53 protein-coding genes, 2 tRNA genes and 1 riboswitch (1 of these 56 running past the window's edge) are annotated in these 56,438 nt (G+C 63.3%); of the genes, 21 read left to right on the forward strand and 34 right to left on the reverse strand.

Annotated features, from left to right (window positions below):
* Positions 1-176 precede the first annotated feature (176 nt).
* Complete coding sequence (locus NKI29_RS16185; RefSeq protein ID WP_352757498.1) at positions 177-650, reverse strand: hypothetical protein; 474 nt, start codon at positions 648-650, stop codon at positions 177-179.
* A gap of 175 nt (positions 651-825) precedes the next feature.
* On the reverse strand, positions 826-1,359 hold the full coding sequence (locus NKI29_RS16190; RefSeq protein WP_352617480.1) for a hypothetical protein: 534 nt from the start codon (positions 1,357-1,359) through the stop codon (positions 826-828).
* Positions 1,360-1,974: 615 nt separating this feature from the next.
* Between NKI29_RS16190 and NKI29_RS16195 the strand changes: the two genes are divergently transcribed.
* Entirely contained in the window at positions 1,975-2,481 is a 507-nt protein-coding gene (locus NKI29_RS16195; protein ID WP_352568991.1) for an alpha/beta fold hydrolase, read from the forward strand.
* 288 nt (positions 2,482-2,769) lie between these two features.
* Here NKI29_RS16195 and NKI29_RS16200 read toward each other — a convergent pair whose 3' ends face one another.
* Positions 2,770-3,945 carry an S-adenosylmethionine:tRNA ribosyltransferase-isomerase gene (locus NKI29_RS16200; protein ID WP_352691975.1) on the reverse strand — a complete coding sequence of 392 codons (1,176 nt, stop codon included), beginning with the start codon at positions 3,943-3,945 and terminating at the stop codon, positions 2,770-2,772.
* Complete coding sequence (locus tag NKI29_RS16205) at positions 3,942-4,664, reverse strand: SDR family NAD(P)-dependent oxidoreductase (protein ID WP_023679409.1); 723 nt, start codon at positions 4,662-4,664, stop codon at positions 3,942-3,944. The genes NKI29_RS16200 and NKI29_RS16205 overlap by 4 nt, the downstream gene beginning before the upstream one ends.
* 85 nt (positions 4,665-4,749) lie before the next feature.
* Between NKI29_RS16205 and soxR the strand changes: the two genes are divergently transcribed.
* Positions 4,750-5,184: a redox-sensitive transcriptional activator SoxR gene (gene soxR, locus NKI29_RS16210; RefSeq protein WP_352450000.1), complete on the forward strand. Its 435-nt coding sequence runs from the start codon at positions 4,750-4,752 to the stop codon at positions 5,182-5,184.
* A 1,200-nt stretch (positions 5,185-6,384) separates the two neighbouring features.
* On the opposite strand, the gene NKI29_RS16215 is transcribed toward soxR, so the two are convergent.
* Together NKI29_RS16215 and NKI29_RS16220 are read right to left on the reverse strand one after the other, a co-directional pair.
* Entirely contained in the window at positions 6,385-7,767 is a 1,383-nt protein-coding gene (locus NKI29_RS16215) for a DUF6538 domain-containing protein (RefSeq protein ID WP_352458233.1), read from the reverse strand.
* Between the two features lie 137 nt (positions 7,768-7,904).
* Positions 7,905-7,989 (reverse strand) — tRNA-Leu (locus tag NKI29_RS16220).
* A gap of 175 nt (positions 7,990-8,164) precedes the next feature.
* On the opposite strand from NKI29_RS16220, the gene lipB reads away from it, so the two are divergent.
* A complete protein-coding gene (gene lipB, locus NKI29_RS16225) occupies positions 8,165-8,908 on the forward strand; it encodes a lipoyl(octanoyl) transferase LipB (RefSeq protein WP_023676608.1) in 744 nt (247 codons plus the stop codon).
* Positions 8,909-9,295: 387 nt separating this feature from the next.
* On the opposite strand, the gene NKI29_RS16230 is transcribed toward lipB, so the two are convergent.
* From NKI29_RS16230 to NKI29_RS16345, 24 genes are all read right to left on the reverse strand, one after another.
* Complete coding sequence (locus NKI29_RS16230) at positions 9,296-9,979, reverse strand: ABC transporter ATP-binding protein (protein ID WP_023676610.1); 684 nt, start codon at positions 9,977-9,979, stop codon at positions 9,296-9,298.
* Positions 9,976-11,262 (reverse strand): lipoprotein-releasing ABC transporter permease subunit, encoded by a 1,287-nt coding sequence (locus tag NKI29_RS16235; protein WP_352458234.1) that lies wholly within the window; start codon positions 11,260-11,262, stop codon positions 9,976-9,978. Before NKI29_RS16235 ends, NKI29_RS16230 begins: the two co-directional genes overlap by 4 nt.
* Entirely contained in the window at positions 11,259-12,587 is a 1,329-nt protein-coding gene (gene proS / locus NKI29_RS16240) for a proline--tRNA ligase (protein WP_352570374.1), read from the reverse strand. The genes NKI29_RS16235 and proS overlap by 4 nt, the downstream gene beginning before the upstream one ends.
* 663 nt (positions 12,588-13,250) lie before the next feature.
* Entirely contained in the window at positions 13,251-13,535 is a 285-nt protein-coding gene (locus NKI29_RS16245; protein ID WP_023676613.1) for a DUF1467 family protein, read from the reverse strand.
* Positions 13,532-13,936, reverse strand: a complete 405-nt coding sequence (mce, locus tag NKI29_RS16250; protein ID WP_023676614.1) for a methylmalonyl-CoA epimerase — start codon at positions 13,934-13,936, stop codon at positions 13,532-13,534. The genes NKI29_RS16245 and mce overlap by 4 nt, the downstream gene beginning before the upstream one ends.
* Positions 13,937-14,067: 131 nt before the next feature.
* Positions 14,068-15,738, reverse strand: a complete 1,671-nt coding sequence (locus NKI29_RS16255) for a ribonuclease J (protein WP_352796689.1) — start codon at positions 15,736-15,738, stop codon at positions 14,068-14,070.
* 119 nt (positions 15,739-15,857) lie between these two features.
* Entirely contained in the window at positions 15,858-16,679 is an 822-nt protein-coding gene (locus NKI29_RS16260) for a biotin--[acetyl-CoA-carboxylase] ligase (protein ID WP_352589715.1), read from the reverse strand.
* 4 nt (positions 16,680-16,683) lie between these two features.
* Positions 16,684-18,120, reverse strand: a complete 1,437-nt coding sequence (nuoN, locus tag NKI29_RS16265; protein ID WP_352589712.1) for an NADH-quinone oxidoreductase subunit NuoN — start codon at positions 18,118-18,120, stop codon at positions 16,684-16,686.
* 18 nt (positions 18,121-18,138) lie between these two features.
* Positions 18,139-19,644 (reverse strand): NADH-quinone oxidoreductase subunit M, encoded by a 1,506-nt coding sequence (locus tag NKI29_RS16270; protein ID WP_352466862.1) that lies wholly within the window; start codon positions 19,642-19,644, stop codon positions 18,139-18,141.
* Positions 19,644-21,617 (reverse strand): NADH-quinone oxidoreductase subunit L, encoded by a 1,974-nt coding sequence (gene nuoL / locus NKI29_RS16275; protein ID WP_352796692.1) that lies wholly within the window; start codon positions 21,615-21,617, stop codon positions 19,644-19,646. The genes NKI29_RS16270 and nuoL overlap by 1 nt, the downstream gene beginning before the upstream one ends.
* Positions 21,618-21,627: 10 nt before the next feature.
* The gene (gene nuoK, locus NKI29_RS16280) at positions 21,628-21,936 is read right to left on the reverse strand and encodes an NADH-quinone oxidoreductase subunit NuoK (protein WP_023676620.1); all 309 of its coding nucleotides are present in this window, start codon (positions 21,934-21,936) and stop codon (positions 21,628-21,630) included.
* A 1-nt stretch (position 21,937) separates the two neighbouring features.
* Positions 21,938-22,558: an NADH-quinone oxidoreductase subunit J gene (locus tag NKI29_RS16285; RefSeq protein WP_023676621.1), complete on the reverse strand. Its 621-nt coding sequence runs from the start codon at positions 22,556-22,558 to the stop codon at positions 21,938-21,940.
* Positions 22,559-22,676: 118 nt separating this feature from the next.
* Positions 22,677-23,168, reverse strand: a complete 492-nt coding sequence (nuoI, locus tag NKI29_RS16290; RefSeq protein WP_254818109.1) for an NADH-quinone oxidoreductase subunit NuoI — start codon at positions 23,166-23,168, stop codon at positions 22,677-22,679.
* The gene (locus tag NKI29_RS16295) at positions 23,165-23,422 is read right to left on the reverse strand and encodes a hypothetical protein (protein WP_352470236.1); all 258 of its coding nucleotides are present in this window, start codon (positions 23,420-23,422) and stop codon (positions 23,165-23,167) included. The genes nuoI and NKI29_RS16295 overlap by 4 nt, the downstream gene beginning before the upstream one ends.
* Positions 23,422-24,465 carry an NADH-quinone oxidoreductase subunit NuoH gene (nuoH, locus tag NKI29_RS16300; RefSeq protein ID WP_292663045.1) on the reverse strand — a complete coding sequence of 348 codons (1,044 nt, stop codon included), beginning with the start codon at positions 24,463-24,465 and terminating at the stop codon, positions 23,422-23,424. The genes NKI29_RS16295 and nuoH overlap by 1 nt, the downstream gene beginning before the upstream one ends.
* Positions 24,466-24,467: 2 nt before the next feature.
* A complete protein-coding gene (nuoG, locus tag NKI29_RS16305; RefSeq protein ID WP_023676624.1) occupies positions 24,468-26,549 on the reverse strand; it encodes an NADH-quinone oxidoreductase subunit NuoG in 2,082 nt (693 codons plus the stop codon).
* 74 nt (positions 26,550-26,623) lie between these two features.
* A complete protein-coding gene (locus NKI29_RS16310) occupies positions 26,624-27,319 on the reverse strand; it encodes a helix-hairpin-helix domain-containing protein (protein WP_352796694.1) in 696 nt (231 codons plus the stop codon).
* A gap of 80 nt (positions 27,320-27,399) precedes the next feature.
* A complete protein-coding gene (gene nuoF, locus NKI29_RS16315; RefSeq protein WP_023676626.1) occupies positions 27,400-28,704 on the reverse strand; it encodes an NADH-quinone oxidoreductase subunit NuoF in 1,305 nt (434 codons plus the stop codon).
* Positions 28,705-28,714: 10 nt separating this feature from the next.
* Complete coding sequence (gene nuoE / locus NKI29_RS16320) at positions 28,715-29,776, reverse strand: NADH-quinone oxidoreductase subunit NuoE (RefSeq protein WP_352796697.1); 1,062 nt, start codon at positions 29,774-29,776, stop codon at positions 28,715-28,717.
* A 435-nt stretch (positions 29,777-30,211) separates the two neighbouring features.
* A complete protein-coding gene (locus tag NKI29_RS16325) occupies positions 30,212-31,402 on the reverse strand; it encodes an NADH-quinone oxidoreductase subunit D (protein WP_352699369.1) in 1,191 nt (396 codons plus the stop codon).
* Positions 31,403-31,497: 95 nt separating this feature from the next.
* Positions 31,498-31,848, reverse strand: coding sequence for a four helix bundle protein (locus NKI29_RS16330; RefSeq protein ID WP_352699367.1), 351 nt, complete (start codon positions 31,846-31,848; stop codon positions 31,498-31,500).
* A 21-nt stretch (positions 31,849-31,869) separates the two neighbouring features.
* Positions 31,870-32,472, reverse strand: a complete 603-nt coding sequence (locus NKI29_RS16335) for an NADH-quinone oxidoreductase subunit C (RefSeq protein WP_023676630.1) — start codon at positions 32,470-32,472, stop codon at positions 31,870-31,872.
* Between the two features lie 5 nt (positions 32,473-32,477).
* Positions 32,478-33,059, reverse strand: a complete 582-nt coding sequence (locus NKI29_RS16340; RefSeq protein ID WP_023670824.1) for a NuoB/complex I 20 kDa subunit family protein — start codon at positions 33,057-33,059, stop codon at positions 32,478-32,480.
* Positions 33,050-33,415, reverse strand: a complete 366-nt coding sequence (locus NKI29_RS16345; protein ID WP_023798850.1) for an NADH-quinone oxidoreductase subunit A — start codon at positions 33,413-33,415, stop codon at positions 33,050-33,052. The genes NKI29_RS16340 and NKI29_RS16345 overlap by 10 nt, the downstream gene beginning before the upstream one ends.
* A gap of 335 nt (positions 33,416-33,750) precedes the next feature.
* Here NKI29_RS16345 and NKI29_RS16350 point away from each other — a divergent pair, with 335 nt between their 5' ends.
* From NKI29_RS16350 to NKI29_RS16385, 8 genes are all read left to right on the forward strand, one after another.
* Entirely contained in the window at positions 33,751-34,950 is a 1,200-nt protein-coding gene (locus NKI29_RS16350; protein ID WP_352796699.1) for a winged helix-turn-helix domain-containing protein, read from the forward strand.
* Between the two features lie 29 nt (positions 34,951-34,979).
* Positions 34,980-35,183, forward strand: a riboswitch (cobalamin riboswitch).
* A 38-nt stretch (positions 35,184-35,221) separates the two neighbouring features.
* Positions 35,222-35,656 (forward strand): DUF1636 family protein, encoded by a 435-nt coding sequence (locus tag NKI29_RS16355; protein ID WP_352589687.1) that lies wholly within the window; start codon positions 35,222-35,224, stop codon positions 35,654-35,656.
* Positions 35,653-36,690 carry a cobalamin biosynthesis protein CobW gene (gene cobW / locus NKI29_RS16360; protein WP_352796702.1) on the forward strand — a complete coding sequence of 346 codons (1,038 nt, stop codon included), beginning with the start codon at positions 35,653-35,655 and terminating at the stop codon, positions 36,688-36,690. The genes NKI29_RS16355 and cobW overlap by 4 nt, the downstream gene beginning before the upstream one ends.
* Positions 36,691-36,706: 16 nt before the next feature.
* Complete coding sequence (locus NKI29_RS16365) at positions 36,707-40,354, forward strand: cobaltochelatase subunit CobN (RefSeq protein ID WP_352796704.1); 3,648 nt, start codon at positions 36,707-36,709, stop codon at positions 40,352-40,354.
* Positions 40,351-41,820 carry a precorrin-3B synthase gene (gene cobG / locus NKI29_RS16370; protein WP_352570390.1) on the forward strand — a complete coding sequence of 490 codons (1,470 nt, stop codon included), beginning with the start codon at positions 40,351-40,353 and terminating at the stop codon, positions 41,818-41,820. Before NKI29_RS16365 ends, cobG begins: the two co-directional genes overlap by 4 nt.
* Positions 41,817-42,464, forward strand: a complete 648-nt coding sequence (locus tag NKI29_RS16375) for a precorrin-8X methylmutase (RefSeq protein WP_502896706.1) — start codon at positions 41,817-41,819, stop codon at positions 42,462-42,464. Before cobG ends, NKI29_RS16375 begins: the two co-directional genes overlap by 4 nt.
* Positions 42,461-43,219: a precorrin-2 C(20)-methyltransferase gene (locus tag NKI29_RS16380; protein ID WP_352570392.1), complete on the forward strand. Its 759-nt coding sequence runs from the start codon at positions 42,461-42,463 to the stop codon at positions 43,217-43,219. Before NKI29_RS16375 ends, NKI29_RS16380 begins: the two co-directional genes overlap by 4 nt.
* Complete coding sequence (locus NKI29_RS16385) at positions 43,216-43,980, forward strand: precorrin-3B C(17)-methyltransferase (protein ID WP_352570393.1); 765 nt, start codon at positions 43,216-43,218, stop codon at positions 43,978-43,980. The genes NKI29_RS16380 and NKI29_RS16385 overlap by 4 nt, the downstream gene beginning before the upstream one ends.
* Here the strand turns inward: NKI29_RS16385 and NKI29_RS16390 are convergent.
* Positions 43,944-44,726 (reverse strand): cobalt-precorrin-6A reductase, encoded by a 783-nt coding sequence (locus NKI29_RS16390; RefSeq protein ID WP_352570394.1) that lies wholly within the window; start codon positions 44,724-44,726, stop codon positions 43,944-43,946. The genes NKI29_RS16385 and NKI29_RS16390 overlap by 37 nt on opposite strands.
* A 1-nt stretch (position 44,727) precedes the next feature.
* Here NKI29_RS16390 and cbiE point away from each other — a divergent pair, with 1 nt between their 5' ends.
* Genes cbiE through cobT form a run of 7 tightly spaced genes read left to right on the forward strand, consistent with a single transcriptional unit; the run spans position 44,728 to position 51,068 of the window.
* Positions 44,728-45,969 (forward strand): precorrin-6y C5,15-methyltransferase (decarboxylating) subunit CbiE, encoded by a 1,242-nt coding sequence (gene cbiE, locus NKI29_RS16395; protein ID WP_352570395.1) that lies wholly within the window; start codon positions 44,728-44,730, stop codon positions 45,967-45,969.
* Positions 45,966-46,346, forward strand: a complete 381-nt coding sequence (locus NKI29_RS16400; RefSeq protein WP_352570396.1) for a cobalamin biosynthesis protein — start codon at positions 45,966-45,968, stop codon at positions 46,344-46,346. Before cbiE ends, NKI29_RS16400 begins: the two co-directional genes overlap by 4 nt.
* Positions 46,343-47,107, forward strand: coding sequence for a precorrin-4 C(11)-methyltransferase (gene cobM / locus NKI29_RS16405; RefSeq protein ID WP_352796708.1), 765 nt, complete (start codon positions 46,343-46,345; stop codon positions 47,105-47,107). Before NKI29_RS16400 ends, cobM begins: the two co-directional genes overlap by 4 nt.
* The gene (cobA, locus tag NKI29_RS16410) at positions 47,104-47,910 is read left to right on the forward strand and encodes a uroporphyrinogen-III C-methyltransferase (protein ID WP_352796711.1); all 807 of its coding nucleotides are present in this window, start codon (positions 47,104-47,106) and stop codon (positions 47,908-47,910) included. The genes cobM and cobA overlap by 4 nt, the downstream gene beginning before the upstream one ends.
* The gene (locus NKI29_RS16415) at positions 47,907-49,256 is read left to right on the forward strand and encodes a cobyrinic acid a,c-diamide synthase CobB (RefSeq protein ID WP_352570399.1); all 1,350 of its coding nucleotides are present in this window, start codon (positions 47,907-47,909) and stop codon (positions 49,254-49,256) included. The genes cobA and NKI29_RS16415 overlap by 4 nt, the downstream gene beginning before the upstream one ends.
* A gap of 3 nt (positions 49,257-49,259) precedes the next feature.
* Positions 49,260-50,033: an adenosylcobinamide-GDP ribazoletransferase gene (cobS, locus tag NKI29_RS16420; RefSeq protein WP_352570400.1), complete on the forward strand. Its 774-nt coding sequence runs from the start codon at positions 49,260-49,262 to the stop codon at positions 50,031-50,033.
* Between the two features lie 24 nt (positions 50,034-50,057).
* The gene (cobT, locus tag NKI29_RS16425; protein WP_352570401.1) at positions 50,058-51,068 is read left to right on the forward strand and encodes a nicotinate-nucleotide--dimethylbenzimidazole phosphoribosyltransferase; all 1,011 of its coding nucleotides are present in this window, start codon (positions 50,058-50,060) and stop codon (positions 51,066-51,068) included.
* A gap of 193 nt (positions 51,069-51,261) precedes the next feature.
* On the opposite strand, the gene NKI29_RS16430 is transcribed toward cobT, so the two are convergent.
* The 3 genes from NKI29_RS16430 to NKI29_RS16440 all read right to left on the reverse strand — a co-directional run bounded on the left by NKI29_RS16430 (position 51,262) and on the right by NKI29_RS16440 (position 53,501).
* On the reverse strand, positions 51,262-52,221 hold the full coding sequence (locus NKI29_RS16430) for an endonuclease domain-containing protein (protein WP_352796714.1): 960 nt from the start codon (positions 52,219-52,221) through the stop codon (positions 51,262-51,264).
* Between the two features lie 193 nt (positions 52,222-52,414).
* Positions 52,415-52,490, reverse strand: a tRNA-Lys gene (locus NKI29_RS16435).
* Between the two features lie 105 nt (positions 52,491-52,595).
* A complete protein-coding gene (locus NKI29_RS16440; RefSeq protein WP_352796717.1) occupies positions 52,596-53,501 on the reverse strand; it encodes a PhzF family phenazine biosynthesis protein in 906 nt (301 codons plus the stop codon).
* A gap of 111 nt (positions 53,502-53,612) precedes the next feature.
* Here NKI29_RS16440 and NKI29_RS16445 point away from each other — a divergent pair, with 111 nt between their 5' ends.
* The 3 genes in view from NKI29_RS16445 to NKI29_RS16455 are tightly spaced (at most 2 nt apart) and all read left to right on the forward strand, a layout consistent with a single transcriptional unit that may run on beyond the window.
* Positions 53,613-54,902, forward strand: coding sequence for an efflux RND transporter periplasmic adaptor subunit (locus NKI29_RS16445; RefSeq protein WP_352570406.1), 1,290 nt, complete (start codon positions 53,613-53,615; stop codon positions 54,900-54,902).
* 2 nt (positions 54,903-54,904) lie between these two features.
* Positions 54,905-55,612: an ABC transporter ATP-binding protein gene (locus NKI29_RS16450; protein WP_352796721.1), complete on the forward strand. Its 708-nt coding sequence runs from the start codon at positions 54,905-54,907 to the stop codon at positions 55,610-55,612.
* A 2-nt stretch (positions 55,613-55,614) separates the two neighbouring features.
* Positions 55,615-56,438: the 5' portion of an ABC transporter permease gene (locus NKI29_RS16455; protein ID WP_352570408.1), read on the forward strand. It continues 394 nt past the right edge of the window; 824 of the gene's 1,218 nt are visible here — the first part of the coding sequence; the start codon lies at positions 55,615-55,617; the stop codon falls past the right edge of the window.

Below are 56,438 nucleotides of genomic sequence, written 5' to 3' on the forward strand. Positions count from 1 at the left end.
TGGCTCATGCTGTGCTGCTAACTACGCTCGAAAGGACGACCTTAAGAGCGCAGCTTCGCTACCGGGCCATGCTCCCGCAAGGCGGCCCTCGCCGGAGGCGTACAGCAAAACTCTCTCGTCAGTCATCGCTCAATGCCCCCACAGCGCCACCGTAATGAGCTCACCGCGCATAGCCTTCATTCACGGTTTGCTATTCGCAGCGCCCGAATCGAGGTGATTTTTTGCGCGATCTGGAATGGGTGCTCGCTCGTATTCATAGCAAGCCATTCGATCTTCTCCAGCTCGCGTTCTACTAGATGCAGATGCTCGTATCTCAGCATGCCATTCAGCAGCCCGAGTACGTCGCTGTAGCCGTACTGCTGGTTCCTTTCGAGCACCCGGTTCACGTACGAGCGCCGGAATATGTTGTCGACGAGAGCAGGCTTGAATTCATAGCGCTCGTATACCGTTTGGAGCGCGTCTTCGAGCCGGTTGAGCCGCCACAACGCGTATACGATGAGGTAAGACACGCCGTAATACTCGCGATCCCTATCGAGGCGGTCCAGCAAAAGTGACGGGAACTTCGCCAAGCGATCTTCGGGAAGCTTTGAGGCGTACTCAACGATCGCATCGCCAATCTCAGAGACGATCTTCGGCCCGCTCTCGACCACGATGTCCTGCCGCTCGGAAGCGCGGTCGGACGCCCACCAATCCTGGTAGATCGACTTTATCTTCGCGTTCCCCTTTACTGCCGAAATGGTCCCCAGCCCGCCATGCTGGCGACCGTGCCGCGCATAGCGCCCAATCTCCTCTTTCAGGAGCGACGCCAGAGCCTTCTCGTCTTGGTCAGCGATCTCTGCAATCGGAGTTGAGTTTCGTCGTCTTGACGCGTTGGCGCTCGGGCTTGTATTCGATGCCCCGTTTTCGCGTCCGATGCCCGTTGTGATCGACGAATGTGAAATCGTAGCGTTTCGTGGCCTTCAGGTGATGCTTCCTAGTGGGGACCATGAAGTGCGTGGAAATCGGGACCGTCGCCTTTGGCGGGATGACAGGTTCGCCATCGTGCGCCCTCGGCCCATCCACAATGAGATCGCCCTTGACACGTGGTCGGTCGATTTCCACCCCCACCATACGCAGAGGACGGTCGCTGTTGTTAGTCAGCCACCAATCGTTTTGCAGTTGAAGGAGGAATGTACCATCCGACTGTCTCGCCAGATGCCACCTGTTCTCTTTCGGTCGTTCGGTGATAGTCGGGCGCGACGCCCAGCTCTTCACGACGTCGGGTACGAAGGGCCTTCCTACCCGTTCAATGAACTGCACGATCGCGGCAGTAGCCGACGAAGACTTGGGAATTGCTTCGTCTTCGTTATCTTGCGACATCTGAATGTCCTACCGCCAACGCCACCACGGCACAATATACAAGACGGCGAGCATTGCGTAAGCGATTTGAAGCAGGGTCATCGAGGTCGCTCCGTTGGACGATGACCTAGCCATTTATCGAAGATTTTTTGTCATGGGTGACAAATCCTTTGTCACGCACGACAAATCTTTTTCCGAAATCCGGAAAGATCGCGCTGCGGTTCAGTGCCCTCCCATACCGAAGAACGCGATGGGGTAGCCAACGAAGGCAATGAACGCGCCCGCGGCGAGGCAGAGATAAGCGATCTGGAGAAGTGTCATAAGCGGCATCCTTTGTTGCTGCTTACTCTATAGCGCTCCGCAAACCGTGTTGCGTTTTATGGTGACACGCTCCTGTCATTCGACGGCAGGCGCAAACACAGGCGCGCAGTACGTGCGGCAACTGAACGGCGAATACGAGAAACACTACGCGCCAATTTCATTGACGCTAGACAGGCCAATACGACGCGTACGAACAAACACTAGCCGATGGCGCTAGCCGCACTAGCGAACGAACACTGCATTGTCCGCAATGACGAACTCAATGCGTCGAACGACGCTAAGCACCGCGAACTGTCATATGGTTAGCGCAGACACTTGATTGACCAATTAGGCCAATTGGCGATTGACAGTGCATTTGATAAATGCGCCGAACCAACGGCAATTAGCAATGCTAACGTTGACATCGCCCTGATGCAGCACCTTGGATTTGATCGCTTCGCAATCGCCGGGCACGATCGGGGAAGCCACACCGCCTTTCGGACTGCTATGGATCATCCCTCCGCGGTGACACATCTCATCGTGCTCGATGGCGTTCCTATCCTCGAAGCGCTTGAACGATGTGATACACGCTTTGCAACCGCGTGGTGGCATTGGTTCTTCTTCGCCCAGCAAGAGAAGCCGGAGCGCGCTATCAATGCCGATCCCGATGCTTGGCATGGTGGCTCCGCCGAACAGATGGGCCCAGAGGCCTATGCCGATTACAGCGCGGCCGTTCACGATCCGCGGGTCATTCACGGAATGATAGAAGATTATAGGGCAGGTATCACGATAGACCGTCTGCACGACGCGGAAGACCGAGAGGCGGGCCGCCGTATTGAATGATGGTTCTGTGGTCGCTGCGTGATGACCTTGAGCAGCTTTACGGCGATGTTCTCGAAGTTTGGCGACCGTGGACGGCGGCGAGACAGCAGGGGAAGGCCCTGGACTGTGGTCACCACATGGCTGAGGAAGCACCGGATGCGCTCGCGGCCGAAATCCTGCGATTCTTGGGACCCTGCTAGGCTCTGCCTGCCGTGGCACGTATCGAAGCATTGACGCCCGGCAAGCCATGTTGTCCGCTTCGCCCGCAATGCGGACCCAATGTGAGGGCTTCGGAACTTCGACTTTGGGTCAAATGCCGAATTTGGTCCGCTGTAACATAGCTCCGACTTCCTTGCGCGCCGAGCACGAAATACCACCGATCCTGCCGACATCATGGCACACCTCGAGTAAAGCCTTCGTCTCGAGCCCCTCGCCCCGATTTTGTTCGCGCGATAGAAGCGGCGGTTGGCGATTAAGCAGCATGGAATCGCCGAATTCATGCGCGCGGTAGCGGTAGGCGGCAAAGGCTGTGGAGGCCTTGGCGAGCAGAGCATCGTCGGCAAAGGCGCGCAGGAGCTCGAAATGGCTTTCGCCGGGCTGGTGGACGCCTGTGAGAATCGCATCGACCACGCGAAGCCGCGTGCCCCGCGCGATGCGCCCTGTCGCAATGCCATTTCCGGCACGCACATTGCCGCCGGGATTGGCGGCTGCCTCAAGTGCGCGCACTACGCTCGTGCCGATCGCAATGATGCGGCTGCCGCGGAGCTTCGCCCGCGCGACCTGCGCCGCGGTGCGCCCAGGGATGCGGTATGGCTCGTCGAAGGGAAGGCGCGAGTCGAGCGCGGGATCGCCGGTGGAAGAGACGCCCGCAGCATGCGTGAGGGTTGCAAAGCCAACGTCGTGCCGACGCCAGGCTTGGAGCGTGCGCCAGTCGAGCGCGAAGCCTGCCGACGGCGCCTCGAACGCGACCGGCCCGGCGGCAATCTTCGTCCAAACATCCCACAGTGCCAACGGCTCGGGAACATGCGCGTATTGGATCGGCCGGCCGTAGTGCGCCAGTCCTGCAAGCACCGCTGCGCGGTTGCCTGGGAAGTGCAACTCGAGAAGGCGTGGATGGTCGAGAAGGCGCTCGACGACGGCGTCAAGCGAGCCGAGCCGGAGGCGATCGCCTGGTGACAGCGGAGGTGGAGGCAGCCGGTCTTCCGTGCGCGTGCGGTGATCGCCCGAGCCGAAGGCAATCGCCACGAAACGGGTTGGATCGGGAAGTGACAGCCAGCCCGCCAGGCGGATCTCGATCGCCTCACCGCTTGGGACATGCGTGCCGTGCAAGCTGGCAGGCAAGGTCGCGGCGTCATTGGCGACGACCAGATCGCCGGGGTTGAACAGCGTCGCGAGTCCAACTCGCGGCAGGTCGCGCATCGTGCCGTCCGCCTCGACGACGAACAGCCTGGCGGAGCGCCGATCGGGACGATCGGCGGCAATCATCCATGTGCTCCGGCGAGAAGCGTAGAGCGGACCGGCAACGCGTCGAGCATCTTTTCGATGATCTCGGCAGCTGCCTGCTCGGGGCGCTTCAAGGTCGCCGGATCAGCATCAGGGATCGCGAGCGCGTGCAGTGGGGTGTCCATATCGCCGGGGTCAGGCGCGAGGAGCCGGATGCCGTCTGCTTTCGCCTCCTCGTCCCAAATCGCCGTCACATGGGCAAGAGCGGCCTTGCTCGCGCCGTATGCTCCCCAGCCGGGATAGGCGTTCACGGCGGCGTCGCTGGAAATGTTGATGACCAGCGCGCCGCGGCCCTCGCGTGCGGACGCGGCAAGCGCACCGAACAGGGCTTTCGTCAGCCGGAACGCGCCGACGAGATTGACCGCGAGCGCCATTTCCAGCTCCTCGCACTCGGTATCGGCAAGGAGCGCCAGAGGGACAGGGCCGAGGCTCGACGCATTGTTGATCAGGACATCGAGCCCGCCGAGGCTGGCAGTGACCTGCAACGCGATCGGGTAGATGTCCTCCTTCTTGCCGACGTCGCCGACAATACCGTGCGCGCCCGTCTCGTCGGCGATGCGTTCGACATTCGCGGCGGTGCGGGCGACGAAGGCGACGCACGCATTCATCGCGGCAAGCTGCCGCACAAGCGCCAGTCCGAGGCCGGACGTGCCGCCTGTGACCGCCACGCGAAGTCCCTGAAGTTCGACATTCGTCTGCATTGCCAGTGCTCCTTTAATCCGTATGCCTCTTGGTACAAGTTCAAGTTAACTTGAAGTCAAGCGGGAATTGTGCTTTCGTTCATGCATGGATTCCATGCTGACCATCACCGACGTGGCGCGGCGCAGCGGCGTCGCATCATCGGCCCTGCGCTTCTACGAGGAGCGCGGGCTGATCGCGTCCGAGCGGGCCGGCTCGGGACACAGACGCTACCCGCGATCCGTGCTGCGCCGGATCGCCTTCATCGTCTTCGCGCAGCGAATTGGGCTGACGCTTGAGGAGATCGGCGGCGAGCTGGCCAAGTTGCCAGCCGATCGCGTGCCGTCGCGTCGGGATTGGTCGCGGTTATCGGGCCAGTGGACCAAGCGCATCGACCAGCGCATCGCCGAGTTGCAGCGCCTGAGGTCGGGGCTTACCGAGTGCATCGGTTGCGGCTGCCTGTCGATCGACCGGTGTAGCCTTGCGAACCCTGCCGATATGGCAGGACGCAAGGGGCCGGGGCCGAGGTATTGGCTGGGGTGAGTTGGCAGCCAAGTGCGAGACGCTGCGGACCGGTAACGTTCAGCGGCGGTATCGTTTGTCAGTGACTTTCTCCATCCACTCGACGGCGTCGCCATCAATTGCTTGCGCCGTCCTGCCAGACGGTTCGTTCCTTCTAAAGATGCGGCTGCATTTCAGCGGGCCAAGCAAAATAAGGAATACGTCGAACTGCTCCGGGTGCGGCAGTCATCGACCTCTTCAGCCCCGCCCGAAACGCTGAGCGTTGGAGCCGTTGCGCGTTGCCACAGGCTGATCGGATTGATCCGGCAGTTGGCGATACCTTTCTTGCGGCAACGAAGGACGAAAACGGTGTCTAGGCCATCGGTAATGGTAGCCTGCTCAAAATTTCGCCAATCGTTGGCTGATCGCCCGCACAGTACTGCATTCGGACAGCATGACCCAAGACTTTACATTAAGTATTCGAATTTGTTCGCTTTCGGCGCAGTTGGTCCCGCCCATCATTGAACCGACACGAATCTCATAACCGATTTCCTGCCAAGCGATCGCCGTGTGAAGCTTGTCAAACTCACCCCAAAGGTGCCGCAATATCGAGGAATGCTAATGATAAGGTAATCATAAGCGACCTCCCGAGATACTCGCGCTCCCACGCACTGATCCGGATCAGCTGATTGCCTCTCCTCAGGTAATTATAGCCCACCAAATCCGGCATTGCCTGCGTCCTCCGATCGGTTTGGTCGGATCGGATGAGGCATTCCGGCCCGCCGACAGCCTGTGGATCGATTCGGTCTCGTGTCCGGTTCAAGGGCATCGACCCGTCTGAGTCCGCTCAGCAATTCATGTGGCCGGATGTGGCTAGCTGCATCTGACAGTGCAGAGTTGCCGCAAGCGTGTTTTCCGATTTCTACGTCGAAGTATCGCCGCTGCACGATGCGAGAGGCAAACCGCTTTTCTCACCTGCGCCTGCTGCCATTATCTCGTCTGTGTCATCGCCGAACAGGAAACAGACGGGACAGACAATGACCTGTGTTCTGCCACAGGTAAGCACTGTTCCTGAGCCCGTGACCTTAGACAGAATTGACCGCGCTCTGGATACGCTCGCCCTAGCTATCCACAAGGCTGGCAACAAAGGACGAGCGTATCTCCCGATTTACGAGCGTCTTGAACGGGAGAAGAAGAAATTGATTGCAGAGATGGGCGCAATGCTGCGCGTCCAGGAACGGCTCAAACGATCTCGGGATCGAAAGGCAAAGCAATTTTTTTGAGTTCGTCTCGTCGCCATTGCAACGATCCGCCCGTACCATACTCTACACGCTCTATCGTATGGCCCATCAAGATTTTGCGAAGCTCGCTGTCGATACCTGCCTCCTTCATACGATCCTCGAAACTGTGCCGGAGGGAATAAATCTTGTGCTTCGGTGTCGGGAAAAGTTTGTGTGTTTTAAAGAATTTATTGAGGTTTGCAGAAAGCGCCTCTTCACGATTGCGGTAGCGCGGAAAGCCCTGCGGATTTTTCTTAAAAACTTCCAGCGCGACGCCTACCAGCGGTACATCTCGCACTGACCATTCGGTCTTGATCTCGCGCGGATCATCGGCGTCCTCTCGTGGGGTAATGCGAACATACGGAACCGGCGTGTCAAGGAAGATCACGGTCTCATCAAGATTGCATATCTCGCTTGGGCGTGTGCCTGTCTCGATCAGCGCCAGAACGCAGCGACGCGCTTGAGCATCCAGGGATGCTAAAGCGCCCGGCCTCATGATCTGATCGGTTATCCATTTGGGTTCGAATGACGGCCGTTTACGACGGCGCTTGCCACGCTCCGAAAAGCGGAGGTCATCGAATGGGGTGCCTTTTTGTTCCTCGCCCAAATGAGCGAAATAACGCCTGTAGAGATCCCGCATGTTGCCGAGGTCTCGATTGCCGGCAGACGCCGAATGTGTCGCGGCTCCGATGTCTGGCGGCGGCGCGATGCGCTTGAGCCAGAACCGGTAGAAGGTCAGTCCGTCTTCACGCGTGACGTCGCCGATCGGCTTGTCACCAACCAGGGCAACGAAATTGTTTACGGCTCTCTGCTTTACCTTCTTCCACATTCGGCGCTGCGACTGGCTCTTACCCGCGACTTCATGGGCCATGATCTCATCGGCGTAGAGATCAAAAGCTTTGGAGACTTTGACCGGCGGCACCTGCACCCCGCCGAGGAGAGCGTCGGCGACCGCGGGGGCCGCTTGAACGCGCTCCAGCGCCTCGACACGCTTTAAAATTGAATCGACATTCTGAAAGCCTGCCACCTGTCCATTTGAAAGGTAGGAAACGCCCATGGCTTCAGCCCGGCGAACGGCGTCGCGATACTGATCGAGTGCTGACCTTGTCTCGCCGCCGCAAAGAAGCACCGCCCACAGGGTCTTGTCCGCGTCTTCGAGCTTGTCGCGCATGGCACGTGCGAGGCGGCGTTCGTCCGTTCCCAGGGACTTGCGAATGAACCTGCCGCGATCGTCGATGCCGACCATCTTGGCGGGCATTCGCCGATGATAATAGAAAATTCCGTCGCGCTGGACGAGGTAGCGATCCGGGTCTCTGGCGGGCTCTGCGACGGCCTCTTTTCGCATGGGCCAAACTCGCGATGTATCTCAGTTTGTATCCCAAATTGTATCGCATTTCGGCAAGAACGCCAAGCGCCCTCATCAACGGGTGCTCTGCCGGACTGGAGTTTCAATGGCTTAGAGGGCCAAGTTCACGAATTTGATGGTGCGGTCGAGAAGACTCGAACTTCCACGGGTTGCCCCACAGCGACCTCAACGCTGCGCGTCTACCAATTCCGCCACGACCGCACGTGGTAGGAGCCGGAACCAACCGGCCCGCGGCGTGTAGCAAATCGTTTCCGGTGAAACAAGTGCGCGGCCAGCAATAATCGGCCGGACATCGGCATAACTCTTCAAGGGCCGAACGTGCCGGAACTGGACGTTTGTACCGATTGCCGCCATATGAGTGGCGAGACGAGATATCATGACAGAACGCAGCCAGATCGCCACGTCGTTCCTGCCCTTGCCCGGCTCGGCGCCGGTCGAATGGCGCATCGAGCCCGGGCTCACCGCCTATCCCGATGCGCTCGCCGTGATGGAGGCGCGCGCCGAGGCAATCCGCAGCGGCGCCGCCGGCGAGATGGTCTGGCTGGTCGAGCACCCGCCGCTCTACACCGCCGGCACCAGCGCCCGCATCGAGGACCTGATCGAGCCGGACCGTTTCCCGGTCTTTGCCGCCGGGCGTGGCGGCGAATACACCTATCATGGGCCGGGCCAGCGAGTCGCCTACGTCATGCTCGACCTGAAGCGGCGGCGCGAGGATGTCCGCGCCTTCGTCGCCGCACTCGAACAATGGATCATCGGCTCGCTGGCCGCCTTCAACGTACGCGGCGAACGCCGCGAGGACCGCGTCGGCGTCTGGGTGGTTCGGCCGGACCGCCCCGCTTTGCCCGACGGCTCGGCGGCCGAGGACAAGATCGCCGCCATCGGCATCAGGCTGAGGCGCTGGGTGAGCTTTCACGGCATCGCCATCAATGTCGAGCCGGACCTTAGCCATTTCAGCGGCATCGTGCCGTGCGGCGTCCAGCATCACGGCGTCACCAGCCTTGTCGACCTCGGCCTTCCCGTGACCATGGCCGACCTCGACCTGGCGCTGAAATCCGCTTTCGAGGACGTGTTCGGGCCCGCCGCGGTGTCGCCTGTCGAAGTGTCCCGCAAGGCCGGCTGAAACACTCGCCCAATGCCTGCGCCAATATGCGAAGGCGGCCCTCGCTCATCAGCATCGAGCCCGCCCTTGAGCTCAATCCTCACATCGCGCCGATCCAGATTGCCATGGAAATGAGGAACGTGCTCATGCACACCAGCGAGACGACATCCTGAACAAGATCGGTCATAACTCTCTCCTGTTGTTAGTATGTTCGTATTTTGTTCTAATTTTGTTCGAATGTCAACGATCGCAGTCCGGGCGTCACCCGAATTGCGCTCGGTCATTTCGACAGGGTTAAGAAAGGGTTGAGAAGGAGATGCCGAGCGTTTCGGGGCCGACAGGCGCGCGAAAGCGGCGGGACGGCGCACGGCAGCTCGCGGGCCGTCATCGCCTCAATTGCAGCGCACCCTAAAGCGGCACAACCTTGCCGTCGGACAGCGTCACGCGGCGGTCCATGCGCGAGGCGAGCTCGTGATTGTGGGTGGCGATGAGCGCCGCCAGGCCCGATTGCCGGACCAGTGCTGCCAGCGCCTCGAACACATAGGAAGCGGTCACCGGGTCGAGATTGCCGGTCGGCTCGTCGGCCAAAAGCACCAGCGGCGCATTGGCGACGGCACGCGCAATGGCGACCCGCTGCTGCTCGCCGCCGGAGAGCTCGGAGGGGCGATGCTGTGCCCGCTTGCCGATCTGCATATAGTCGAGCAATTGCGCCGCCCGCTCGGCCGCCTCCTTGCGCGGCAGCCCTTTTATCAGCTGCGGCATCATGATGTTTTCCAGCGCAGAAAACTCAGGCAACAAATGATGGAACTGGTAGACGAAGCCGACATCGTTGCGGCGGATCGCCGTGCGCTCGTCGTCGGAAAGCCGGCCGCAGGCGCGCCCCGCCAGGATCACGTCGCCGGCGTCCGGTCGCTCCAGCAGCCCGGCCGTGTGGAGCAGCGTCGACTTGCCGGTGCCCGACGGCGCCACAAGCGCCACCATCTCGCCACGCTTCAGCGAAAAATCGGCGCCGTTCAGGATGGTCAGCTTGCGCGGCCCCTGTACATAATGGCGTTCGACGCTCTTCAGCTCGATAATGGCCTCGGCCATCATTCGTACCTCAGCGCTTCGACCGGATCGAGCCTGGCAGCGCGCCACGCCGGAAACAGTGTCGCCAGGAACGACAGCGCCAAAGCCATGAGAACGACCGAGATCGTCTCGCTGGCATCCATGCGCGCCGGCAGCTGGCTCAGGAAATAAAGCTCGGGATTGAACAGCCGCTCGTTGGCCAGCCAGGAGAAGAACTGGCGGATGCGCTCGACGTTGAGGCAGATCACGATGCCGAGCAGCACGCCGGCGATGGTGCCGACAACGCCGATCGCAGCCCCGGTCATCAGGAAGATGCGCAGGATCGCGCCGCGCGTGGCGCCCATGGTGCGCAGGATGGCGATGTCGTGGCCCTTGTCCTTCACCAGCATGATCAGGCCCGAAATGATGTTGAGCGCCGCCACCAGCACGATCAGCGTCAGGATCATGAACATGACGTTGCGCTCGACCTGCAGCGCGTCGAAAAACGTCTTGTTACGCTCCCGCCAATCGACGAGGGTGATCGGCCGTTGCGCCGCCTCTTCGACCTTCGGCTTCAGCGCGTCGATATTGTCGGGATTGTCGGCGTAGATCTCGATCGTCTGCGCCCTGCCGTCCATGTTGAAATAAAGCTGCGCTTCCGAAAACGGCATGTAGACGATGGAGCTGTCATATTCCGACATGCCGACCTCGAAGATCGCGGTTATCGGATAGCCTTTCATGCGCGGCGTCGTGCCGAGCGGCGTGACGTCGCCCTCGGGCGAGATCAGCGTGATGGTATCGCCGAGCACAAGGCCGAGATTCTCGGCCATGCGGCTGCCGATGGCGACTCCCTCGCCGGTGTCGAAGCCGACGATCGAGCCCGCCTTGATGTTGTTGGCGACGATCGTGATCTTGCCGAGATCCTCGCCGCGTATACCGCGCACCAGCGCGCCGGTGCCGCCGCCGACATTGCCTTGCGCCAGCACCTGCCCGTCGATCAGCGGAATGGCATATTTGACGCCGGGCACGCCGTTGATGCGGCCGGCGACCTGGTCATAGTCCTCCAGCGGCATGTCGAGCGGCTGCACGATCAGGTGCCCGTTGACGCCAAGGATGCGCGTCAGCAGTTCGGCGCGAAAGCCGTTCATGACCGCCATGACGACGATCAGCGTGGCAACGCCCAGCATGATGCCGAGGAAGGAGATCGAGGCGATCACCGAGATCACCGTCTCCTTGCGGCGCGAGCGCAGATAGCGCCACGCCACCATGCGCTCGAAGCCGGAAAAGGGTCCTGCCGCCGAAGGTTTGGCTGCTGCCGCTTCACTCATACGGCGGCACCGAAACGCTTTTTCACGTCGCCGATCGGCAGCGTCTCGCGCTCGCCGGTCCTGCGGTTCTTGATTTCGACCTCGCCGGCGGCGACACCACGCGGCCCGACGATCACCTGCCACGGGAGCCCGATCAGGTCGGCGGTGGCGAACTTGCCGCCCGGCCGCTGGTCGGTGTCGTCGTAGAGCACCTCCTTGCCGGCGGCGGCAAAGGCGGCATTCAGCTCGCGGCAGACGCGGTCGCATTCGGCATCGCCAGCCTTCATGTTGATCAGGCCGACATCGAACGGTGCCACCGCCTCCGGCCAGATGATGCCGTTATCGTCATGGCTGGCCTCGATGATCGCCGCGACCAGCCTGGACGGGCCGATGCCGTAGGAACCGCCAGAAACGAAATGATCCTTGCCGTCCGGCCCGGTCACCTTGGCGCCCATCGGCTTGGAATATTTGTCGCCGAAATGGAAGATATGCCCAACCTCGATGCCGCGCGCCGAGACCCTGTCGCCTTCGGAGAGCTTTTCCCATGCCGCCTCGTCATGCATTTCGTCGGTGGCGGCATAGGGCGTCGTCCACGTCTTGACGATGCCGCCGATCTCGGCGTCGTTCGAAAAATCGGTATCCGCCCCCGGCACCTCAAGCGAGAGATAGTCGCGATGGCAAAACACCTGGCTCTCGCCGGTGTCGGCCAGGATGATGAACTCATGGCTGAGGTCGCCGCCGATCGGCCCGGTGTCGGCGCGCATCGGAATGGCCTGCAGCCCCAGGCGCGTAAACGTCCTGAGATAGGACACGAACATGCGGTTATAAGCGGCCTTGGCGCCTTCATAATCGAGGTCGAAGGAATAGGCGTCCTTCATCAGGAACTCGCGCGAACGCATGACGCCGAAGCGCGGGCGCACCTCGTCGCGAAACTTCCACTGGATATGATAGAGGTTGAGCGGCAGGTCCTTGTAGGACTTGACATAGGAGCGGAATATCTCGGTGACCATCTCCTCGTTGGTCGGCCCGTAGAGCATATCGCGGTCTTGCCGGTCCTTGATGCGCAGCATCTCCTTGCCGTAGTCTTCATAGCGGCCGCTTTCGCGCCACAGCTCGGCCGATTGGATGGTCGGCATCAGGATTTCGAGTGCGCCGGCGCGATTCTGCTCCTCGCGAATGATCCGGCAGACCTTGTCCAGCACCCGCTTGCCGAGCGGCAGCCAGGAAAAGCTGCCCTGCCCCTGCTGGCGGATCATGCCGGCGCGCAGCATCAGCCGATGCGAGACGATCTCGGCCTCGCGCGGATTTTCTTTGAGAATGGGCAGGAAATAGCGCGACAAACGCATGGACTGGTCCGTGAGAGAGGATGGCGGCGCCGGAATCGGCGCAGCGCAGGCTTGCTTGCCCCGGCTTCATAGCCATTTCATGGCGGAATGGAAACCCGGCCCAAGCGCTGCACAGGCGCCGCAATTGCCGCACGCGGCTTGCTGGGCGTTTCGCAAGCAACGCCTGCCGTACTATTGTGCACTGCAGCACGAGATTGCCTGTTTCCGGGCAAAATTCTTCGTGACATTTTCACCCGCCTTAGGCTAGTGTGCCCCCATAACCGAGAGGGTAGAGAAAAATCTGCCCTCCTACGCGGTCAAAGTCTTGGGAGGATGCGATCTAGGCGCGGTAACTCGCTGCCGCCGGACACCGGAAACAGATCGGACGCGTTTAAATTGCAAGGCCTCGCGCCTTGCATTTTTTTTGTGCAATCATCTGGTTAGCACGACAGATTACCAAACTACATGACGTTGCGTCAGCCCAAACCCGCCCCGGCCTTTACTTTGGATTGACCTTGCTGGCTCAGCTTGATTTCAGAGCGTCGGCTAATGCATGTCGCGCAAAAGCGTGCAGCGGTTTTGCGATAACGACATGCATCAAACAAGAACTTAAAGCGCGTCCGATGAGGCCGGTCGAACGCGACGCGCTTTAGGCTGGGATAGTCGGACACGGTAGGTAGCCGGCTAATGCGCTGGGCTCTGGTTGAAATCCGGCACGATGTGCGGGATGTCGTCGATACCGAGGCCAAGCCCTCTCGTGATGCCGTAGAAGATACCCATGAGGACCAGCGTGACGATCGTCGTGCGCAGCGCCGCGCGCAGCATGTGCGGTCCGCGCGGTGCGCTCGGAACCGTGCCAAGCGTCACGTCCCGATCCTCGTCCTGCGTCCGCATGCTGAACGGCAGGACGGCGAACAACACCACCCACCATGTGGCGAAGAACAGGGCGACAAACGAAACCCAACTCATGCTTGCTCCAGTTCGACCAGCGTGCCGAAGAAATCCTTGGGGTGCAGAAACAATACCGGCTTGCCATGTGCGCCGATCTTCGGATTGCCGTCGCCCAGCACGCGCGCGCCGCTGGCCTTGAGACGGTCGTGCGCCGCAACAATGTCGTCCACCTCATAGCAGACATGGTGCATGCCGCCGGACGGATTCTTCGCGAGGAATGCGGCGATCGGCGAGGCTTCGCCGAGAGGCTCGAGCAACTCGATCCTGGTGTTGCCGACGTCGACGAACACCACCGTAACGCCATGCTCCGGCAGCGCCTGCGGCGCGGTCACGCGAGCGCCAAGCGTATCGCGATAGACCGCCGCAGCCGCGGCCAGATCCGGCACCGCAAGCGCGACATGGTTGAGGCGTCCGAGCATAGGGTGCTCCAGGTCTGGGGTAGTGAGTAGTGAGTAGTGAGTAGTGAATGGTGAATGGTGAATGGAATATTGCGCATTGCAAAACCGCTAACCCACAACATCCTATTCACTATTCACTATTCACTATTCACTTACCTTGTGACGAACACCGTCACCAGCGGCTTCTTGCCCCAGGCTTCGTTGGCCGCGCCGCGCACCGCGCGCCGCACTGCCTCCTGGACCAGGTCGAGGTCTTTTCGGCGCTGGCGGGGGATGGAGTCCACGGCGCCGATTGCCGCATCGATCATCAGGTCTTCCAGGCTCTCGCCGCTGCCGTCGGCCTCGGCGACGCCGATGGCGACGAGATCGGGATCGCCGGCAAGCTCGTATTTGTCGTCGAGCACGACATTGACGGCGACATGGCCGGCAAAGGACAGCTTGCGGCGGTCGCGAATGCCCATCGCCTGGTCGGTGCCGATCAGCCTTCCGTCCTTGTAGATGCGGCCGAACGGCACCTGGTCGATGATGGCGGCGGCACCCGGATACAGCCTGAGCATGTCGCCGTCGCGCACGTGCGCGACCTGGCCGATGCCGGACGTCGACATCAGCGAGCCCTGCGCCACCAGATGCGCCGCTTCGCCATGCACGGGAACGCCGATCTGCGGCCGCACCCATTCATACATCTTGCGCAATTCGCTGCGGCGTGGATGGCCGGAGACATGCACCAGCGCATCGCCGTCCTCGATGATCTTGATGCCGAGATCGATCAGGCGGTTCTTGATTTCGAGGATCGCCTTCTCGTTGCCGGGAATGGTGCGCGAGGAAAACACCACCGTGTCGCCGGCCGTCAGCGCCACCGACTTCATCTCGTCGCGCGACAGCTTGGCAAGTGCGGCAAGCGGCTCGCCCTGGCTGCCGGTGCAGATGATGACGAGGTTTTCGCGCGGGATGAAGCCGTAATCCTCCTCGGCGATGAATTCCGGCAACCCGTCCATATAGCCGAGTTCATCAGCCACATCGATGACGCGCTTCATCGAGCGGCCAATCACCAGGCACTGGCGGCCGGCATCCCGCGCCGCCTTGGCGATGGAGACGATACGCCCGACATTGGAGGAGAAGCTGGTGACGGCGACCCGGCCCTTGGCGTTCTGGATGACGCTCTTGAGGCCCTCGCCCACCGCCACTTCGGACGGCGATTCCCCTTCCCGCATCGCATTGGTGGAATCGCAGACCAGCGCCAGCACACCCTTGTCGCCATAGGCTCGGAAGCGCGCCTCGTCGGTCATCGGCCCGACCGTCGGCGCCGGATCGATCTTCCAGTCGCCGGTATGGATGACGACGCCGGCCGGCGTCGTGATCGCCAGCGACATCGGTTCGGGAATGGAGTGCGCAACAGGGATGGCCTCGATCTCGAACGGGCCGACGGTGAATTTCTCGCCGGCCCGGTAGATCGTCACCGGGATCTTCGGCGCCCCTTGCTCGCCCTGCCGCTTGGCTTCCAGCAGGCCGGCGCTGAACGGCGTCATCCAGACCGGCGCCTTGAGCTTCGGCCAGATGTCGTGGAGCGCGCCGTAATGGTCCTCATGCGCATGGGTGATGACGATGCCGCGCAGATTGGCGACATTCTCCTCGATGAAACGCGTGTCGGGCAGAACCAGGTCGACGCCGGGCAGGGTTGCATCGGGAAAAGTGACGCCGACGTCGACCACGATCCATTCGCGCGCATTGGCCGGCCCATAGCCGTAGAGGGCGAAGTTCATGCCGATCTCGCCGACACCGCCGAGCGGCACGAAGACAAGTTCGGCGTTTTCCGCTATCGCCATGGTCTTTCCTTCCTTGCCGGTCAAAATTGTGGGCCGGTCAAAATTGTCGGCCGGTCAAAATTGTCGGCCGGTCAAATTCAAGCTGGTCAAATACCTGGCCAGTCAAACGTATTGGCCAGTCAAACGCCGGCCGAGGCAACCGCGCCGAAATGCACGTCGCCGGCGGCGATCGTCAGAACCGAACCTTGATCGTCGCGGATCACGAAACGGCAGTCCTCGTCAATGGTCTCGAAGGTGCCGCGCACCACATTACCGTCAATTCTGACAGCAACCTGCCCGCCAAGCCCCGCCGCACGCGCCAGCCACCGCCGCCTGACGGCGGCAAGCCCGCGCCCTTCGTTCCACAGCCGCGCATTCTCGCTCCATGTATCCGACAGCGCCAGGAACAGCGTCTCGGCATCGCAAGCAGACCCCAGCGCGCTGAGCGACGTCGCTGGATAAGGCAAATCCTCAGGGTATGCCACCACGTTGACGCCGACACCGACAGCCACCGCGGAACGGCCACCATCCAGCATCGCCGATTCCAGCAGGATGCCGGCGAGCTTGGCGCCCGAGGCAAGCACATCGTTGGGCCATTTCAGTTCGAAACGGTTCTTGCCTTGGCTCGCACCATCGAGGCCGATCGCGATCCTGCCCTTCGGCACGACAGCGTCGAGCGCGTCGGCCAGCGCCAGTCCGGCAACGAAGCCGAGCGTCGCGGCAAGCCGAAGCTCGGTGTTGGTGATCACCAGCAACGTCGCTGCCAGATTGCCCTCGGGCGTCGCCCAGGCGCGGCCACGGCGGCCACGCCCGGCTTCCTGCTTTTTGGAGACGACCCAGAGTTTGCCCGGATCGCCGGCCCGTGCATGCTCCAGCGCCAGCGCGTTGGTGGAGCCGACCGTGTCGTGCGCCTCGAGCCGGAACCCGTCCGAAGCCGCGGTTGGAGCCAGCCTGAAAGTCATTCCGTCAGAAGAAGGTCTTGGCCGCGGCTGCGGCGTAGGTTCCGATCGGGCCGCCGATCAGCACGTAGAACAGCACGAAGGCGCCACAGACACCGAGCACGACGCGCAGTTCGGACGCCATCGGCACGAAGCCGCCGACCGGTTCGTCGAACCACATGATCTTGATGATACGCAGATAATAGTAGGCGCCCACCACAGAGGCGAGCACGCCGATGATCGCCAGCGCGTAGAGGTTGGCATTGATGGCGGCGAGGAACACGTACCATTTCCCCCAGAAGCCGGCGAGCGGCGGGATGCCGGCCAGCGAGAACATCAGGATGGTGAGGATCGTCGCCATGATCGGATTGGTCGCCGACAGGCCGGCGAGATCGCTGATCTGCTCGACATTGCCCTCCTTGCGCCGCATGGCGAGGATGAAGGCGAAGGTGCCGAGCGTCATCACCAGATAGATCAGCATGTAGATGGCGACGCCGCGCACGCCATCCTGGCTGTTCGCGGCAAGGCCGACCAGCGCATAACCCATATGACCGATGGAGGAATAGGCCATCAGCCGTTTGATGTTGGTCTGGCCGATGGCCGCAAAGGCACCAAGCGCCATCGAGGCGATCGAGATGAAGACGATGATCTGCTGCCAGTCGGCGGCGATCGGCTTGAAGGCGCCCATGGTGACGCGCACCATCAGCGCCATCGCCGCCATCTTCGGTGCCGCCGCCAGAAAAGCCGTCACCGGCGTCGGCGCGCCTTCATAGACGTCGGGCGTCCACATATGGAACGGCACCGCCGAGATCTTGAAGGCAAGGCCGGCCAGCACGAAAACCAGGCCGAAGACGAGCCCAAGCTGGCGCTCACCGCCGCTCAGCGCCGTGGCGATCTCCTGGAAGCCGGTGTTGCCGGTGTAGCCGTAGACCAGCGAGATACCGTAAAGCAGCATGCCCGACGACAGGGCGCCAAGGACGAAATACTTCAGCCCGGCCTCGGTCGAGCGCAGATTGTCCCGGTTGATCGCCGCCAGCACGTAGATCGCCAGCGATTGCAGCTCGAGGCCGAGATAGAGCCCGATCATGCCGTTGGCCGAGATCATCAGCATCATGCCGAGCGTGCAGAGCAGGATCAGCACCGGATATTCGAACTTGTCGAAACGCTCCGCCTGGGCAAAGCGGACCGACATGACCAGCGTCACCGCCGAGCCGACGAGCGCCAGCACCTTCATGAAGCGGGCGAACGGATCCTGGATGAAGGCTTCGCTATAGGCGTTGCCCTGTCCCGGCGAAAAGACCAGCCAGGCGCCGGCGATCACCAGCACGGCGACGGCAAGGCCGCTCACCGTGACAGTGGTGTTGGCGCGCGAATAGGCGCCGAGCATCAACAGCGCCAAGGCGCCGATGGCGAGGATCAGCTCTGGCGTCGAGAGCGACAGGCTTGAGAGAAGGTCCGGCGTCATGGTTCGCAAAACCCCCAGTCAGTTCGCCGCCGCGGTCTGCGCGGCGCCGATGGATGCGGTGACATTGGTAACGAGCGCCTTGACCGATTCGGCGGTCGCGTCGAAGATCGGCGCCGGATAGACGCCGAAGAAGATGACCAGCGCGACCAGCGGATAGATGATCACCTTCTCGCGCGTCGACAGGTCGAGCAGGCCTTTCAGGCTTTCCTTGGTCAGCGCGCCGAAGATCACCTTGCGGTAGAGCCAGAGCGCATAGGCCGCCGAAAGGATGACGCCGGTGGCGGCGAAGAACGCTACCCAGGTGTTGACCCGGAACACGCCGAGCATGGTCAGGAACTCGCCGACGAAGCCGCTGGTGCCGGGCAGGCCGACATTGGCCATGGTGAAGATCATGAACACGGTTGCATATTTCGGCATGTTGTTGACCAACCCGCCATAGGCGTCGATGTCACGCGTATGCATGCGGTCGTAGACGACGCCGACGCAGAGGAACAGCGCGCCGGAGACCAGGCCGTGCGACAGCATCTGAAAGATCGAACCCTGGACGCCTTCCTGGTTCATCGCGAAGATGCCCATGGTAACGAAGCCCATGTGAGCGACCGACGAATAGGCGATCAGCTTCTTCATGTCCTCCTGCATCAGCGCCACCAGCGAGGTGTAGATGATGGCGACGCCGGAGAGCGTGAAGATCAGCGGCGCGAACATTTCGGATGCGATCGGAAACATCGGCAGCGAAAAGCGCAGGAAGCCGTACCCACCCATCTTGAGCAGGATGGCGGCCAGGATCACCGAGCCGGCCGTCGGCGCCTCGACATGCGCGTCCGGCAGCCAGGTGTGCACCGGCCACATCGGCATCTTCACCGCGAAGGACGCGAAGAAGGCAAGCCATAGCCAAGTCTGCATATTGGCCGGGAAGTTGTGGGTCAGAAGCGTCGGGATGTCGGTGGTGCCGGACTGGAAGAACATCGCCATGATGGCGAGCAGCATCAGCACCGAGCCGGCCAGCGTATAGAGGAAGAACTTGAACGAGGCATAGACGCGCCGCTTGCCGCCCCACACGCCGATGATGATGAACATCGGGATCAGGCCGGCTTCGAAGAAGACATAGAACAAGACGATGTCGAGCGCGCAGAACACGCCGATCATCAGCGTCTCGAGCAGCAGGAAGGCAATCATATAGGCCTTGACGCGCTTCTCGATCGATTCCCACGAGGCGAGGATGCAGAGCGGCATCAGGAAGGTGGTCAGGATGACGAACAGCATGGAGATGCCGTCTACGCCCATATGATAGGAGATGCCGGAATCCAGCCAGGCAAACTTCTCGACGAACTGGAAGCCGGGCTGCGAATTGTCGAAGCCGGTCCAGATGAACAGCGAAATCACAAACGTGAACGCGGTCGTGAACAGTGCTATGGCGCGGATGTTGCGGCGCGCGTTCTCGCTGTCGTCACGCACGAAAAGGATGAGCAGCACACCAACCAGCGGCAGGAAGGTGACCAGCGATAGGATCGGCCAGGCGGTCATCAGAGCATCATCCAGGTGACGAGTGCGGCAACGCCGATCAGCATGGCGAAGGCATAGTGGTAAAGATAGCCGGTCTGCAGCTTGACGACCCGGTTGGTGACGTCGACGACGCGCGCCGAAATGCCGTCCGGCCCGAGCCCGTCGATGACGGTGCCGTCGCCGGTCTTCCACAGGAAGCTGCCGAGGCGCTTTGCCGGCCGCACGAACAGGAAGTCGTAGAGCTCGTCGAAATACCATTTGTTGAGCAGGAAGGCGTAGAGCAGGCGATGGTTGGCGGCGACGCTCCGAGGCATTTCCGGCGCGCGAATATAGAACTGCCAGGCAATCGCAAAGCCGATCAGCATGGCGATGAACGGTGACAGCTCGACCCACAACGGCACTTCGTGGATTTCGTGCAGGATGTGGTTGTCCGGCAGCGTGAACAGCGACGCCTTCCAGAATTCGGCATAGCCCTCGCCGAAGAAGGCGCCGTGGAAGATCACGCCGGCAAACAGCGCGCCCGCCGCCAGGATGAACAGCGGCACCAGCATGACCGGCGGCGATTCATGGACATGGTGCATGACCTCGTGGCTGGCCCGCGGCTCGCCGTGGAAGGTCATGAAGATCAGCCGCCAGGAGTAGAAGGAGGTGAAGCAGGCAGCAATGACCAGCAATATGAAGGCAAACGCGGCGACCGCATTGTGGCCGGCGAAGGCCGCTTCGATGATGGCGTCCTTGGAAAAGAAGCCGGCCGTGCCGATGATCGTTACCGGGATGCCGACACCGGTCAGCGCCAGCGTGCCGATCACCATCATCCAGTACGTTTTCGGAATGAGCGTCCTCAGGCCGCCCATCTTGCGCATGTCCTGCTCGTCGGAGACGGCGTGGATGACCGAGCCCGAGCCGAGGAACAGCAGCGCCTTGAAGAAGGCGTGGGTGAACAGATGGAAGATCGCCGCGCCGTAGGCGCCGACGCCGAGCGCCACGAACATGTAGCCGAGTTGCGAACAGGTCGAATAGGCAATGACGCGCTTGATGTCGTTCTGGACGAGACCGACTGTCGCCGCGAAGAAGGCGGTGAAGGCGCCGATGAAGGTGACCACGGTCAGCGCCGAATGCGACAGCTCGAACAGCGGCGACAGCCGCGCCAGCATGAACACGCCTGCCGTCACCATGGTCGCGGCATGGATCAGTGCCGAGACCGGCGTCGGGCCTTCCATGGCATCCGGCAGCCAGGTGTGCAGCGGCACCTGCGCCGACTTGCCCATGGCGCCCATGAACAGGAGCAGGCAGACGACCGTCATCGCAGCCTGCTTGTCGAGCGCATAGCCGAGGAAGGTCAGCACGGCCGCACCTTGCGGCGCGCCTTCCGCCGGAATGAACGTCGCCGCATTGGCGAAGATGGTGCCGAGATTGACCGAGCCGAACAGCACGAACACGCCGAATATGCCGAGCGCAAAGCCGAAATCGCCGATGCGGTTGACGATGAAGGCCTTGATCGCAGCCGCATTGGCCGACGGCTTCTTGTACCAGAAGCCGATCAGCAGATAGGAGGCAAGGCCGACGCCTTCCCAGCCGAAGAACATCTGCACGAGGTTGTCGGCCGTCACCAGCATCAGCATGGCGAAGGTAAACAGCGACAGATAGGCGAAGAAGCGCGGCCGGTCCGGATCGTGATGCATGTAGCCGATCGAGTAGATATGGACCAGCGACGACACCGTGTTGACAACTACCAGCATCACCACCGTCAGCGTGTCGATCCTGAGCGCCCAGGACGCCTCCAGCCCGCCCGACTGGATCCAGCGCATCACCGGCACGGTGAACACCTCTCCGCCGCCGAAGCCGACGGAGAAGAAGGCGACCCACGACAGCACAGCCGCAATCACCAGGAAACCGGAAGTGATGTATTCTGAAGCTTTGGCGCCGAGCGAAGTGCCGAACAGGCCGACGATCAAGAAGCCGAGCAGCGGAAGGAAGACGATGGCCTGATACATGGTGGTTCCGTCAACCCTTCATCATGTTCACGTCTTCGACCGCGATCGAGCCGCGGTTGCGGAAGAAGACGACGAGAATGGCAAGGCCGATCGCCGCTTCGGCCGCCGCGACCGTCAGCACGAACAGTGCGAACACCTGGCCGACCAGATCGCCGAGCGCCGCCGAGAAGGCGACGAAATTGATGTTGACCGCAAGCAGGATCAGCTCGATCGACATCAGGATGACGATGACGTTCCTGCGGTTCAGGAAGATGCCGAACACGCCGAGCGTAAACAGGATCGCCGATACGGTCAGGTAGTGCGCGATGCCGACGACCATCTCAGACTCCTTCGCCCGTCTTGACCTTGCGGATTTCCACTCCGGTTGCCGCCGTGCGGCCGACCTGGGCGGCGATCGACTGCCGCTTGACGCCCGGCTTGTGGCGCAGCGTCAGCACGATGGCGCCGATCATGGCGACCAGCAGCACCAACCCAGCCACCTGGAAGTAATAGAGGTAATCCGTATAGAGGATGTCGCCGAGCGCTGCCGTGTTGGAGCGCGCGGCCAGGTCCGGAATGGGTTTCGCGACCGTCGCCGCCAGTTTCGGCGCGAATGTATAGCCGCCGAGCACCACGATCAGCTCCGCCGCCAGGATCAGCCCGACCAGCGCGCCGATCGGTGCATATTGCAGGGCGCCTTCCTTCATTTCGGCGAAGTCGACGTCGAGCATCATGACGACGAACAGGAACAGCACCAGCACCGCGCCGACATAGACGACGAGCAGGATCATCGCCAGGAACTCGGCGCCGGTCAGCATGAACAGGCCGGCGGCGTTGAAGAAGGTCAGGATCAGGAACAGCACCGAATGCACGGGATTGCGCGCCGAAATGACCATGAACGCCGATGCCACCGCGACAAAGGCGAAGAGGTAGAAAAAGGCCGCCTCTAGTCCACTCAGCATGGGTTCCCTCGGGTTTCCTGTCAGAACAGGACGTTCGTCCTGTTTTTTGCCACCGCCTCCGGTCGGCAAGTTGCGTGTTCCTTAAACGAGGCCCCTCGCCCCGTCCATGCGTCAAATATCAGCGGTAAGGCGCATCCAGCGAGATGTTGCGCGCCAGTTCACGCTCCCAGCGGTCGCCATTGGCCAGGAGCCTGTCCTTGTCGTAATAAAGCTCCTCGCGCGTTTCCGTCGCGAATTCGAAATTCGGGCCCTCGACAATGGCGTCGACCGGGCAGGCTTCCTGGCAGAAGCCGCAGTAAATGCATTTCACCATGTCGATGTCGTAGCGCACCGTGCGCCGCGTGCCGTCATTGCGGCGCGGGCCGGCCTCGATGGTGATGGCCTGCGCCGGGCAGATCGCCTCGCACAATTTGCAGGCGATGCAGCGTTCCTCGCCGTTCGGATAGCGGCGCAGCGCATGCTCGCCGCGGAAGCGCGGGCTGACCGGCCCCTTCTCATGCGGATAGTTGATCGTCTCCTTCGGCGCGAAGAACTGGCGCATCGACAGGAAGAAAGCGCCGACGAAATCCTGCAAAAGCAGCGATTTCGCGGCTTGAGACAGAGCACTCATTCGGCACCTCCAAAGATCTGCATTGCAGCAATTGCGCCGATAAATCCGAAAATAACAGGCATCTGGAAACGGTACATAAGTCTCGTAAACGACGCCAATTTCTGCTTGTCCCAGCCAAACACCGGAACTCGGTAGTTTGCTGCCAACCTTCGTTCCTGTTGCCGCAAGACGTAGGGCAGCACAACAATGTTGCCAAAGATTGCAACGAGCACGCCGACAACTGCACCCAGAAAACCAGCGGTCAGATTGCCCATCACGCAAACCCCGTGATCTTCAGAAAGGCGGCGGTGGCGACCACCATGAACAGCGAGATCGGCAGGAACACCTTCCAGCCGAGCCGCATCAGCTGGTCGTAGCGGTAGCGCGGCACGAACGCCTTCACCATGGAGAACATGAAGAACACCAGGCAGACCTTGAGCACGAACCAGATGAGCCCCGGCACCCAGGTGAACGGCGCGAAGTTGAAGGGCGGCAGCCAGCCGCCGAGGAACAGGATGGTGGCCAGCGCGCACATCAGGACGACGGCGACATATTCGCCGAGGAAGAACAACAGGAACGGCGTCGAGGAATATTCGACCATATGGCCGGCGACGAGTTCCGATTCGGCTTCCACAAGGTCGAAGGGCGGCCGGTTGGTCTCGGCCAACGCCGAGATGAAGAAGACGATGAACATCGGGAACAGCGACAGCCAATGCCAGTCGAGGAAGGTGTTGGGCAGGCCGAGCCGCGTGCCCAGCCCGTCCTGTTGCGACAAGACGATGTCGGACAGGTTGAGCGAGCCGACGCAAAGCAGCACGGTGACGATGACGAAACCGATGGAGACTTCGTAGGACACCATCTGCGCCGCCGAGCGCAGCGCGCCAAGGAACGGGTATTTCGAATTGGACGCCCAGCCGCCCATGATGACGCCATAGACCTCGAGCGAGGAGATGGCGAAGACATAGAGGATGCCGACATTGACGTTGGCGATCGCCCAGCCTTCATTGACCGGGATGACCGCCCAGGCGGAGATCGCCAGCACCGCCGACACCAAGGGCGCCAGCAGGAAAACGCCCTTGTTGGCGCCGGACGGGATCACCGGTTCCTTGAAGACGAATTTCAGCAGATCGGCGAAGGCCTGCAGCGTGCCCCATGGGCCAACGACATTCGGTCCGCGGCGCAATTGCACCGCCGCCCAGATCTTGCGGTCGGCGTAAAGCACATAGGCGACGAAGATCAACAGAACGACGATCAGCACGACCGACTTCAAAAGGATCAGCAGCGCCGGCAGCACGTAGAAGGAGAAGAAGGTGTCCATGTCTACTCCGCCGCCTGCCTGAAGCCGTTCTTCGCCAAAGCCGAGCACTCGGCCATCACCGCGGAAGCCCGCGCGATCGGGTTGGTCAGGTAGAAATCCTTGACCGGCGAGGTGAAGGTGCCCTTGTTCAGCCGCCCGCCGAGCTTGGCAACCCTGGCGATGTCGGCCGGGTCGCCGGCCGCGACATGGTCGATGCGGGCAAGATGCGGGTATTCCGCATAGAGCTTAGCGCGCAGCTGCGGCAGCGAATCGAACGGCAGCTTCTTGCCGAGCACATCCGACAGTGCCCGAAGGATCGCCCAGTCCTCGCGCGCCTCGCCGGGCGCAAAGCCGGCCCGGTTGGTCTGCTGCACGCGGCCTTCAGTGTTGACGAAGGTGCCCGACTTCTCGGTATAGGCGGCTCCCGGCAGGATGACGTTGGCGCGATGCGCGCCCTTGTCGCCATGCGTGCCGATATAGACGACGAAAGCGCCGCCGGTCTTGGCCATGTCGATTTCGTCGGCACCGAGCAGGAACAGCACATCGGTCTCGCCGAGCATGCCGGCGACATTCCTGCCGCCCTCGCCCGGCACGAAGCCGACATCGAGGCCGCCGACGCGTGCCGCGGCGGTGTGCAGTACGGCAAAACCGTTCCAATCGGCCCTTGCGGCATTGACGGCGACGGCGAGCTTGGCCGCCTGGCCAAGCACGGCCGCGCCGTCCGGACGCGCCAGCGCACCCTGGCCGACGATGATCAGCGGATGCGTCGCCTTCTTCAGCAGCTGGAAGAACTTGCCGTTGCCGTCGGCCAGATCCTTCAGCGATTCCGGCCCGGCGCCGAGCTGCTCGTAATCATAGCGCGTATCGCCGACATCGCCGATGACGCCGACCGGCAGATTGCCGGCCCGCCAGCGCTTGCGGATGCGGGCGTTGAGCAAGGATGCCTCGAAGCGCGGATTGGCGCCGATGATCAGCACCGCATCGGCCTGTTCGATGCCTTCGATGGTCGGGTTGAACACATAGCTCGCCCGGCCGAGCGACGGATCGAGTGCGGCGCCGTCCTGGCGGCAGTCGGTGTTCTTCGAGCCGAGCGAAGCCATCAGAAGCTTCAGCGCATAGATCTCCTCGACGGCTGCGAGATCGCCGGCAATGGCACCGATCTTTTCGGGTGCCGCATTCGACACCGCTTCCTTGATCGCGGCAAAAGCCTCGGCCCAGCTTGCCGGGGCCAGTCTGCCATCCTTGCGCACATAGGGGCGGTCGAGGCGCTGCGTGCGCAAGCCGTCCCAGATGAAGCGGGTCTTGTCGGAAATCCATTCCTCGTTCACCGCCTCGTTGGTACGCGGCAGGATGCGCATCACTTCGCGGCCTCGGCTATCGACGCGGATCGCCGAGCCGACGGCGTCCATCACGTCGATGGATTCTGTCTTGGTCAGTTCCCAAGGCCGTGCCTGGAAGGCATAGGGTTTGGAGGTCAGCGCGCCGACCGGGCAAAGGTCGATGACATTGCCCTGCAGCTCCGAAGTCATCGCGCTTTCGAGATAGGTGGTGATCTCGGCATCCTCGCCGCGGCCGATCAGGCCGAGCTCGGATATGCCGGCAATCTCGGTGGTGAAGCGGACGCAGCGCGTGCAATGGATGCAGCGGTTCATGATCGTCTTGACCAGCGGCCCGATATACTTGTCTTCGACCGCCCGCTTGTTCTCATGGTAGCGCGAGGAATCGACTCCGAACGCCATCGCCTGGTCCTGCAGGTCGCACTCGCCGCCCTGGTCGCAGATCGGGCAGTCCAGCGGATGGTTGATCAGCAGGAATTCCATCACGCCTTCGCGCGCCTTCTTGACCATCGGCGTGTTGGTGAAGATTTCCGGCGGCTCGCCGTTCGGGCCGGGGCGCAGGTCGCGCACGCCCATGGCGCAGGACGCCTGCGGCTTGGGCGGGCCGCCTTTCACCTCAATTAGGCACATGCGGCAATTGCCGGCGATCGACAGCCGCTCGTGGAAGCAGAAGCGCGGCACTTCTGCGCCGGCGTCCTCGGCCGCCTGCAGCAGCGTGTAATGGTCGGGTACAGTGATCTCTTTCCCGTCGACCTTGAGCTTTGCCATTTCGCCTCAAACCCCTGCGGACGTTCCGCAATCTTTCCTTCCGGGCGCGGCCGAGACCGCGCACGATATTGAATTCACTTTTTGGCCCCGGCCAACGCGGCCGCCTGACCGATCCAGCCGTCACGGCCGATGCGGCCCTTCAACGACAGGTAATCTTCGACCCAGGCGATCTCTTGCGGCGTCCACGCGGCGATCTGGGCGTATGTCCAGATGCCAAGGCCATTCAGCACCTTTTCCAGTTTCGGCCCGATGCTCGATATCGCCTTGAGGTCGGCGGGCTCGGCTGGCCGGTCCATCGCCTTGGGCTGCTTGAAATCTTCCGGCATCAGCCCGGCCGACGCATCCGCTGCAACGGTGCTCGCATTCGCCAAGCTCCGCGCCGCGGTGCTCGTCGCAATGTCGGTCACGTCATTGGCGAAGGACTGCGCCTCGGCAATCAGGGTTTTGGTGGCTGCGCGCGCCTTGGTCGAGGAGCTTTTGCCGGTCGCGGAAACGCGTTCCGTTCGGGTTTCGAAATCCTCGGCGGCTGGGTGCCAAAGCCGCTGCGAGGTCTCGGCCGCGCCTGAAAGCACGCCCATCCAGATACCAAAGGCGTGGTTGGCAAGGCCGATGCCGAGTGCCGTCATCGCCGCCGCGCCCGCGACAGGATGCGCCAGGAGATTGACGGCATTGGCCATCTCCTTCGGCATCATCCTGGTCAGATCCTGGTTCATCTTCAACAACGGGTCCATATCGGGCGTAAAATCGTCGGGTGTCGAAAACAGCGACATAGGTGGTCTCCTGGTCGTTTCCGTCTGCCCCGCGCTCGTTTCCTCGTTTCGGGCATTCGCCCGCAATTTTTTGAATTCTTCTATTCCGCCGCCGCCAGCACCGGTTCTGCGCGGTGTGCGTTGCGCGAAAACTCGTCGATGCGCCGCTCCACCTCGCCGCGGAAATGCCGCATCAGGCCCTGGATCGGCCATGCTGCCGCATCGCCCAGCGCACAGATCGTGTGGCCCTCGACCTGCTTGGTCACGTCGAGCAGCATGTCGATCTCGCGCTTCTGCGCCTCACCGCGCACCAGCCGTTCCATCACCCGCCACATCCAGCCGGTGCCCTCGCGGCAGGGCGTGCACTGGCCGCAGCTCTCGTGCTTGTAGAAATAGGACAGCCGCGCGATCGCTTTCACGATATCGGTCGATTTGTCCATGACGATGACAGCCGCCGTGCCGAGGCCCGATTTCAGGTCGCGCAGCGCGTCGAAATCCATCGGCGCGTCGATGATCTGCTCGGCCGGCACCAGCGGCACCGAGGCGCCGCCCGGAATGACCGCCAGCAGATTGTCCCAGCCGCCGCGAATGCCGCCGCAATGCGTCTCGATCAGTTCGCGGAACGGGATCGACATCGCCTCTTCGACGGTGCACGGATTGTTGACGTGGCCGGAGATGCAGAACAGCTTGGTGCCGACATTGTTGGGCCGGCCGAAGGACGAGAACCAGGCGGCACCGCGGCGCAGGATGGTCGGCGCGACAGCGATGGACTCGACATTGTTGACCGTCGTCGGGCAGCCATAGAGGCCGACATTGGCCGGAAATGGCGGCTTCAGCCGCGGCTGGCCCTTCTTGCCCTCGAGGCTTTCGAGCAGCGCCGTTTCCTCGCCGCAGATATAGGCGCCGGCGCCATGATGCATGTAGATGTCGAAATCGTAGCCGGAGGTGTTGTTCTTGCCGATCAGCTTGGCTGCATAGGCCTCGTCTATGGCGCGTTGCAGCGCCTCGCGCTCGCGGATGAACTCGCCGCGCACATAGATGTAGGCGGCGACCGCGCCCATGGCGAAGCCTGCAAGCAGGCAGCCTTCGACCAGCGTGTGCGGGTCATGGCGCAGTATGTCGCGGTCCTTGCAGGTGCCGGGCTCGGATTCGTCGGCATTGACGACGAGATAGCTCGGCCGGCCGTCGCTTTGCTTGGGCATGAACGACCATTTGAGCCCGGTCGGGAAACCGGCGCCGCCGCGGCCGCGCAGGCCCGATGCCTTCATCTCGTTGACGATCCACTCGCGCCCCTTGGCAACGATGCCGGGCGTGTTGTCCCAGGCGCCGCGCGCCATGGCACCGGCCAGCGACTTGTCGAAGCGGCCGTAGATGTTGTTGAAGATGCGGTCTCTGTCCTGAAGCATTGCTCGTTCCTCAGACCGGCTTCTTGCCGGTCGGCCGGCTCTTGTTTCCGGGCGACGGCTTGGCCGCCTTGGCGGCAGCCTTCGCCGGTTTGACCTTGGCCTCCGGCGCTTTGAAAGCAGACGCCGGCTCGGCCTTGTTCTTGGGGCCCTTGCGCTGTTTCGAGACGTCCTCGACCTGCGGTTCGGCCTTGTTGGCATTGGCGGCCGAATGCAGAGGCGCTGCGACGCTCGCCGCCCTTTCCGCCGCGGGCGCGACTTTTGTCGCCGACGGCGATTTCAGCGCCGGGTTGGTCTCGACCGCGTCGGTCTTCGGCTTGCTGGCATTCGAGGGCGCAACCGGCGCCGGCGCGGCAGGAGCCGCTGGCGGAACTGATGCCGCGGCGGCAGCCGCCGGCTCTGCATCCTTGGCGGCCTTGGTCGCCGCCCTGGTTTCCCGGTCGCGGGTCGCCTTGAGGATCGCCTTTTCGCTCTTGAGGGTCGTCAGGCCGCTGGCCGGCTCGGAAGTGACGCGGCCGTTTTGCGGTCCCGGTTTCACCGTGCCGCCCTTGCCGGCGTCATAAAGGTCGATGATCTCGGCAAGCCGCTCCGGCGTCAAATCCTCAAAAGTATCCCTAAAGATCATCACCATCGGTGCGTTGACGCAGGCGCCGAGGCATTCGACCTCTTCCCACGACAGCGTGCCCTTGTCGTTGGTGTGGAATTGGTCGTGATGGATTTTCGAGCGGCACACATCCATCAGCGCTTCCGAGCCGCGCAGCATGCAGGGCGTGGTGCCGCAGACCTGGATATGAGCGCGCGTGCCGACCGGATTGAGCTGGTATTGCGTATAGAAGGTGGCGACTTCCAGCCCACGGATATAGGGCATGTCGAGCATGTCGGAGATCGTCTCGATCGCCGCCTTGGTCACCCAGCCTTCCTGTTCCTGCGCCAGCATCAGCAAGGGAATGATCGCAGACTGTTCGCGCCCCTTCGGATATTTCTTGATCCACTGCTTCGCCGCCGCCGCATTCGCCCGGTTGAAGGCGAAGGAGGCTGGCTGGAGGCTGGCTTCTGCGAGACGGCGGACTGACATTGCGATTTCGCTTCTTCGGTTTCTACTGGCGGGAGCCATAGGCACGATAGCAATCCTCGGATCGCCCCAAAACGCATACGAACTCTTCATTTCCACGCTTCAGGCGGATGTATCCGTCATAGCGGCTATACACCCAAGCTATTGGCTTGCAACGATATTCTTCGGGGATCAATGACGCTACGAGGTTGTCATGAACCGCGCAGTTGGACGATGTCGACGGCCGGCCATGGACAAGAATGCCCTCATCCATTGCTGGGGTCTGGGTGCTCAAGCCACGGACTGTAAGCAGATCGCCTTCTGCAATAAGCTTGAACCCCTCTTTGAGAAGATCGGTTGACGAGGGACCCTCACCGGACCCAGCAAGCGACACTTCAGCGGAAGCCGCAAGGCATGCCGCGGCCAGAAACGCCTTTGACGGTCGAGCCATTCCCATCATCACCGATCGACCTCACCAAACACGATGTCGAGTGAACCTAACACGGCGGTGACGTCGGCCAACATGTGGCCGCGACACAAAAAGTCCATGGCCTGGAGATGCGCGAAGCCGGGCGCGCGCAGCTTGCAGCGATAGGGCTTGTTGGTGCCGTCGGAGACCAGATAGACGCCGAACTCGCCCTTCGGTGCCTCGACGGCGGCATAGACCTCGCCGGCCGGCACGCGGTAGCCTTCGGTGTAGAGCTTGAAGTGATGGATCAGCGCTTCCATCGAGCGCTTCATCGCCGCGCGCTTCGGCGGCACCACCTTGCCGTCGAGGTTGGACACCGGCCCGCTGCCCTCCTTACCGAGCAACAGGTCGACGCATTGGCGCATGATCTTGGCCGACTGGCGCATCTCTTCCATGCGCACCAGATAGCGGTCGAAACAGTCACCGTTCTTGCCGATCGGAATGTCGAAATCCATCTCGGCGTAACATTCATAGGGCTGCGATTTGCGCAGGTCCCAGGGTGCACCCGAGCCGCGCACCATGACGCCCGAAAAACCCCAGGCCCAGGCGTCGGCCAGAGACACCGTCGCGATGTCGACATTGCGCTGCTTGAAGATACGGTTGCCGGTCAAGAGTGAGTCGAGGTCGTCGACCGATTTCAGGAACGGGTCGATCCAGCTGCCGATGTCCTCGACCAGCTTCTGCGGCAGGTCCTGGTGGACGCCGCCGGGGCGGAAATAGGCGGCATGCATGCGCGAGCCGCTGGCACGCTCATAGAACACCATCAGCTTTTCGCGCTCGACGAAGCCCCACAGCGGCGGCGTCAGCGCACCGACATCCATCGCCTGCGTCGTCACATTGAGGATGTGCGACATGATGCGGCCGATTTCCGAATAGAGAACTCGGATCAACTGGCCCCGCTTCGGCACCTCGATGCCGAGCAGCCGCTCGGCGGCGAGCGCAAAGGCGTGCTCCTGGTTCATCGGCGCGCAATAATCGAGCCGGTCGAGATAGGGCACGGCCTGCAGATAAGTCTTGGCCTCGATCAGCTTTTCGGTGCCGCGGTGCAACAGCCCGATATGCGGATCGACGCGATCGACGACTTCGCCGTCAAGCTCCAGCACCAGACGCAAAACGCCGTGCGCCGCTGGATGTTGCGGGCCAAAATTGATGTTGAAGTTGCGAACGGAGGTTTCAGCCATGAGCGTGTTGCTCGCGCGCCACGTGAATGGTGAATGGTGAATGGTGAATAGTCATTGGCCTGAATCGACCTCCAGCGATCGAATGAACGAACGCATCATCTTCCCAACTTCTCGAACCTGACCGACAACAGCCCTGCACTCTTCTCGTCCAACAGTCCCACGCTCATCGAAAGAAGCGTATGGGTTTCCAGTTCCTTCAACGAACCTTGCGCAATACGAAGGAACTGAACGAAGGGCTTGCGCTGACCGCGGCCGAAACCCTCGGCGATATTTGCCGGTATCGACGATGCCGCGCGCCGCATCTGGGATGTCATGCCGAACATTTCCTCTCGCGGGAATGCTTTCGTCGCGAGATAGATGTCCGCAGCCAATACCATCGAATCCTTCCATACGTTCAGATCTCGATAGTCGTTGATTTTCCCGGACGTTCCATCCCGCTTTTCCATTCACTATTCACAATTCACCACTCACTGCTTTGCCTTCTCGTCGCCTGGAAGGACGTAATCCGTCCCCTCCCAAGGGCTGAGAAAATCGAAATTGCGGAATTCCTGTTTGAGCTCGACCGGCTCGTAGATGACGCGCTTGGCTTCGTCGTCGTAACGCACCTCGACGAAGCCGGTCAGCGGAAAGTCCTTGCGCAGCGGATGGCCTTCAAAGCCGTAATCGGTCAGAATCCGCCGCAGATCCGGATGGCCTGAAAACAGCACGCCGTAGAGATCGTAGGTCTCGCGCTCGAACCAGTCGGCGCCGGGATAAATCCCGGTGATCGACGGCACGAGCGTCTCTTCGTCGGCCTGGACCTTGATGCGGACGCGGATATTCTGTCTCGGCGACAGCAAATGATAGACCACGTCGAAGCGCTTTGCCCGCGACGGATAATCGGCGCCGCAAACGTCGATGATCGAGATGAACTGGCATTTCGGATCGTCGCGCAGGAAGGTGACCACCTCGATCAGGTCGCGCGGCTCGACCGAGATGGTGAGTTCGCCATAGGCGAGCACCGCCACGCCGATCCGGCCGATCAGCTTCTCGCCGAGATAGGTCGAGAGGTCGTTCAACGCCTGGGTCATGCCGCTCACCGCTCTATCGTGCCGGTGCGGCGGATCTTCTTCTGCAGCAGAAGGATGCCGTAGAGCAGTGCTTCGGCGCTCGGCGGACAGCCGGGCACGTAGATGTCGACCGGCACGATGCGGTCGCAGCCGCGCACCACAGAATAGGAATAATGATAATAGCCGCCGCCATTGGCGCAGGAGCCCATCGAGATGACGTAGCGCGGCTCCGGCATCTGATCGTAGACCTTGCGCAGCGCCGGCGCCATCTTGTTGGTCAGCGTGCCGGCGACGATCATGATGTCCGACTGGCGCGGGGACGCGCGCGGCGCGACACCGAACCTCTCCGAGTCATAGCGCGGCATCGACGTATGGATCATCTCGACGGCGCAGCAGGCGAGGCCAAACGTCATGAACATCAGCGAGCCGCTGCGCGCCCAGGTGATCAGCGCCTCGGTCGAGGTGACGAGAAAGCCCTTGTCGGCGAGCTCGTTGTTGATCTCCAGGAAGAATGGATCGTCGGACCCGACCGGCCTGCCGGTGTTGGGGTCGATGAGGCCCTTGGGCTTCGGCGCGACGAGCGTACCGGAACTGTCGTTCAATCCCATTCCAGCGCTCCTTTTTTCCATTCATAGGCAAAGCCGATGGTCAGCACCGCCAAAAACACCATCATCGACCAGAAACCGAGCATGCCGATCTGACTGAACGACACCGCCCAAGGAAACAGGAAGGCCACCTCCAGATCGAAGATGATGAACAGGATCGACACCAGGTAGAAGCGGATATCGAACTTCATGCGGGCGTCGTCGAACGAGTTGAAGCCGCACTCATAGGCGGAAAGCTTTTCCGGATCGGGGTTGCGATAGGCCACCAGGAAGGGTGCGGCGAGCAGCGCCAGTCCGACGACCAGCGCCACGCCGATGAACAGGACGATGGGCAGGTACGAACTCAACAATGCGTTCATTCTGCAGCTTTCCGTTGCGGCCAATCCACTCTGATTACAGCACCGGACCCACTTGCGGAAGCGTGACAGTTTAACCACTGAACCGTTTTAAGGGGGCTCTATGCTGCAACGCGGCGAGGGTTAGCGCAGCGCTTTCGGCGAAGCAAGTCAAACCTTGTTCAAATCGCGGTGCTGGACGGCATATCCGGGAAAACTGGTCCGATCCGCTCCTGTTTGATTTCCTTCACTTTTTACTCCACTTTTCTCTCCTGACATGGATGCCGCCAAAACCCTGCTAGCATGGCACGGAATCGCAGGTCATTTTCTCTGTCCAAAATCGTCCGGATGCCGCCTTCATGAAGGAAAAAATCTCGCTTGCCATGGCCCGTCGCATCGCGCTGGCGGCACAGGGATTCAATGACCCGCGACCCACCGGTACACCCGACCGCCGGCATCTGGCCCGCGTGCTTGCCCGTACCGGCCTGCTGCAGATCGATTCCGTCAGCGCCGTGGTGCGCGCCCATTATATGCCGCTTTATTCGCGGCTTGGCCCCTACAAGCTGGCGTTGCTCGACAACGCCGCCGTAACGCGCAAGCGCATGGTCTTCGAATATTGGGCGCATGAAGCCTCGTTCTTGCCGGTCGAGACCTATCCGCTGATGCGCTGGCGCATGCAGCGGGCCGAGCGCGGCGACGAAATGTACAGCGGGCTGGCCAAATGGGGCCGCGAGCACGCCGCCTATATCGAAGACATCTATCGCGAGGTCGCCGAACGAGGCCCGATCGCGGCGTCGGCTTTCGAAGGGCAGAAGGGTTCGGGCGGCTGGTGGGGCTGGAGCCATGCCAAGCATGCCTTCGAGTGGCTGTTCTGGGCCGGCCGCATCACCACTGCGCATCGCCGCGGCTTCGAGCGGTTCTACGATCTGCCGGAGCGCGTGCTGCCGCCAACAATACTGAGTCTGCCAACGCCCTCCCCCGAAGACGCTCACCGCGAATTGCTGCGCATCTCCGCCCGCGCCCATGGCGTCGCCACGGCAAGCGACCTGCGCGATTATTTCCGCCTCTCGCCCGCCGACATCAAGGGCCGCATCGAGGAGTTGGTCGAGGCCGGCGACCTGTTGCCGGTGAGCGTCGAAGGCTGGAACAAAACAGCCTATCTCCACAAGGACGCCCGTTTGCCGCGCAAGATCGAGGCGCGCGCGTTGCTCGCGCCGTTCGATCCTGTCGTCTTCGAGCGGTCGCGCACCGAGCGGTTGTTCGACTTCCACTACCGCATCGAGATCTACACGCCGGCCGAAAAGCGCCGGTATGGCTATTACGTGCTGCCGTTCCTGCTCGGCGACAGCATCGTCGGGCGTGTCGACCTCAGGGCCGACCGCCCGGCCGGCGTCTTGCGCGTCCATGCCGCCTATGCGGAGCCCGGCGCCCCGCCGCAAACTGCAGCCGCCCTTTTCGAGGAATTGAAGCAGATGCAGGGCTGGCTCGGGCTTGAGCGCATCGAGGTGACGGCTGCCGGCGACCTCGGCCGGCCGCTCGCGGATATCGCCGCGTCATAGACGTGCGTTGACACGACTACCCCCACAAGCCTAAATCCGTTCCAGACGGTCCCCTGCCCGCAACGGCAAGGGCCAAGAGGGAATGCGGTGCGAAATCTCGATTTCAAATCCGCGGCTGTCCCCGCAACTGTAAGCGACGAGCCTCGGCCGAAAACCACTGGGATGTTCCCGGGAAGGCGGCACCCAGGCGATGACCCGCGAGCCAGGAGACCTGCCGTCTAGGACATAAGAATCCGATCGCCTGGCGGGTTTTCCGGGCAAGGAGCCTGATTTGGAACGCGACAGCAGTTTTCCGGCTGAGACAGCGGATTTATTGTCCGGCCATGGTGATTCCCCGGCCGGCGTTACCGTCATCGTCTGCTCGTCCTGCCGTGACGAGACCGGTTCGGACGCTCATCCGCGCGCCGGCGAACTGCTCGCAGAGGACACGCGCCGCGCCGCTTCCGGCGAAAACATCAATATCCGCACCGTCGAATGCCTCGGCAACTGCAAGCGCCGGCTCAGCGCCGCCATGCTGCGCGACGGCTGCTGGAGCTACGTCTTCGGCGACCTGACCACGACCAGCGGCGCCGATCTCGTCGCTGGGGCAAAGCTCTTCGCCACCGCGACGGACGGTCTCATTCCATGGCGCGGCCGCCCCGATTGCCTGAAGCGTGGCCTCGTTGCCCGCATCCCACCCCTCGACCTTTTGAAGGATCAGATATGACCGCTTCCGTCTCCCGCGTGCCCTGCACCGTCGTCACCGGCTTTCTCGGCGCCGGCAAGACGACGCTGATCCGCCATCTGCTCGAAAATGCCAAAGGCAAGCGGCTGGCCATCATCGTCAACGAGTTCGGCGATATCGGCATCGACGGCGAGATTCTCAAGGGCTGCGGCATTGAAACTTGCCCCGAGGAAAACATCGTCGAACTGGCCAATGGCTGCATCTGCTGCACCGTCGCCGACGATTTCGTCCCCGCGCTGGACCAGATCCTGTCGCTGACGCCGAGGGTCGACCACATCCTGATCGAGACATCCGGCCTCGCTTTACCCAAGCCGCTGGTCCAGGCCTTCCAGTGGCCGTCGGTGAAAAGCCGCGTGACGGTGGACGGCGTCATTGCCGTGGTCGACGGACCGGCGCTGGCTGATGGCCGCGTAGCCAACGACATGGACGCCCTGCAGGCCCAGCGCGCGCAGGACGAGACGCTCGACCATGACGATCCGGTCGAGGAAGTGTTCGAAGACCAGCTCGCCTGCGCCGACCTGATCATCCTGTCGAAGAGCGACCTGATGGACGCAGCCGGCTCGGCCCGTGCCAATGCCGTCATCGGCAAGCACGTTGCGCGGGCGGTGAAGATCGTACCGACTTCGCAAGGCAAGGTCGACCCGTCGGTGCTGCTCGGCCTCGGCCTCGCCGTCGAGGACGACATCGAGAACCGCAAGACCCACCACGACGACGAGCTCGACCACGAACATGACGATTTTGACTCGTTCGTCATCGACATCGCGTCTGTGTCCAACCCGGACGAGCTCGCACAACGGGTCGCCACGGCGGCGGAGGAAGAAAACGTGTTGCGCGTCAAGGGTTTCGTCGAAGTCGGCGGCAAGCCGATGCGGCTCCTGCTGCAGGCCGTCGGTCCGCGCGTCAACCACTATTACGACCGCGCCTGGACCGCTGAAGACGACCGCCGCTCGCGCCTCGTCGTCATCGGCCTGAAAGGGCTGAACCGCCCGGCCATCGAACGTATCCTCGCCGGCTGACAAAGCACGAAGCGCGATGCACATCCTCACCACCACATCCGCCTCGCTCGACGATCTCGCCGAGCCTGTCGATCTCAGGCAAACGCCTGCGGATGTCGTGGCGCTGTCCTTCACCGACAGCGACCTGGCCGGGCTGGCGGCGGCATGGAAGGCGGACGCGCATCGCCTGCCGTCGATGCGGCTCGCCGCCTTGCGCGACCTGCGCCATCCGATGTCCGTCGACCTGTGGATCGACAGCGTCGCCCGCCACGCCAAGGTCATTCTGGTCCGCATCCTCGGCGGCTATGACTGGTGGCGCTATGGCTGCGACCAGCTCGCCGTTATCGCGCGAAATCGCGGTATCAAGCTGGCGCTCCTACCGGGCGAGAGCCACGACGAGGATTTGCGGCTGATCGAAGGCTCGACGCTGCCGCGCGAGGAGTTGGACGCCCTGCTTGGCTATTTCCGCGAGGGCGGGCCGGCAAATATGACGGCGCTGGTGCAGAGGCTGGCAAGTCTCGCTGGATCGGGTGCGGCGGTAGCCGAACCTGTTAGCGTGCCAAAGGCGGGATTTTACGAGCCGGGACTAGGGGTCGTAGAACGCGGCGTCCCCCTCCCCCTCGAGGGGAAGGTCCGGCCGCAGGCCGGGGGTGGGGTCCTCTCCGAAGCGCGCCTATACAAAACGTCGCGCACTGCCGTGACGACCCCACCCGGCCCTGCGGGCCACCCTCCCCTCGAGGGGGAGGGGGACGCCGTGCCAATTCTCTTCTACCGTTCGATGCTGCTCGCGGCCGATGTCGCGCCCATCGACGCGCTTTTCGAAGCCCTGCGCCACCGCGGCATGGCTCCCGTGCCTATGTTCGTCTCCAGCCTCAAGGACCCGGCGTCGCTCGCCTTTGTCGAAACCGCGCTCGCAACCCTGAAGCCTGCCGCCACCATCACCGCCACAGCTTTCGCCTCGGGTGCCGAGCCCGGTGTCGAAACCCTGTTCGACCGCGCCGGCGTGCCGGTCTTCCAGGTCATCGTCGCGACCACCCGCCGCGACATCTGGCAAACCAATCAGCGCGGCCTGGCGCCCGCCGACCTTGCCATGCATGTCGTCCTGCCCGAGCTCGACGGCCGCATCCTGGCCGGCGCCATTTCATTCAAGGGCGAAAGCGAAACCGACCCGGCGCTGGCCTTCCGCGCCTTCGCCAACCGGCCTGAGTCCGACCGCGTGGCGCAAGTGGCGAACCGAGTCGAGGCCTTCGTGCGCCTGCAGCGGACGCCGCGTGCGGAGCGCAAGCTCGCCATCCTGATCCCCGACTATCCGAGCGCCCCCGGTCGCACCGGCTACGCGATTGGTCTCGACGTGCCGTCCAGCGTGCTGGCAATGCTGCACGACCTGAGCGAACAGGGCTACGCCGTTGAAAGGATTCCGCAAACGCCGCGCGAGTTGCTAGAGGTGCTGGAGCGTGGAGGTGAAGGGTTGGGGTTTGAGGACTATCTCGGGTACTCGGCGGAATTGCCTGCTGAAGCGATAGCTGCCGTGACGGCCGCATGGGGGAATGCGGCAGATGAGACAAGTTTGTGCGAGGCACCCCCCTCTGTCCTGCCGGACATCTCCCCCTCAAGGGGGGAGATTGGCAGTTCCGCCACCGGCTCTCCCTTAAGGCCCTCGGTAATTGGCGAAAGCAGAGACAACAGCGCAATCTCCCCCCTTGAGGGGGAGATGTCCGGCAGGACAGAGGGGGGTGTTCAAGCGCCTGCCGCCGCAAAATTCGCCTTCCGCGCAGCCACCTTCGGCAACGTCACCGTGGCACTCGCACCTGACCGCGGGCGCTCAGCCGACCGCCGCGCCGACTATCACGACCCGACGCTGCCGCCGCGCCATGCGCTGGTCGCCTTTGGCCTCTGGCTGCGCAAGTCGCTCGGCATCCATGCAATTGTCCATGTCGGCGCCCATGGCACGCTGGAGTGGCTGCCCGGCAAGACCGTGGCGCTCAGCGAAAACTGCTTTCCCGAGATAGTCACCGGTCCCCTGCCCGTCATCTATCCCTTCATCGTCTCCAACCCGGGAGAGGCAGCGCAGGCCAAGCGGCGCATTGCCGCCGTCACGCTCGGCCATCTGCCGCCGCCGCTGACCGGCGCCGGGCTGGACGAAAACCAGCACAGGCTTGAACGACTGGTTGACGAATATGCCCAGGCCGACGGGCTCGACCGCCGCCGCCGCGACCGCCTGGCGAAGCTGATCGTCGAGACGGCGGAAAAGACCGGCCTCGCCTCAGAGGCAGGCGTCGCCAGGACCGACGCAGCCGACGAGGCCTTGCGCCGCATCGACGCCTGGCTCTGCGATCTCAAGGATTTCGCCATCAAGGACGGCCTGCACATTTACGGCCGCTCGCCGGAAGGCGAGGCTGATCCGGTACGGCGGCAAAGTGCGGCAGCTGAAAAAACCGCGCTGCTTGCCGCCCTCGATGGCCGCCACGTCGCTGCCGGTCCGGCCGGTGCGCCGGCGCGTGGCCGGAGCGATGTGCTGCCCACCGGCCGCAATTTGTTTACCGCCGACCCGCGCACCATGCCGACGCCGACCGCCTATGATCTGGGCAAGGTGGCAGCGGAAGAAGTGGTCCGCAGCTACATGCAATCGCATGGCGACTGGCCGCGCTCGCTGGTCATCGACCTGTGGGGCTCGGCCTCGCTGCGCACCGGCGGTGAGGAGATCGCGCAAGGCCTGGCGCTGATGGGCTGCCGGCCGCAATGGGATTCCGCCACCGGCCGCATCACCGGCATAGATGTGCTGCCGCCGGCAACACTCGGCCGTCCGCGCATCGATGTCACCTGGCGCATATCGGGCCTGTTCCGCGACATGTTCCCGACCCAGATCGCGCTGATCGACGCCGCGGCCAACGCGGTGGCGACCCGCGACGAGGATGATTCGGAAAACCCGCTCGCCGCTAGGACCCGCATCGACGGCAAGATCAGCCCGCGCATTTTCGGCACCTCGCCGGGCACTTACGGCGCGGGCGTCGAGGACTTGTTGTCGAGCGGCGACTGGGCCGCGCGCGAAGAGATCGGCCGCACCTATCTCGCCGCCACCTCGCACGCCTATGGCGGCTCCGAGGGCAAAGGCATTTCGGCGCCCGGCGCGTTCGAGGATCGCCTCGCCGAGGCCGATCTTCTGGTTCATACCGGCGACGACCCCGGCCGCGACATCCTCGAAGGCTCGGCCGACGTCGCCTTCATCGGCGGCTTTTCGGCAGCACTTGCCGCGCTCGGCAAAAACGCCGACGTGATCGTGCTCGACACCACGGACCCGCAAAGACCGAAGCCGCGCTCGATCAGTGAGGCCGTGTCGCGCGTCGTGCGGGCACGCGCCGTCAATCCGCGCTTCATCGCCGGCCAGATGCGTCATGGCCCGCGCGGCGCCTCGGAATTCGCCGAGACGGTCGACCGGCTTGTCGGCTTTGCTGAGACTACCCATGCCATATCGGGCACGCTGATCGAGGCGGTGCACGACGCCTATCTTGGCGACCCCGTGGTGCGCGCCTTCATACTGCGCGAGAACCCGGCGGCGGCGAAGGTGATTGCCGAGCGTTTGCTGTCGGCACGGCGGCGCGGGCTCTGGCATCCGCTGCGCAATTCGATCGATGACGATCTCGCCGCACTGATTGCCGAAGCGCAAGCTCTGGGAGTGGCGGCATGAACGCTTTCTCGCGCCGTGGCGCCTGCCCTGCCTTGTCCGCGCCGATGCAGACCGGCGACGGGCTGCTGGTGCGGCTCAATCCGGTCGCTGGAGGACTGTTGCCGAAATCGTTGATCGGACTCTGCGAATCTGCCTTGCGCCATGGCAACGGTATCATGGAAGTGACCGCCCGCGGCAGCCTGCAGATCCGCGGCCTGACGTCGGCAAGCGCGCGGCTGCTGGCGATGGAGGTCGATGCGCTCGGCATCGCGGTGCGCACCGGCGTGCCGGTCGAGACCGGCCCGCTGGCCGGGCTCGACCAGGAGGAGATAGCCGACCCGCGCCCAATGGCGCAGCGGATTCGGGCGGCAATTGAGGACGCCGGTGTTACGCAACGGCTTGGCCCGAAGGTGTCGGTGATTGTTGACGGCGGCGGGCAGCTGACAATGGATGCGGTTACGGCCGATGTCAGGCTGGTCGGGGTGCGGGCCGCCGACGGAATTAAGTGGCGGGTATCGCTCGCCGGAGATGCGCAGGGTGCCACGCCGCTGGCGATGTCCGAGGAAGATGCGGCTTGTGACATCGCCGTCGCCATTCTCAGGATGGTTGCCGAAAAGGGCCGCGATGCCCATGCGCGGGATTTGACGGCGAGGCAGCTGAGATCTCTCGCAAGTTGGCGATCCGTCGCGCCCCCCTCTGTCCTGCCGGACATCTCCCCCACAAGGGGGGAGATCGGCAGCTTCGCCGGCGGCTTCCCCCCAGCACCTTCGGCGATTGGCGAAATCGGAGACGAAGGCGCAATCTCCCCCCTAGAGGGGGAGATGTCCGGCAGGACAGAGGGGGGCGCGAAGGATCGCCGGCCCATCGGAGTTTTCGATCTGGCAGCCGGCAGTACCTCCCTCGGCATCGGCCTGCCGTTCGGCAGCATACCAGCGCAAAAACTTATCGATCTCACCCAATACGCCCTCATCCTCGGCACCACCGAAATCCGTCTGGCGCCGGGTCGCACGCTGCTTTTGCTTGGCCTCTCCCCAGCCGCATGTCTTTCACTCCAGAAAACCGCCGCAACCCTCGGCTTCGTCACCGACGCAGCCGATCCGCGCACCAGGATCGCCGCCTGCCCGGGTGCTTCCGCCTGTGCCTCGGGCCGCATCGCGACACGCAACATCGCCGAGACCATCGCCGTGGAAGACCGCGATATCCTCGATTCCTCGCTGACGCTGCACATCTCCGGCTGCGCCAAGGGTTGCGCCCATCCCGGTCCGGCGGCGCTGACCCTGGTCGGTGGCGAAAACGGAGCCGGACTTGTCGTGGACGGGACGGCAAAGGCATTGCCCGCCGGATACAGGCCGGGCTACGACGCCGCGCACGGCATCGGCCGCGTTGCAGCGATGATCCGCAGCGCACGACATTCCGGCGAAACCGCTGCCGCCTGCCTGGCAAGGCTCGGCGCGGCCGGCATCACCGAAATCTACCGACAGGAATGAGCATGCCCGCCCAGAACGCCTACGACTACATCCATGACGGCACGGCGATCTACGAGCGCTCCTTCGCCATTATCCGCGCCGAGGCCGACCTGTCGCGCTTTTCCGAAGCCGAGGCCGAAATCGCTATCCGCATGATCCACGCCTGCGGCCAGGTCGATGCTTGCAGGCACTTCGTTTTCTCGAGCGATTTCGTCGCCGCTGCGCGCACGGCGCTGGGGGCCGGCGCGCCGATCTTCTGCGACGCGCAGATGGTCTCGCATGGCGTCACGCGCGCCCGGCTTCCGGCCGGCAACGAGGTGATCTGTACGCTGCGCGATCCGCGGACCGCCGACATCGCGAAAAAGATCGGCAACACCCGCTCGGCCGCGGCGATCGACCTGTGGGGCGAGCGCATGGCCGGTTCGGTCGTCGCCATCGGCAATGCGCCGACAGCCCTTTTCTATCTGCTGGAGAAGCTGCGCGACGGCGCCCCGAAGCCGGCGGCGATCATCGGCATGCCGGTCGGGTTTGTCGGCGCCGCTGAATCGAAGGATGCGCTGGCCGAAAATTCCTATGGCGTGCCTTACGCCATCGTGCGCGGCCGGCTGGGCGGCAGCGCCATGACCGCCGCCGCCCTCAATGCATTGGCGAGGCCGGGCCTATGAATGCGATTGCAAAAGGCAGGCTTGTCGGCGTCGGCACCGGACCCGGCGACCCGGAACTCTTGACGCTGAAGGCAGTGCGCGCGCTGGCCGAGGCCGATGTCGTCGCGCATTTCGCTAAGCGCGGCAACAACAGCAACGCCCGGGCCATCGTCGAAACCCATTTTCGCTCCGATTTGATTGAACTGCCGCTGCTCTATCCGGTGACGACCGAAATCGACAAGGATCACAGCGATTACCGCTCGCAGATCACCGATTTCTACGAGGAATCGGCCGAAAAGGTCGCCGCGCACCTCAGCGCCGGCAGGATGGTCGCTGTGCTTTCGGAAGGCGACCCGCTTTTCTACGGCTCCTACATGCATCTCCATGTCCGGCTGGCGCACCGCTTCCCGACCGAAGTCATTCCCGGCATCACCGCCATGTCCGGCTGCTGGTCGGCGACCGGCCTGCCGATCGTCCAGGGCGACGACGTACTGACCGTATTGCCCGGCACCATGAGCGAATTCGAGCTGATGCGCCGCCTCGCCGACACCGACGCCGCCGTGATCATGAAGGTCGGCCGCAACCTGCCCAAGATCAAGCGCGCGCTGGAGGCAACCGACAAGCTGGCGCGGGCCATCTATGTCGAGCGCGGCACCATGCCGGGCGGTGTCTCGATGCGGCTTGCCGACAAAAAGGATGGCCAGGCGCCTTATTTCGCCATCGTGCTGGTGGCCGGCTGGTCGGGCCGGCCAAACGCATTGAGAGCCGAAGCATGAGCGGCCGCCTCACCGTCATCGGCCTCGGGCCCGGCGACGCCGACCAGGTGACGCCGGAGGCAAGCCGCGCCGTTGCCGAGGCAAAATTCTTCTATGGCTACAAGCCTTATCTTGACCGGCTCGATCTGCGCCCCGACCAGATTCGCGTCGCTTCCGACAATCGCGAGGAACTCGCGCGCGCCAAGGACGCGCTGCTGAAGGCTGCGGAAGGCCACGATGTCGCCGTCGTGTCGGGCGGCGATCCCGGCGTCTTCGCCATGGCCGCGGCCGTCTGCGAGGCGATAGAGGCGGGCCCACCCGAATGGCGCGCGGTCGACATCGCCATCGTGCCCGGTATCACCGCCATGCTCGCCGTCGCCGCCCGCATCGGCGCGCCGCTCGGCCACGATTTCTGCGCCATATCGCTGTCCGACAATCTGAAGCCGTGGGACCTGATCGAGCTACGCCTGCTGGCGGCAGCGGGCGCCGGCTTCGTCATCGCGCTCTACAACCCGATCAGTAAGGCGCGCCCATGGCAGCTAGGCCGCGCCTTCGAATGCCTTGCTGCGATCCTGCCCGGCACCACGCCGGTGATCTTCGGCCGTGCCGCCGGCCGTCCCGACGAGCGCATCGAGGTTTTTCTGCTGGCGGACGCCGATGCCGCGAAGGCCGACATGGCGACCTGCATCATCATCGGCTCGCCGGAAACCAGGATCATCAAGCGGGGTGACAAGGCCGCGCTGGTCTACACGCCGCGTTCGGCAGCTGGCCCAAGAACATGACCGACCAGAAAATGATCGACCATCGCGGCAAGAGATTCGACGGTCTCAGCCGACGTGACGTCCGGCAGCGCCGGCCTGCGGATCATCACCACCTCGATTCCCAGCGCTCGCGCGGCCGCGATCTTGCCGTAGGTTGCCTCGCCGCCGCTGTTTTTGGAAACAACGACTTCGATGTGGTGTTGCAGAAGCAGGGCATGTTCGTCGACTTCCCGAAACGGCCCGCGCGCCAAGAGATAGGTCGCGTCGGGCACAGCGAGCCTGGGCTCGACCGGGTCGACACTGCGGATGAGATAATGATGCTGGGGAGCGGCCTTGAAGGCAGCGACCTCCTGTCGCCCGAGCGCCAGGAATACGCGGCGCGGCACCGATCCCAAAGCCGTCACCGCGCTGGCAACGGTGTCGACCAACATCCAGCGATCACCTTCGACCGCCTCCCATCCGGGACGCCTGAGCGTAACGATAGGCACGCCGGTCATGCGCGCTGCTTCCGCCGCATTGGCGGAGATTCGCGCCGCATAGGGATGCGTGGCGTCGATCAGCAGGTCGATCTTGTTCTGGCGGAGATACGCCGCCAGCCCGCCGGCACCGCCGAAGCCGCCGACCCGCACCGGCACCCCCTGCGCGGCCGGGTTTTCGGTGCGGCCGGCCAGCGACAGTATGACCGAAATATCCGGGCGCGCGGCCAGCTTTCCGGCCATTTGCCGGGCTTCGGTGGTTCCGCCGAGGATCAGAATGCAGTGGGTCATCATGCCTGCTGAAGCTCCGCGCGGCGCCAAGCTCACCTCAAAGTGGCTCACGATCATCGGCATCGGCGAGGACGGTGTAGCGGGTCTCGGCGACAAGGCCAAGCGGTTGATCGCGGAGGCCGAATTCGTCTTCGGCGGCAAGCGCCACCTTGCCCTCGTCGCGTCGCTCGCCAAAGGTGAAGCGCGCGCCTGGCCGACACCTTTCGATGCCGAGCTGCGCGACGTGCTGGCGCTCTCCGGCAGACGCGTCTGCGTGCTGGCCTCCGGCGATCCCTTCTACCACGGTGTCGGCGTCACCCTCGCCCGCAAGGTCGCGGCGGAGGGTATGCGGGTGATCGCCGCGCCCTCGGCCTTTTCGCTGGCCGCCTCACGCCTGGGCTGGGCGCTGCAGGACGTCGAGACCATTTCGCTGCATGGCCGCTCGCTCGACCTGATCCGGCCGTTGCTGCATCCTTGCACCCGCATTCTCGCGCTGACCTCGGACAGCGATGCACCGGGAGCGATTGCCCCTCTCATGACCGAACTTGGCTTCGGCGCTTCGCGGTTGACGGTGCTGGAGGCGCTGGGTGGGCCGAACGAAAGGCTGCGCTCGGCGAGTGCCGGCACTTTCGATCTCGAAAAGATCAACCCGCTCAACGTGCTCGCGATCGAAGTTGAATCGACTTCGCAAGCACGCATCCTGCCGCTGACAGCGGGACTTGCCGATTATTTGTTCGAGCATGACGGCCAGATCACCAAGCGCGAAGTGCGCGCCGTCACCCTGTCCGCTCTCGCGCCAAGACGCGGCGAACTGCTGTGGGACATCGGCGCCGGATCGGGCTCCATCGGCATCGAATGGATGCTGGCCCATCCTTCCATGCGTGCGATCGCCGTTGAGGCCGATCCGGCGCGCGCCGCGCGCATCCGACGCAACGCCGCGGCTTGCGGCGTTCCCGGTCTCGCCGTCGTTGAAGGTTCGGCACCGCAAGCTCTTGCCGGACTGGAAACGCCGGCGGCGATCTTCATCGGCGGCGGCGGCAGCGATGCCGGCGTGCTGGACGCAGCAATCGATGCCTTGCCGGATGCCGGCCGACTTGTCGTCAACTCCGTGACGCTGGAGATGGAGGCCGTGTTGCTTTCCCGGCACGCCGCGCACGGAGGCGACCTCACCCGCATCGCTGTATCCCGTGCTTCGCCGGTTGGTTCGATGCAGGCCTGGCGGCCGGCTATGCCGGTCACCCAATGGAGATGGGTCAAGCCATGATGGTCGCGGGCATCGGCAGCCGCAAAGGCGTCAGCGCACGCGACGTGCTTGCTGCGGTAGAAACCGCGCTGGAGGCGCACGGGCTTGCCCTGCCCGCGCTTTCAGCCCTCGCGACCGCGTCTCTCAAGCAGGATGAAGCGGCAATCTTCGCCGCCGGACGCGAACTCCGCCTTCCGGTGATCGTCGTCGAGCAGGATGAACTCAAAGCCGCATCTACGACCAGCCGTTCCGACCTATCGCAGGAGCATGCCGGCACGCCGTCGGTTTCCGAAGCCTCGGCGCTTGCCGCCGCCGGCCAAGGCGCAAAACTGCTCGGGCCGCGCACCGTGCTCGGTGCTGTCACTTGCGCCATCGCCATCAGCGGAGATGCGGCATGACCGTTCACTTCATCGGTGCCGGCCCGGGTGCTGCCGACCTCATCACCTTGCGCGGCAGCCGCCTGCTCGGCAGTTGTCCCGTCTGCCTCTATGCCGGATCGATCGTCGCGCCGGAGCTGTTGCAGCACTGCGCGCCCGGAACGAGGTTGATCGACACCGCGCCGATGTCGCTCGACGAGATCGAGGCCGAATATCTGGCAGCCCACGCGGCCGGCAATGATGTCGCCCGCCTGCATTCCGGCGATCTTTCGGTGTGGAGCGCCGTTGCCGAACAGATCCGCCGGCTGGAAAAGCACGGCATTCCTTACACGCTGACGCCGGGCGTGCCGTCCTTCGCCGCTGCGGCGGCAGCGCTGCGCCGCGAGCTGACCATTCCAGAAATCGCGCAAAGCCTGGTGCTGACCCGCATCTCCGGCCGCGCCTCGAAAATGCCTCCCGGCGAAACGCTGGCCGGCTTCGGCCGCACCGGCGCCACGCTGGCCATCCACCTTGCCATCCACGCTATCGACCGGATCGTCGCCGAACTGACGCCGTTCTATGGCGCCGATTGCCCGGTGGCGGTCGTCTTCCGTGCTTCCTGGCCGGACGAGCGCGTGCTGACCGGCACGCTGGCCACCATCGAGGCACAACTGGCCGCCGATCCGATGGAACGCACGGCAATCATCTTCGTCGGCCGCTCGCTGGAGGCGGAGGGCTTTGGCGAAAGTTCACTGTACGACGCGCACTACCAGCGACGCTTTCGCGGACGGGACGGATTGTGAGCGGCAGCAACAGAAACACTACGGTCGAGCAGGCGCTCACCCGGCTGAACTTCAAGCCGCGCCAGCTGGAGCCCGGTCATGTCTGGCTGGCCGGTGCCGGCCCTGGCGATCCCGGCTGCCTGACGCTGGAAGTGCTGGCCGCCCTCGGACAGTGCGACGCGCTGGTTTATGACGCGCTGGTCTCGCCCGCGGTCGTCGCCGTCGCCGAGGGCGCGGAACTGTTCTATGCCGGCAAACGCGGCGGCAAGCCGTCGATGAAGCAGGACGACATAACCGCTCTGCTGGTCCGGCTGGCGCGCGCGGGCCGGCGCGTCGTCAGGCTCAAGGGCGGCGACCCCTATATTTTCGGGCGTGGCGGCGAAGAGGCGCTGGCGCTGGCCGGGGAAACTATCCCGTTCCGCATCCTGCCTGGCCTGACGTCCGGCCTCAGCGCGCTGGCCGCGACCGGCATTCCCGGCACCATGCGCGGCATCAACAAGGCGCTGATCCTGGCGACCGGCCATGCCGCCGGCACCGATGATGATCTCGACTGGACGGCAATCGCCCGCACCGGCCAGCCGGTGGTCATCTATATGGGCATGGCCAATCTGCCGCTGATCGCCGCCTCGCTGCTCGAGGGCGGCCTGCCGTCTTCGACGCCCGCCGCGGTCATCGTTGCCGCGACGACGCCGCAGGAGCGTATCGTCGTCGCCACGCTCGCCACGATTGCGGAAGAGGCAGCGGCCGCCGGTCTGACCTCGCCGGCGCTGATCGTCGTCGGCGGCATCGTCGGGATGCGCGCGGCACTGGCTGGTGAGCCATGACCCGCGCCATCATCATCGGCGCGCCGCGCTCGGGCTCGGGCAAGACCAGCGTCACCATCGGCATTTTGCGCGCACTTGCCCGGCGCGGCCTGAAAGTGCGCGGCGCCAAATCCGGCCCGGACTATATCGATCCTGGCTTCCACACCGCCGCCACAGGCTTGTCCGGCATCAATCTCGACAGCTGGGCAATGCCGCCCGCCCTGCTCAACGCACTGGCCGGCGAAGCGACCGAAGATGCCGATTTTATCTTCCTCGAAAGCGCCATGGGCCTGTTCGACGGGATTCCTGCTGCTCAAGGGCGCACTGGTTCGGCCGCCGACCTTGCCCGGCTCTACGGCCTGCCGGTGCTGCTGGTGCTCGACGTCTCCGGCCAGTCGACCACGGCAGCGGCGGTCGCCAAGGGATTTGCCACCTACGATCCGGATGTACGCATGGCCGGGGTCGTGCTCAACCGGCTGGGCAGCGAACGCCACCGCCGGCTTTGCGGTGATGCCATCGAAGCACTCGGCCTGCCTGTCGTCGGCGCTATCCTGCGCGATCCTTCGCTCAACCTGCCCGAGCGCCATCTCGGTCTCGTCCAGGCCGGCGAATATGAGAATCTGATGGCGCACCTCGACCGGCTGGCCGACATGGTCGAGCGCTCGCTCGACCTCGAGGCCATCATGGCGCTGGCGGCGCCATTCACGCCCGCGCCGGGCAATTTCGGCGATGCGCTGCCTCCCCCCGGCCAGCGCATTGCGCTCGCCGAGGACGCCGCCTTCACCTTCCTCTATCCGCATGTCGCCATGCATTGGCGCAAGGCCGGCGCCGAAATCGTGCCGTTCTCGCCGCTCGCTGATGTGGCGCCTGGCGACGATTGCGATGTCTGTTGGCTGCCCGGCGGCTATCCCGAGCTTCACGCCGGCCGCCTCGCCGCCGCCGCGAATTTCAGGGCGGGCATGGCGAGGTTCGCCGCCACGCGGCCGGTGCATGGCGAGTGCGGCGGCTTCATGGTGTTGGGCGAAGCGCTCGAGGACGCGTCGGGCGAGACGCATCGGATGCTTGGCCTCCTCGGCCATTCGACCAGCTTCGCCAAGCGCAAGATGAATCTCGGCTACCGCGAGGCGCGGCTGCGGTCCGGCTGTCCGCTCGGCGGCCGAGGCACGCTGGTCCGCGGCCATGAATTCCACTACGCGCAGATGATTGCGACCGGCACTGACGAGCCGCTGGCCGACCTCGCCGACGGACAAGGCAACCCGCTCGGCGCCTCCGGCTACCGGCGCGGCAATGTCAGCGGCACGTTCTTCCACGCCATTGCGAGGGGCGAGAGCATGATCCCGAAAAGTGGTAGCCGGTTTTCGGAATAGATCATGCTCAACCTCCAGATCCCCTCGCAACAGCAAATTCTCGATGATATCGCGCTTTGCCTCGTCTTCTTTACCCGGCTGCCGCTGCCGAGAGCCGACTTCCGTGGCCGCAGCCTTGCCGCTGCGATCTGGGCTGCACCCGTTGCCGGTCTCGCCGTCGCTCTGGTCGGTGCGCTGGTTTACGCCATCGGCACAAGGCTCGGCCTAGCCGCAGGTCCTGTTGCCGCGTTGGCCCTTGCCGCGATCTTGCTCGCTACCGGCTGCCTGCATGAGGACGGGCTTTCGGATGTCGCCGACGGTTTTGGCGGCGGCAAGACACGCGACAGAAAGCTGGAGATCATGCGCGACAGCCGCATCGGTGCCTACGGCGCTTGTGCACTTGCTGTCTCGCTGCTGATCCGCTGGAGCGTACTCTCTGGATTCGCCGGCCCGGCTCATGTCTTCTGGGCTCTCATTGCCGCGCATGCCGCTTCGCGCGGCCTGCTCGGCGCCTTCATGCACCTGCTGCCGCCGGCCCGCAGCGACGGCCTTTCGGCCGAAGCAGGCACCGTCTCGGCTAAAACAGCTGGCATCGGTGCCGTACTCGGTGCGGTCGCGCTGCTGGCGCTTGGGTTCGGCGCTGCCGTTTTCGCGATCATCCTGCTCGGTCTGTTATTCGCCGCCTTCCGCGCGCTTTGCCTCAACCAGATCGGCGGCCAGACCGGCGACACCGTAGGCGCCCTTCAGCAGCTCGGCGAGATCGCAATCCTGCTCGTCGCTTCCGTTTCCCTGTCTTGACTCTGTTTCGGAGATTTTGCCCCCATGCCTTTCAAATCGCTCGATAAACTGCGCACCGCCTGCCTCGACCTGCCCAATGGCAGCGACGCCGCGGCCAACGCCGTCGCCCACCGCCAGGACACGCTGACCAAGCCGCAAGGCAGCCTCGGCCGGCTGGAGACAGTAGCCGCCTGGCTGGCGCGCTGGCAGGGCCGCGACATACCAAAGCTCGACCGCGTCAAGGTTTTCGTCTTTGCCGGCAACCACGGCGTCACCGCGCAAGGCGTGTCGGCCTTCCCGTCGGAGGTCACCGTGCAGATGGTGGCGAATTTCGCCGGCGGCGGCGCCGCCATCAACCAGCTTGCCCGCATCGCCGGCGCGGAGCTGGACGTCATCCCGCTCGACCTCGACCGTCCGACCGGCGACTTCACGCAAGAGCCGGCGATGGACGACGAAGCCTTCCTCGCCGCCGTCTCGGCAGGCTACGACGCGATCAGCAGGGATCTCGACCTTGTATGTTTCGGCGAAATGGGCATCGGCAACACCACGCCGGCGGCGGCCATCTCGACCGCGCTGTTCGGCGGCGGCGCGGAGCGATGGACAGGGCGTGGCACCGGCGTCGACGACGCCGGCCTCGTGCGCAAGATCGTCGCCATCGAGGCCGGCCTGAAGCGCCACGCCCCGGCGCTAGCCGACCCCCTGAAGATAGCGGCAGCCCTCGGCGGCCGCGAGCTCGCGGCGATCCTTGGTGCGACGCTGGCTGCGCGCCACCTAGGCGTCCCGGTGCTGCTCGACGGCTTCGTCTGCACCGCCGCCGCGGCACCCTTGGCAGCGCTGCACCCTGCTGGCCTCGCCCACACTCTGGCAGCCCATGTCTCGGCCGAATCCGGCCACCGCCGCCTGCTCGAGGCGCTGGGCCTGCCGCCCTTGCTCGACCTCGGCATGCGGCTCGGCGAAGGCTCCGGCGCCTGCCTCGCCATCAACATCGTCCGCTCGGCACTCGAATGCCACGCCCGCATGGCAAGCTTTGGCGAGGCTGGGGTGTCTGAGAAGTAATCCAGTTCAACATCGGCCTATGAGCTTGATCCGCAAGAGGTCGCGGCTGGCATTCTGGGACCGCAGCATGGATCCTGGTTCGCAGATCACAGTGACCCGCTAGATTGCCATGAAGGTCAAGTTCAAGCCCGGCCTTGGCAAGCCCGCACATAACACAGCTGTGGCCGGCCGGGCCTGCACATTCTACCGCGCTCTATTGGGACTTACTTACACGCTCGATGCCAACCAACGTGCATATTTCGTCAAGGCAGTGGTCCAAGTTCTGATGAATTTCCGTCCCTGTAAATCGTAAGACGGTCCATCCTTGGCCATACAACCAGCGGTCTCGTTTTGCATCGTGGGTACGCTGGTACTTGGTCTTATGATATTCATGTCCATCGAGTTCGATGGCTATGCGCTTGTCGGGGATCGCAAAGTCCAAGCGATATTTCCCGACAGGATGCTGTGGATATATATGCAGGTCTAGAAAGGCGAGCTCGTAGAACATCTGCTCAAGGGGAGAATCGAAGATATTCGGAGAAAAGGCATGGCAAACGGACGGGTCGCGCGTCAGCATCTTCGAAATAATTTCTTCGCCCTCAAAGATCGGAAGAATCAATTCTCCTTCTGCAGAAGCCCTCCCCTCTGAGATATCCACCGCAGGTGTGATATGGCCGGGCGCCTTGGTGTACCACATATCTACGATCCGGCATCCGACGCATGGGCAGTGCGGTGTTGCCCGGCAACCCCGTGATATGACACGCCCATCCACGGTCGGCGAAACATAAGAATGGGTAAAAGTGCCGTCCTCCTCACGTTTGATGATGACAACGGCATCTGGAAATCTGAAAATCTTGTCAAGCTTCTCTTTGTTAATCGTACCCTTGTAAGCCTTGTACTTGTGCTTAAGGCCGAAAAGAAAGGTTTCTCCTTCCTCTGTGAATGAATAAGCCATCAGATTTTCATCCAGAGCCTTCGATCCATCAAGGTCAAGGACCGAGAATTCGGCTTCGCCAATCAGCACTTTTGACGAGAACATCATGCAGCCGATGCAGCCGCAATTCGAGCCGGAACAGCTCTTGGTAAGGACAAAATCACCGAAAATCTCAGAAATTATCACGAAGATTCTTCGCGTCTCTTCCGTATAAACGATGGCATAGTGATCGGGTACCAAGCGTTCTCTTTTCAATGACTAGAAGACAGCAAGCTCGGAAATTGCCATCCGTCTTTCCGTACGTCTAGCCAAGAGAAAAAATTTACTGCTGCTTCGCAGCCGAGCATCAAACCCGCGCCTTATCGCCACAGGCCCGAGACGGGTCAACGCGTCTCGCATTCCAGGGTCTTTTCCACCAAATTTTTGAAATCTTTGGTGGGTGCGCACAGGATTGAACTGTGGACCCGCTGATTAAGAGTCAGCTGCTCTACCAACTGAGCTACGCACCCACTCGGCCGGCAAAACCGGCGTTGGCGGGCATATAGCCGCCGACATCCGCCATGTCCAGCCCCGTGGGATTCATTTCCCGACAAATCGCCGAAGTGCCGAGGTCGTCAAACAAAAAGCCTGCCTTCAGCCACCTTCACCGCATGGCCGCCGATGCGGGCGGCCGCCAGTTTGCCGCCTTCGACATTCAGTTCGAGGCGAATGCGCGAAGGCCGGCCCATCTCCAGCCCCTGCTCGATCCACAGTTGTGAAACGCCGTCGGTCGGGCCGTCGAAATGCATGATCGCGCCAGCGAACGCGGCCGCCGCTGAGCCGGTCGCCGGGTCTTCGTAGGACGGATTGCCGGGCACCATCATGCGGACATGGAAGGCACTGTCATGGTGCACCGTCTCGCGGCAATAGACATAGGGGCTGGCGAAGGCCCATTCGCTCTTGCGTGGTGCGAGCTCCGACCAGGCCTGGTTGTCCAGCCTGATCCGGGCGGCCGCCTCCAGATTGGCGACGGGGATGGTCACGTAGGGCACGCACGCCGACCAGAACGAAACGCGGTGGTTCTCGAAGCCGATCTCGTGCGGCCCAAGGCCAAGGGCCGCGCCGATCGCCTCGGGATCGGCCGACAATGCCAGCTGCGCCGGCAGTTTCGCCAGGTCGAACTCGGCAAAGGTCGAACCGTCGTGCTTGCTGACAGCGCAGCGCACCGGGCCAATATTCTCCTCGAGCACGAAGATGCCGGCGGCCTCTCCCGCCATTTCGGCGAGCGCTATCGCCGAGCCGACGGTTGGGTGGCCGGCGAACGGCATTTCATAGTCGGGCGTGAAGATACGGATGCGGGCCCGGTGCTTCGGGTTGTCCGGCGGCAGCACGAAGACGGTTTCGGACAGGTTGAACTCGCGCGCCACCGCCTGCATCGCCGCAACGTTGAGCCCGTCACAGTCGAGCACGACGGCCAGCGGATTGCCGGCCAGCCGGTTGGTGGTGAATACGTCGTAAAGCAAGTAATTCCGCGGCTGCATCTCAGTAAGTCCTCTGCCTCATTCCAAACATGAGCGAAATTTAATTTGAATTTTGAACCATAAGGCCTGATTTGTGCACTGATGGGATATCACTGAACATAGGGGTCCGGCGTGGACCAGATTGTCAATCTGCCAAAGACGGAATCCGCCTCCGCCATCGAGACGGCGCTCGGGCTCGACCACCAGGGCCTGAAGACAAAACGTCGCGGTTGGCTTTACGCAGTGTTCGCACTGCTTGCCGTCGCCGCGAGTGTCGTCGGCTACCAGTGGTATGCGGGCTCGCCCGCCAAGATCGAGTATACCACGACACTGGCCGCCATGGCCGACCTTACCGTCGCGGTTTCGGCTACCGGCACGCTGCAGCCTCTCACCCAGGTCGATATTTCCAGCGAACTCTCCGGCGTCGTCCGCTCGGTTTCGGTCAACGAGAACCAGCTGGTGAAGAAGGGCGATGTGCTGGCCGCGCTCGACACCGCAAAGCTGGAGGTGCAGATCGAGCGCGCCCAGGCCTCCGCCAAGGCAGCGGCGGCGAGCGTCGAGGACGCCACCGTGACCCTGGCCGAAAACGAAAAGGCGCTGGTGCGCGCGGCGCAACTGACCAAGCGCGGCATGGCGACGGACCAGTCGCTTGAAGCGGCAACCGCCACGCGCGACCGCTCGAAGGCAGCGCTCGATATCGCCAAAGCCAACCTCGCCATGGCCAATGCCGATCTCAAGGCGCAGCAGACGGATCTTGCCAAGAGCACAATCTACGCTCCGATCGATGGCATCATACTGACGCGCTCGGTCGATCCCGGCCAGACGGTCGCCTCCTCGCTGCAGGCGCCGGTGCTGTTCGTCATCGCTGCGGATTTGAAGAACATGGAATTGAAGGCTGCGGTCGACGAGGCCGATATCGGCGCCGTCAAACCCGGCCAGCATGCGCGCTTCACCGTCGACGCGTTCCCCGAACGGCCATTCGACGCCGAAATCCGCGACATTTCCTATGCCTCGGTCACCACCGACGGTGTCGTTACCTATGATGCAAGGCTCGACGTCGACAATAGCGAGCTTCTGTTGCGGCCCGGCATGACAGCCACCGTCTCGGTCGTCACCAAGCAGGCCAAGAACGTGCTCACCGTGCCATCGATCGCCTTCCGCTACCGGCCGGCGCAAACGGCAGAGCGCGGCTGGAGCCTCACCGACCTGTTCACCGGCCGCATGGGGCGCCCGGGCGGCAACCGCCAGCGCCAGGCGGCGACGAAGCCCAGCGACGGCTCGCGCACGCTTTACGTGCTGGAGAATGGCCGGCCGCATCCGGTCAACGTCAGGGTCGGCTCGACAGATGGCGAACTGACCGAGATCGTTTCCGGCCTGGAGGAAGGCGCGCAAGTCATTACCGCCTCGCAGCCGCGGAGCTGATCGTGGCATCGGGCGCGACCCTCATCGGCTTCGACAAGGTCTGGAAAAGCTATGGCCAGGGCGAGGCCCGGGTGCATGCGCTGGCCGGCGTCGACCTCGCCATCAGGCGCGGCGAATTCGTCGCCATCATGGGCCCGTCCGGTTCGGGCAAATCGACGGCCATGAACATCATTGGCTGCCTCGACACGCCGACCGCTGGGACCTACAGCTTCGAAGGCATCGACGCCGGCCGTCTCGATCGCAACCGCCGCGCCGTGCTGCGCAACCTCTATGTCGGCTTCGTCTTCCAAGGCTACAACCTCTTGCCGCGCACCACGGCCGCCGAGAATGTCGAACTGCCGCTGATCTATCGCGGCGCCGGTGCCCGCGAGCGCCGCGGCCTTGCCATGCAGGCACTTGCCGAGGTCGGCCTTGTCGGCCGCGAGCATCATACGCCGGCCGAGCTGTCCGGCGGCCAGCAGCAGCGCGTGGCGATCGCGCGCGCCATCGTCACCAGGCCGACGCTGCTCGTTGCCGACGAACCGACCGGCAATCTCGACACCGCCCGCACGCACGAGATCATGGAACTCCTGACGCAGCTGAACAGCGAGCTCGGGCTGACTATCGCCATGGTCACGCACGAAGCCGATGTTGCCGGCTATGCGCAGCGCACGATCCGTTTCCTCGATGGCCATGTCGCCTTGGACACAGCCAATCTCGAGATGGCCTAGCCATGATCTGGGAAACCGTTCGCCTCTCGCTCCGCTCCATCCGCCGCAACGTGCTGCGCTCGTTCCTGACGCTGCTCGGCATCGTCATCGGCGTTGCCGCCGTCATCGCCATGCTGACCATCGGCTCGGGCACCACCGAAAAGGTCAAGTCCGATATTTCCAAGCTCGGCAGCAATCTGCTTGTCATCCGTTCCGGCCGTCCGGCCGGGCCTGGCGGACCTGGAGGGCTCGACCAGGTGGTCCGGCCTCTTGCCTACAAGGATATCACCGCGCTTGCCGCGCATCTGGACGGCTCGCGCGCCATCTCGCCGGCGTCGCAAAAGCAGGTGCGCGTCATTTTCGGCACCGAAAGCCTGACCTCGGGCGTCACCGGAACCGACAGCGCCTATCTCGATGCCCGCGACTGGAAGCTGGTTTCGGGCCGCCCGTTCAGCGATTCGGAAACCCGCTCGGGCACCGACGTCTGCCTCATCGGCGAGACGGTGCGCCAGCAGTTCTTCGGTGCCGGCGACCCCGAAGGCGAGATCATCCGCGTCAACCGCACCTCCTGCAAGATCATCGGCTTGCTCGAACCGAAGGGCTATACCGGTTTCGGCCAGGACCAGGACAATGTCGTGCTGATGCCGCTCGCCGCCTATCAGCGTCGCATTGCCGGTAATCGCGACATCGACTCGATCTATGTCGCCGCCGACGACCGTACGCCGACTACGGTGCTGCAGCAGCGCGTCGAGGACATCTTGCACGACACACGCCGCATCACGCCCGACCGTGACGATGATTTCTCGATCCGCGACATGACCCAAATCGCCGATGCCATGGCCAGCGC

The organism is Mesorhizobium sp. M0678, assembly GCF_040320505.1.
GTDB lineage: Bacteria > Pseudomonadota > Alphaproteobacteria > Rhizobiales > Rhizobiaceae > Mesorhizobium.

What these genes read in the sequence shown, in the direction of transcription:
- NKI29_RS16205 (WP_023679409.1), bottom strand. Translation starts at nt 4,664, where the DNA reads ATGCAGACGAATGTCGAACTTCAGGGACTTCGCGTGGCGGTCACAGGC.
- NKI29_RS16190 (WP_352617480.1), bottom strand. Translation starts at nt 1,359, where the DNA reads ATGTCGCAAGATAACGAAGACGAAGCAATTCCCAAGTCTTCGTCGGCT.
- NKI29_RS16245 (WP_023676613.1), bottom strand. Translation starts at nt 13,535, where the DNA reads ATGAGTTGGGTTTCGTTTGTCGCCCTGTTCTTCGCCACATGGTGGGTG.
- NKI29_RS16375 (WP_502896706.1), top strand. Translation starts at nt 41,817, where the DNA reads ATGAGCATGCCCGCCCAGAACGCCTACGACTACATCCATGACGGCACG.
- NKI29_RS16350 (WP_352796699.1), top strand. Translation starts at nt 33,751, where the DNA reads ATGAAGGAAAAAATCTCGCTTGCCATGGCCCGTCGCATCGCGCTGGCG.
- proS (WP_352570374.1), bottom strand. Translation starts at nt 12,587, where the DNA reads ATGCGTTTGTCGCGCTATTTCCTGCCCATTCTCAAAGAAAATCCGCGC.
- NKI29_RS16310 (WP_352796694.1), bottom strand. Translation starts at nt 27,319, where the DNA reads ATGTCGCTGTTTTCGACACCCGACGATTTTACGCCCGATATGGACCCG.
- NKI29_RS16285 (WP_023676621.1), bottom strand. Translation starts at nt 22,558, where the DNA reads ATGCTGAGTGGACTAGAGGCGGCCTTTTTCTACCTCTTCGCCTTTGTC.
- NKI29_RS16415 (WP_352570399.1), top strand. Translation starts at nt 47,907, where the DNA reads ATGACCCGCGCCATCATCATCGGCGCGCCGCGCTCGGGCTCGGGCAAG.
- NKI29_RS16230 (WP_023676610.1), bottom strand. Translation starts at nt 9,979, where the DNA reads ATGATGGCCGAGGCCATTATCGAGCTGAAGAGCGTCGAACGCCATTAT.
- nuoF (WP_023676626.1), bottom strand. Translation starts at nt 28,704, where the DNA reads ATGCTTCAGGACAGAGACCGCATCTTCAACAACATCTACGGCCGCTTC.
- lipB (WP_023676608.1), top strand. Translation starts at nt 8,165, where the DNA reads ATGACAGAACGCAGCCAGATCGCCACGTCGTTCCTGCCCTTGCCCGGC.
- nuoK (WP_023676620.1), bottom strand. Translation starts at nt 21,936, where the DNA reads ATGGTCGTCGGCATCGCGCACTACCTGACCGTATCGGCGATCCTGTTT.
- nuoI (WP_254818109.1), bottom strand. Translation starts at nt 23,168, where the DNA reads ATGAGTGCTCTGTCTCAAGCCGCGAAATCGCTGCTTTTGCAGGATTTC.
- NKI29_RS16340 (WP_023670824.1), bottom strand. Translation starts at nt 33,059, where the DNA reads ATGGGATTGAACGACAGTTCCGGTACGCTCGTCGCGCCGAAGCCCAAG.
- NKI29_RS16255 (WP_352796689.1), bottom strand. Translation starts at nt 15,738, where the DNA reads ATGGCGATAGCGGAAAACGCCGAACTTGTCTTCGTGCCGCTCGGCGGT.
- nuoN (WP_352589712.1), bottom strand. Translation starts at nt 18,120, where the DNA reads ATGACGCCGGACCTTCTCTCAAGCCTGTCGCTCTCGACGCCAGAGCTG.
- cobG (WP_352570390.1), top strand. Translation starts at nt 40,351, where the DNA reads ATGAACGCTTTCTCGCGCCGTGGCGCCTGCCCTGCCTTGTCCGCGCCG.
- cbiE (WP_352570395.1), top strand. Translation starts at nt 44,728, where the DNA reads ATGCCTGCTGAAGCTCCGCGCGGCGCCAAGCTCACCTCAAAGTGGCTC.
- NKI29_RS16295 (WP_352470236.1), bottom strand. Translation starts at nt 23,422, where the DNA reads ATGGGCAATCTGACCGCTGGTTTTCTGGGTGCAGTTGTCGGCGTGCTC.
- nuoH (WP_292663045.1), bottom strand. Translation starts at nt 24,465, where the DNA reads ATGGACACCTTCTTCTCCTTCTACGTGCTGCCGGCGCTGCTGATCCTT.
- nuoL (WP_352796692.1), bottom strand. Translation starts at nt 21,617, where the DNA reads ATGTATCAGGCCATCGTCTTCCTTCCGCTGCTCGGCTTCTTGATCGTC.
- cobS (WP_352570400.1), top strand. Translation starts at nt 49,260, where the DNA reads ATGCTCAACCTCCAGATCCCCTCGCAACAGCAAATTCTCGATGATATC.
- NKI29_RS16200 (WP_352691975.1), bottom strand. Translation starts at nt 3,945, where the DNA reads ATGATTGCCGCCGATCGTCCCGATCGGCGCTCCGCCAGGCTGTTCGTC.
- NKI29_RS16335 (WP_023676630.1), bottom strand. Translation starts at nt 32,472, where the DNA reads ATGACCCAGGCGTTGAACGACCTCTCGACCTATCTCGGCGAGAAGCTG.
- NKI29_RS16390 (WP_352570394.1), bottom strand. Translation starts at nt 44,726, where the DNA reads ATGACCCACTGCATTCTGATCCTCGGCGGAACCACCGAAGCCCGGCAA.
- NKI29_RS16385 (WP_352570393.1), top strand. Translation starts at nt 43,216, where the DNA reads ATGAGCGGCCGCCTCACCGTCATCGGCCTCGGGCCCGGCGACGCCGAC.
- NKI29_RS16325 (WP_352699369.1), bottom strand. Translation starts at nt 31,402, where the DNA reads ATGGCTGAAACCTCCGTTCGCAACTTCAACATCAATTTTGGCCCGCAA.
- cobM (WP_352796708.1), top strand. Translation starts at nt 46,343, where the DNA reads ATGACCGTTCACTTCATCGGTGCCGGCCCGGGTGCTGCCGACCTCATC.
- NKI29_RS16235 (WP_352458234.1), bottom strand. Translation starts at nt 11,262, where the DNA reads ATGAGTGAAGCGGCAGCAGCCAAACCTTCGGCGGCAGGACCCTTTTCC.
- NKI29_RS16330 (WP_352699367.1), bottom strand. Translation starts at nt 31,848, where the DNA reads ATGGAAAAGCGGGATGGAACGTCCGGGAAAATCAACGACTATCGAGAT.
- NKI29_RS16365 (WP_352796704.1), top strand. Translation starts at nt 36,707, where the DNA reads ATGCACATCCTCACCACCACATCCGCCTCGCTCGACGATCTCGCCGAG.
- NKI29_RS16270 (WP_352466862.1), bottom strand. Translation starts at nt 19,644, where the DNA reads ATGACCGCCTGGCCGATCCTATCGCTGGTCACCTTCCTGCCGCTGGTT.
- NKI29_RS16440 (WP_352796717.1), bottom strand. Translation starts at nt 53,501, where the DNA reads ATGCAGCCGCGGAATTACTTGCTTTACGACGTATTCACCACCAACCGG.
- NKI29_RS16260 (WP_352589715.1), bottom strand. Translation starts at nt 16,679, where the DNA reads ATGACTTTCAGGCTGGCTCCAACCGCGGCTTCGGACGGGTTCCGGCTC.
- NKI29_RS16345 (WP_023798850.1), bottom strand. Translation starts at nt 33,415, where the DNA reads ATGAACGCATTGTTGAGTTCGTACCTGCCCATCGTCCTGTTCATCGGC.
- soxR (WP_352450000.1), top strand. Translation starts at nt 4,750, where the DNA reads ATGGATTCCATGCTGACCATCACCGACGTGGCGCGGCGCAGCGGCGTC.
- cobT (WP_352570401.1), top strand. Translation starts at nt 50,058, where the DNA reads ATGCCTTTCAAATCGCTCGATAAACTGCGCACCGCCTGCCTCGACCTG.
- NKI29_RS16380 (WP_352570392.1), top strand. Translation starts at nt 42,461, where the DNA reads ATGAATGCGATTGCAAAAGGCAGGCTTGTCGGCGTCGGCACCGGACCC.
- NKI29_RS16400 (WP_352570396.1), top strand. Translation starts at nt 45,966, where the DNA reads ATGATGGTCGCGGGCATCGGCAGCCGCAAAGGCGTCAGCGCACGCGAC.
- cobW (WP_352796702.1), top strand. Translation starts at nt 35,653, where the DNA reads ATGACCGCTTCCGTCTCCCGCGTGCCCTGCACCGTCGTCACCGGCTTT.
- NKI29_RS16215 (WP_352458233.1), bottom strand. Translation starts at nt 7,767, where the DNA reads ATGCGAAAAGAGGCCGTCGCAGAGCCCGCCAGAGACCCGGATCGCTAC.
- mce (WP_023676614.1), bottom strand. Translation starts at nt 13,936, where the DNA reads ATGCTCGGACGCCTCAACCATGTCGCGCTTGCGGTGCCGGATCTGGCC.
- nuoG (WP_023676624.1), bottom strand. Translation starts at nt 26,549, where the DNA reads ATGGCAAAGCTCAAGGTCGACGGGAAAGAGATCACTGTACCCGACCAT.
- nuoE (WP_352796697.1), bottom strand. Translation starts at nt 29,776, where the DNA reads ATGTCAGTCCGCCGTCTCGCAGAAGCCAGCCTCCAGCCAGCCTCCTTC.